General features: G+C 72.9%; 50 protein-coding genes, 1 pseudogene and 3 riboswitches. Of the genes and pseudogenes, 16 read left to right on the top strand and 35 right to left on the bottom strand.

Features of this window, described 5'->3' with window-relative positions:
• Positions 1–83: 83 nt before the first annotated feature.
• Positions 84–1,199 carry an NAD(P)-dependent alcohol dehydrogenase gene (locus QYM41_RS14880; protein WP_368800561.1) on the top strand — a complete coding sequence of 372 codons (1,116 nt, stop codon included), beginning with the start codon at positions 84–86 and terminating at the stop codon, positions 1,197–1,199.
• A gap of 40 nt (positions 1,200–1,239) precedes the next feature.
• Here the strand turns inward: QYM41_RS14880 and QYM41_RS14875 are convergent, their stop codons facing one another.
• From QYM41_RS14875 to QYM41_RS14850, 6 genes are all read right to left on the bottom strand, one after another.
• Positions 1,240–2,562 carry an MFS transporter gene (locus tag QYM41_RS14875; RefSeq protein WP_368800560.1) on the bottom strand — a complete coding sequence of 441 codons (1,323 nt, stop codon included), beginning with the start codon at positions 2,560–2,562 and terminating at the stop codon, positions 1,240–1,242.
• The gene (locus tag QYM41_RS14870) at positions 2,549–4,207 is read right to left on the bottom strand and encodes an ATP-binding cassette domain-containing protein (RefSeq protein ID WP_368800559.1); all 1,659 of its coding nucleotides are present in this window, start codon (positions 4,205–4,207) and stop codon (positions 2,549–2,551) included. The genes QYM41_RS14875 and QYM41_RS14870 overlap by 14 nt, the downstream gene beginning before the upstream one ends.
• Complete coding sequence (locus QYM41_RS14865; RefSeq protein ID WP_368800558.1) at positions 4,200–5,045, bottom strand: ABC transporter permease; 846 nt, start codon at positions 5,043–5,045, stop codon at positions 4,200–4,202. Before QYM41_RS14865 ends, QYM41_RS14870 begins: the two co-directional genes overlap by 8 nt.
• Positions 5,038–5,979: an ABC transporter permease gene (locus QYM41_RS14860; protein ID WP_368800557.1), complete on the bottom strand. Its 942-nt coding sequence runs from the start codon at positions 5,977–5,979 to the stop codon at positions 5,038–5,040. Before QYM41_RS14860 ends, QYM41_RS14865 begins: the two co-directional genes overlap by 8 nt.
• 34 nt (positions 5,980–6,013) lie before the next feature.
• Entirely contained in the window at positions 6,014–7,531 is a 1,518-nt protein-coding gene (locus QYM41_RS14855; RefSeq protein ID WP_368800566.1) for an ABC transporter substrate-binding protein, read from the bottom strand.
• A gap of 316 nt (positions 7,532–7,847) precedes the next feature.
• Positions 7,848–8,150 (bottom strand): hypothetical protein, encoded by a 303-nt coding sequence (locus QYM41_RS14850; RefSeq protein ID WP_368800556.1) that lies wholly within the window; start codon positions 8,148–8,150, stop codon positions 7,848–7,850.
• Positions 8,151–8,594: 444 nt separating this feature from the next.
• On the opposite strand from QYM41_RS14850, the gene QYM41_RS14845 reads away from it, so the two are divergent.
• Positions 8,595–10,160 (top strand): MFS transporter, encoded by a 1,566-nt coding sequence (locus tag QYM41_RS14845; protein ID WP_368800554.1) that lies wholly within the window; start codon positions 8,595–8,597, stop codon positions 10,158–10,160.
• A 97-nt stretch (positions 10,161–10,257) separates the two neighbouring features.
• On the opposite strand, the gene QYM41_RS14840 is transcribed toward QYM41_RS14845, so the two are convergent.
• From QYM41_RS14840 to QYM41_RS14795, 10 genes are all read right to left on the bottom strand, one after another.
• A complete protein-coding gene (locus tag QYM41_RS14840; RefSeq protein WP_368800553.1) occupies positions 10,258–10,500 on the bottom strand; it encodes a hypothetical protein in 243 nt (80 codons plus the stop codon).
• A 339-nt stretch (positions 10,501–10,839) separates the two neighbouring features.
• Positions 10,840–12,735, bottom strand: coding sequence for an FAD-dependent monooxygenase (locus QYM41_RS14835; protein ID WP_368800552.1), 1,896 nt, complete (start codon positions 12,733–12,735; stop codon positions 10,840–10,842).
• Positions 12,736–12,743: 8 nt separating this feature from the next.
• A complete protein-coding gene (locus QYM41_RS14830) occupies positions 12,744–13,580 on the bottom strand; it encodes an aldolase/citrate lyase family protein (RefSeq protein ID WP_368800551.1) in 837 nt (278 codons plus the stop codon).
• On the bottom strand, positions 13,565–14,350 hold the full coding sequence (locus tag QYM41_RS14825) for a 2-keto-4-pentenoate hydratase (RefSeq protein WP_368800550.1): 786 nt from the start codon (positions 14,348–14,350) through the stop codon (positions 13,565–13,567). Before QYM41_RS14825 ends, QYM41_RS14830 begins: the two co-directional genes overlap by 16 nt.
• A 92-nt stretch (positions 14,351–14,442) precedes the next feature.
• Positions 14,443–15,609: a 3,4-dihydroxyphenylacetate 2,3-dioxygenase gene (hpaD, locus tag QYM41_RS14820; RefSeq protein ID WP_368800549.1), complete on the bottom strand. Its 1,167-nt coding sequence runs from the start codon at positions 15,607–15,609 to the stop codon at positions 14,443–14,445.
• Between the two features lie 62 nt (positions 15,610–15,671).
• Positions 15,672–17,225 carry a 5-carboxymethyl-2-hydroxymuconate semialdehyde dehydrogenase gene (hpaE, locus tag QYM41_RS14815; protein ID WP_368800548.1) on the bottom strand — a complete coding sequence of 518 codons (1,554 nt, stop codon included), beginning with the start codon at positions 17,223–17,225 and terminating at the stop codon, positions 15,672–15,674.
• The gene (locus QYM41_RS14810) at positions 17,222–17,911 is read right to left on the bottom strand and encodes a GntR family transcriptional regulator (protein ID WP_368800547.1); all 690 of its coding nucleotides are present in this window, start codon (positions 17,909–17,911) and stop codon (positions 17,222–17,224) included. Before QYM41_RS14810 ends, hpaE begins: the two co-directional genes overlap by 4 nt.
• The gene (locus tag QYM41_RS14805; RefSeq protein ID WP_368800546.1) at positions 17,908–19,476 is read right to left on the bottom strand and encodes a fumarylacetoacetate hydrolase family protein; all 1,569 of its coding nucleotides are present in this window, start codon (positions 19,474–19,476) and stop codon (positions 17,908–17,910) included. The genes QYM41_RS14810 and QYM41_RS14805 overlap by 4 nt, the downstream gene beginning before the upstream one ends.
• A gap of 380 nt (positions 19,477–19,856) precedes the next feature.
• Positions 19,857–21,464, bottom strand: coding sequence for a benzoylformate decarboxylase (mdlC, locus tag QYM41_RS14800; RefSeq protein WP_368800545.1), 1,608 nt, complete (start codon positions 21,462–21,464; stop codon positions 19,857–19,859).
• Between the two features lie 159 nt (positions 21,465–21,623).
• Positions 21,624–23,219 (bottom strand): GMC family oxidoreductase, encoded by a 1,596-nt coding sequence (locus QYM41_RS14795; protein WP_368800543.1) that lies wholly within the window; start codon positions 23,217–23,219, stop codon positions 21,624–21,626.
• A gap of 191 nt (positions 23,220–23,410) precedes the next feature.
• Between QYM41_RS14795 and QYM41_RS14790 the strand changes: the two genes are divergently transcribed.
• On the top strand, positions 23,411–24,856 hold the full coding sequence (locus tag QYM41_RS14790; RefSeq protein ID WP_368800542.1) for an aldehyde dehydrogenase family protein: 1,446 nt from the start codon (positions 23,411–23,413) through the stop codon (positions 24,854–24,856).
• Between the two features lie 132 nt (positions 24,857–24,988).
• Here the strand turns inward: QYM41_RS14790 and QYM41_RS14785 are convergent, their stop codons facing one another.
• Positions 24,989–25,576 (bottom strand): AAA family ATPase, encoded by a 588-nt coding sequence (locus tag QYM41_RS14785; protein WP_368800541.1) that lies wholly within the window; start codon positions 25,574–25,576, stop codon positions 24,989–24,991.
• A 124-nt stretch (positions 25,577–25,700) separates the two neighbouring features.
• Complete coding sequence (locus QYM41_RS14780) at positions 25,701–26,837, bottom strand: lycopene cyclase family protein (protein ID WP_368800540.1); 1,137 nt, start codon at positions 26,835–26,837, stop codon at positions 25,701–25,703.
• A gap of 303 nt (positions 26,838–27,140) precedes the next feature.
• Here QYM41_RS14780 and QYM41_RS14775 point away from each other — a divergent pair, with 303 nt between their 5' ends.
• Positions 27,141–27,632, top strand: a complete 492-nt coding sequence (locus tag QYM41_RS14775; protein ID WP_368800539.1) for a beta-class carbonic anhydrase — start codon at positions 27,141–27,143, stop codon at positions 27,630–27,632.
• Positions 27,633–27,765: 133 nt separating this feature from the next.
• Here QYM41_RS14775 and QYM41_RS14770 read toward each other — a convergent pair whose 3' ends face one another.
• From QYM41_RS14770 to thiO, 7 genes are all read right to left on the bottom strand, one after another.
• A complete protein-coding gene (locus QYM41_RS14770) occupies positions 27,766–29,136 on the bottom strand; it encodes an LLM class flavin-dependent oxidoreductase (protein WP_368800538.1) in 1,371 nt (456 codons plus the stop codon).
• Complete coding sequence (locus QYM41_RS14765) at positions 29,133–30,554, bottom strand: MFS transporter (protein ID WP_368800537.1); 1,422 nt, start codon at positions 30,552–30,554, stop codon at positions 29,133–29,135. The genes QYM41_RS14770 and QYM41_RS14765 overlap by 4 nt, the downstream gene beginning before the upstream one ends.
• A gap of 3 nt (positions 30,555–30,557) precedes the next feature.
• Positions 30,558–31,883, bottom strand: coding sequence for an acyl-CoA dehydrogenase family protein (locus tag QYM41_RS14760; protein WP_368800536.1), 1,326 nt, complete (start codon positions 31,881–31,883; stop codon positions 30,558–30,560).
• Positions 31,884–31,990: 107 nt separating this feature from the next.
• Positions 31,991–32,085, bottom strand: a riboswitch (SAM riboswitch).
• A gap of 118 nt (positions 32,086–32,203) precedes the next feature.
• Positions 32,204–33,379 (bottom strand): molybdopterin-synthase adenylyltransferase MoeB, encoded by a 1,176-nt coding sequence (moeB, locus tag QYM41_RS14755; protein WP_368800535.1) that lies wholly within the window; start codon positions 33,377–33,379, stop codon positions 32,204–32,206.
• On the bottom strand, positions 33,376–34,239 hold the full coding sequence (locus tag QYM41_RS14750) for a thiazole synthase (protein ID WP_368800534.1): 864 nt from the start codon (positions 34,237–34,239) through the stop codon (positions 33,376–33,378). Before QYM41_RS14750 ends, moeB begins: the two co-directional genes overlap by 4 nt.
• Before the next feature lies 1 nt (position 34,240).
• Positions 34,241–34,480: a sulfur carrier protein ThiS gene (gene thiS / locus QYM41_RS14745; RefSeq protein ID WP_368800533.1), complete on the bottom strand. Its 240-nt coding sequence runs from the start codon at positions 34,478–34,480 to the stop codon at positions 34,241–34,243.
• The gene (thiO, locus tag QYM41_RS14740) at positions 34,477–35,814 is read right to left on the bottom strand and encodes a glycine oxidase ThiO (protein ID WP_368800532.1); all 1,338 of its coding nucleotides are present in this window, start codon (positions 35,812–35,814) and stop codon (positions 34,477–34,479) included. Before thiO ends, thiS begins: the two co-directional genes overlap by 4 nt.
• A riboswitch (TPP riboswitch) is annotated at positions 35,810–35,912 on the bottom strand. Its footprint overlaps the gene before it by 5 nt.
• 15 nt (positions 35,913–35,927) lie before the next feature.
• Between thiO and thiE the strand changes: the two genes are divergently transcribed.
• The 8 genes from thiE (at position 35,928) to QYM41_RS14700 (ending at position 42,742) form a co-directional block, all read left to right on the top strand.
• A complete protein-coding gene (thiE, locus tag QYM41_RS14735; RefSeq protein WP_438612603.1) occupies positions 35,928–36,647 on the top strand; it encodes a thiamine phosphate synthase in 720 nt (239 codons plus the stop codon).
• An 89-nt stretch (positions 36,648–36,736) separates the two neighbouring features.
• Positions 36,737–37,747 carry a hypothetical protein gene (locus QYM41_RS14730; protein ID WP_368800531.1) on the top strand — a complete coding sequence of 337 codons (1,011 nt, stop codon included), beginning with the start codon at positions 36,737–36,739 and terminating at the stop codon, positions 37,745–37,747.
• A gap of 109 nt (positions 37,748–37,856) precedes the next feature.
• Positions 37,857–38,768 carry a VOC family protein gene (locus QYM41_RS14725; protein WP_368800530.1) on the top strand — a complete coding sequence of 304 codons (912 nt, stop codon included), beginning with the start codon at positions 37,857–37,859 and terminating at the stop codon, positions 38,766–38,768.
• Between the two features lie 455 nt (positions 38,769–39,223).
• Positions 39,224–39,553, top strand: a complete 330-nt coding sequence (locus tag QYM41_RS14720; protein WP_368800529.1) for a DUF3140 domain-containing protein — start codon at positions 39,224–39,226, stop codon at positions 39,551–39,553.
• 36 nt (positions 39,554–39,589) lie between these two features.
• Positions 39,590–40,024: a GNAT family N-acetyltransferase gene (locus tag QYM41_RS14715; RefSeq protein WP_368800528.1), complete on the top strand. Its 435-nt coding sequence runs from the start codon at positions 39,590–39,592 to the stop codon at positions 40,022–40,024.
• 53 nt (positions 40,025–40,077) lie between these two features.
• Entirely contained in the window at positions 40,078–40,710 is a 633-nt protein-coding gene (locus tag QYM41_RS14710; RefSeq protein ID WP_368800527.1) for a TetR/AcrR family transcriptional regulator, read from the top strand.
• Entirely contained in the window at positions 40,707–42,443 is a 1,737-nt protein-coding gene (locus QYM41_RS14705; protein WP_368800526.1) for an MDR family MFS transporter, read from the top strand. Before QYM41_RS14710 ends, QYM41_RS14705 begins: the two co-directional genes overlap by 4 nt.
• 95 nt (positions 42,444–42,538) lie before the next feature.
• Positions 42,539–42,742, top strand: a complete 204-nt coding sequence (locus QYM41_RS14700) for a hypervirulence associated TUDOR domain-containing protein (RefSeq protein WP_368800525.1) — start codon at positions 42,539–42,541, stop codon at positions 42,740–42,742.
• Between the two features lie 102 nt (positions 42,743–42,844).
• Here the strand turns inward: QYM41_RS14700 and QYM41_RS14695 are convergent, their stop codons facing one another.
• Entirely contained in the window at positions 42,845–43,192 is a 348-nt protein-coding gene (locus QYM41_RS14695) for a hypothetical protein (protein WP_368800524.1), read from the bottom strand.
• 189 nt (positions 43,193–43,381) lie between these two features.
• Complete coding sequence (gene ppgK / locus QYM41_RS14690) at positions 43,382–44,239, bottom strand: polyphosphate--glucose phosphotransferase (protein ID WP_368800523.1); 858 nt, start codon at positions 44,237–44,239, stop codon at positions 43,382–43,384.
• Between the two features lie 227 nt (positions 44,240–44,466).
• Here ppgK and QYM41_RS14685 point away from each other — a divergent pair, with 227 nt between their 5' ends.
• The gene (locus QYM41_RS14685; protein ID WP_368800522.1) at positions 44,467–45,846 is read left to right on the top strand and encodes an MFS transporter; all 1,380 of its coding nucleotides are present in this window, start codon (positions 44,467–44,469) and stop codon (positions 45,844–45,846) included.
• Between the two features lie 43 nt (positions 45,847–45,889).
• On the opposite strand, the gene QYM41_RS14680 is transcribed toward QYM41_RS14685, so the two are convergent.
• A complete protein-coding gene (locus QYM41_RS14680) occupies positions 45,890–46,540 on the bottom strand; it encodes a helix-turn-helix domain-containing protein (protein WP_368800521.1) in 651 nt (216 codons plus the stop codon).
• Positions 46,541–46,637: 97 nt separating this feature from the next.
• Between QYM41_RS14680 and QYM41_RS14675 the strand changes: the two genes are divergently transcribed.
• On the top strand, positions 46,638–47,609 hold the full coding sequence (locus tag QYM41_RS14675) for an NAD(P)/FAD-dependent oxidoreductase (RefSeq protein ID WP_368800520.1): 972 nt from the start codon (positions 46,638–46,640) through the stop codon (positions 47,607–47,609).
• 15 nt (positions 47,610–47,624) lie between these two features.
• Here QYM41_RS14675 and QYM41_RS14670 read toward each other — a convergent pair whose 3' ends face one another.
• Complete coding sequence (locus QYM41_RS14670; protein ID WP_368800519.1) at positions 47,625–48,131, bottom strand: Lrp/AsnC family transcriptional regulator; 507 nt, start codon at positions 48,129–48,131, stop codon at positions 47,625–47,627.
• Positions 48,132–48,245: 114 nt separating this feature from the next.
• Between QYM41_RS14670 and ald the strand changes: the two genes are divergently transcribed.
• Entirely contained in the window at positions 48,246–49,367 is a 1,122-nt protein-coding gene (gene ald / locus QYM41_RS14665) for an alanine dehydrogenase (protein ID WP_368800564.1), read from the top strand.
• Between the two features lie 23 nt (positions 49,368–49,390).
• Here ald and QYM41_RS14660 read toward each other — a convergent pair whose 3' ends face one another.
• From QYM41_RS14660 to QYM41_RS14635, 6 genes and pseudogenes are all read right to left on the bottom strand, one after another.
• Positions 49,391–49,894 (bottom strand): DUF3237 family protein, encoded by a 504-nt coding sequence (locus tag QYM41_RS14660; protein WP_368800518.1) that lies wholly within the window; start codon positions 49,892–49,894, stop codon positions 49,391–49,393.
• Positions 49,891–50,184 carry a hypothetical protein gene (locus QYM41_RS14655; protein WP_368800517.1) on the bottom strand — a complete coding sequence of 98 codons (294 nt, stop codon included), beginning with the start codon at positions 50,182–50,184 and terminating at the stop codon, positions 49,891–49,893. Before QYM41_RS14655 ends, QYM41_RS14660 begins: the two co-directional genes overlap by 4 nt.
• A 554-nt stretch (positions 50,185–50,738) precedes the next feature.
• Positions 50,739–51,782 carry a methionine synthase gene (locus QYM41_RS14650; RefSeq protein WP_368800516.1) on the bottom strand — a complete coding sequence of 348 codons (1,044 nt, stop codon included), beginning with the start codon at positions 51,780–51,782 and terminating at the stop codon, positions 50,739–50,741.
• Positions 51,779–52,798: a DUF1852 domain-containing protein gene (locus tag QYM41_RS14645; RefSeq protein WP_368800515.1), complete on the bottom strand. Its 1,020-nt coding sequence runs from the start codon at positions 52,796–52,798 to the stop codon at positions 51,779–51,781. The genes QYM41_RS14650 and QYM41_RS14645 overlap by 4 nt, the downstream gene beginning before the upstream one ends.
• A gap of 182 nt (positions 52,799–52,980) precedes the next feature.
• A pseudogene (locus QYM41_RS14640) lies at positions 52,981–53,216 on the bottom strand (PLP-dependent transferase); the annotation flags it as partial.
• A 1-nt stretch (position 53,217) separates the two neighbouring features.
• The gene (locus QYM41_RS14635) at positions 53,218–54,522 is read right to left on the bottom strand and encodes an O-acetylhomoserine aminocarboxypropyltransferase/cysteine synthase family protein (RefSeq protein WP_368800514.1); all 1,305 of its coding nucleotides are present in this window, start codon (positions 54,520–54,522) and stop codon (positions 53,218–53,220) included.
• Between the two features lie 5 nt (positions 54,523–54,527).
• Positions 54,528–54,640, bottom strand: a riboswitch (SAM riboswitch).
• A gap of 292 nt (positions 54,641–54,932) precedes the next feature.
• Between QYM41_RS14635 and QYM41_RS14630 the strand changes: the two genes are divergently transcribed.
• Positions 54,933–56,087, top strand: a complete 1,155-nt coding sequence (locus tag QYM41_RS14630) for a TrbL/VirB6 family protein (protein ID WP_368800513.1) — start codon at positions 54,933–54,935, stop codon at positions 56,085–56,087.
• Positions 56,088–56,152 lie beyond the last annotated feature (65 nt).

Below are 56,152 nucleotides of genomic sequence, written 5' to 3'. Positions count from 1 at the left end.
GCGAGGTCGTGGGCGCCGGGGGAGCAACTCTCTAGACTGCGGAGCACCACCCGGTCGTCCCCGCCACCGCAGAGGAGAGCGCCATGAAGATCCGTGCAGCCGTCGTCGAGGAGATCGGCGCCCCTTTCCGGCTCCAGGACGTGGAGCTGGCCGAGCCGGAGCGGGGCGAGGTCCGGGTCCGTCTCGTCGCGTCCGGGGTCTGCCACACCGACGCCATCACCCGCGACGGCGACATGCCCCTGCCGCTGCCCGGCATCCTCGGCCACGAGGGCGCCGGGGTCGTCGAGCAGGTCGGTCCGGGGGTGACGTCGGTGGCCGCCGGGGACCGGGTGATCCTGGGCTGGCCCTCCTGCGGGCAGTGCAGGAACTGCCTCGACGGCCGGCCCCGGTACTGCGCCCGCACCGGGGAGGCCCTGGTCTCGGGACGGCGCTTCCGCGGCGAGGCCGCCGGGACCTCCGCCTACACCCGCGGCGAGACGGGCGAGCTCTCGGGGCACTTCTTCGGCCAGTCCTCCTTCGCCACCCACTCGATCGTGCTGGCCGACGCCCTGGTCCCGGCCCCCGACGACGTGCCGCTGGAGCTGCTCGGACCGCTGGCCTGCGGGCTGGGCACCGGGGCGGGGGCGGTGCTCAACGAGACCCGTCCGGAGCCCGGCTCCTCACTGGTCGTCTTCGGCGTCGGCGCGGTGGGCCTGGCGGCGATCATGGCCGCCCGGTCCACCGCCGCCACCACGATCATCGCCGTGGACCTGCACGACTCCCGGCTCGAGCTGGCCACCCGCTACGGCGCCACCCACACGATCAACTCGTCCGGGGCCGACGTGCCCGCGGAGGTGCGGCGGATCACCGGCGACGCCGCCGACTACGCCTTCGAGTGCACCGGGGTGATCCCCGTGGTGGAGCAGGCCGCCGAGTGCGTGGGCATGCTCGGCACCCTGGTGCTCATCGGCGGCGCGCCGGCCCAGGCCCGTTTCAGCCTCGACCACCTACGCACGCTGTGGGGCAAGCGCGTGATCGGGGTGCTGGGCGGCGGCAGCCGCAGCACGAAGTTCATCCCCGCCCTGATCGACCTCCACCGGCAGGGCCGCTTCCCGTTCGACGAGCTCGTCCGGTACTACGGTCTTGACGAGATCGAGCAGGCCCTGGCCGACAGCAGGTCCGGGGCCGTGGTCAAGCCGATCGTGCGCATGCCCCAGTAGGCCCGGCGCCCGCGGCCGGCAGCTGCGAGCCGGTGGTCGGTCAGCGCGTTCCTGTCGACGGCACCGCGGCGGAGGACGGGCCGGCGGGCCGGGTGCCGCGATGCCCGCGGAGCACCGCCGGCAGGGCCGCGGCGACCAGGAGGGCCAGCAGGACCAGCGGCGTCCACGGAGTGCCGGGCCACCACTGGTGCCGGTCGGTGAGGTCCAGCAGCTGTCCGAGCACGGCGTTGCCGGCCAGCACGGTGACCCCGCCGCACGTGGCAGCCAGCCCGTAGTAGACGCCCCGGCCCGCGGCAGGTCCCTGGGCGGGGACGAACGACGGGATGAGGGACAGGATCGTGGGGGTCAGGAGCATGTGGCCGAGGATCAGGAGGGTGACGACGCCCAGCAGGGGTGCCGGCGAGCCGGCAGCGGCCCCAGGGGGCACGGACGTCAGGGCCATCCAGGTGAACGCGCCGGCCTCCAGAACGAAGCCGACCGCCAGGGCACGTTCGGGGCCGAGGCGCCGTCCCGCGCCGGAGACGGGCAGCTGCAGCGCCAGGGTCAGGACGGAGGCCAGCAGGAACAGCGGGCCGAGCCAGGCGCCGTCGAGACCTCGCCGGCTCAGTTCGACGGGCACGGCGAAGTAGAGCTGCTGGTAGGCCAGCATCTTCGTCCCGGCCAGTGCGCAGAACACCACGAAGCGCCGGTCGCGCGCACAGGCCCAGCGACCGCCGGCCGCAGCGGGGACGGCGGCGTGCACCCCCTCGTCCCGGTCCGGCGGCCGGCGGGCCGGTTCGGCCGGGAGGAGCCACCAGAGCAGGACCGTGACCACGGCGAACACGCCGATCCCCAGGCTCAGGGCAGCGTCGATCCCCCATCCCAGGAGGGCCGATCCGAGGACCGGGCCCAGGACGGCACCGATCTCTCCGGTGATCGCCAGCCACACGAACACCGACCGCCGGCGTCCCCGCCCGCGGCTCGCCGCCTCCGTCCCGGCCGGCTGATCGGCGAGGGAGAGCCGGGACTCCAGGGCCGGCGAGAAGAGGGCGCCGCCTGCACCGGTCAGGACCGCGCCGAGCAGGAACAGGGGGAAGCCGGACGCTGCCGCCAGCGTGGCGTAGCCGACGATGCGCACCAGGCAACCGGTGAGGACGGCGCGGCGAGCGCCCCACCGGTCGGCCAGCATCCCGCCCAGCAGGAACATGCCCTGCTGGCTGAAGGTCCGGGCTCCCAGCACCAGTCCGACGGCGGTCGCGTCCAGGCCGTACTCGGTGCCCATGGCCCCGGCCAGGAAGGGCACCACGGCGTAGAAGCCGATGTTGAACACCAGCTGCGCTCCCAGCAGGGTGCGGGTCTCGGACCCCTGGTCACGGAAGGGCATGCTGGTGCTCCTCCGGTCGGCGGTCGGTGCCGAGGATCGCGCACACCTGTGGCAGCGCCGCCGCCACCAGCTGCCTGCTGTGCTCGTGGCGAGGGTGCGCGAAGACCTCGGAGGTCTCGGCGAGCTCGACCAGCCGGCCCCGGAAGAGCACGGCGACGCGGTGGCTCATGTAGCGCACGACGCTCAGGTCGTGCGAGATCATCACGAGGGTCAGGCGCCGGTCCCGGTGCAGGCGCAGCAGCAGGTCCAGGACGGTGCGCTGGGTCACCGCGTCCAGGGCCGAGGTGGCCTCGTCGCAGATGAGCACCTCGGGTTCCAGCAGCAGGGCCCTGGCGATGGTCAGCCGCTGCAGCTGGCCACCGGAGCACTGGCCGGGGTACCTGTCCAGCAGACCGGGGTCCAGCCCCACCTCCCGCACGACCTCGTGGATGCGTGCACGCCGCTGCTCGGGCGTGCCGTTCCGGTCGCGCAGCAGGGGCGCCTCCACGCTGGTGCCCAGCCTCATGCGGGGATCGAAGGAGTCGTGCGGGTCCTGGAACACGAGCTGGACGCGCGAGCCCGTCGCCCCGTCCCCGTCGGCGCCCCGGCCGCTGACGACGCGACCGCGGTCCGGGGTCTCGAGCCCGACGACCAGCCGCGCCAGGGTGCTCTTGCCGGATCCGGACTGCCCCAGCACCCCGAGGATCTCGCCCTCCCGCAGCTCGAGGGACACCCGCTCCACGGCGGGACGGGTCTCACGCCGTGGCGAGCCGAACCGCTTGGTGACGTCGTCCACGACCACGACCGGGCGCGCCCCGGCGGTGGTGGGCGGCGTCCCGGCGGGGGTGAGAGCGGCCGCCTCCAGGAGGGCCTTCGTGCACGGGCTCCGCGGGGAGTTGAGCACGGCGCCGGCCGGCCCGGACTCCTGCACGCGCCCGGCGTCCAGCACCACGACCCTGTCGGCGTAGGCGGACACGGTGGCCAGGTTGTGGGTGATGTAGAGGACTCCCAGACCGCGGTCGCGCCGTTCGCGGTCGATGAGCTCCAGGACCTGCCGCTCGAGCACCGTGTCGAGCGCCGAGGTCGGTTCGTCGGCCAGGAGCAGCTCCGGGGCGCCGGCCAGGGCCAGGGCCACCATGGCGCGCTGGGCCATGCCGCCCGAGAGCTGGTGGGGATGTGCTCGGGCGCACCACTGGGGGTCCTCGAACCCCACCTCGGCCAACAGCTCCAGCGTTCGTGCCCTCGCCCGCGCGCCGCGGAGACCGGCATGGATCCTCAGCGGCTCCCGCAGGTGGTTGCCGATGGTCCGGCGCGGGTTGAACATCCGCTTCGGCTGCTGATGGAGCATGCCGATCCGGCCGCCGCGCACACGGTTCAGCTCCGCCTCGCCGGCCCGGGTGAGGTCCGTCCCGCCCAGCCGGACCGTCCCCGCGTCGAGGTGCACCTGTGCGGGCAGCAGACCGAGGGCGGACATGGCCGTCAGCGTCTTGCCCGACCCGGAGGCGCCCACCAGCGCCACGAACTCCCCGGGGGCCACCGAGAGATCGATCCCGGACAGGATCGGGCGGCCGCCGGCGCGGTCCGCGGACACGGTGGTGGAACGGTGCGCACCCACGGGCGCCCGGTGGCTGACGTGCAGGTCCTCGACGACCAGGCCCTCAGGCATCAGGGACCGGGTCCGGCGAGGGCGGGGTCAGCAGCATCCGGGTGCTGCTCAAGCGCGCCAGGCGCTGGCCGAGGAAGGTCACGCACAGGGCGACGGTGAAGACCACCAGCCCTGGGGCCAGGATCGCCGCCGGCGCCCGGTCGGCATAGGGCTGGGCCGCGGCCAGCATCGACCCCCAGTCCGACTGCGGCGGCTGCACCCCCAGTCCCAGGTAGGACAGGGCGCCGACCGTGATGAGGAACTGCCCGAACCGCAGCGCCGCCTGCCCCAGGAGCGGCCCCGCGAGGTGCGGCAGGATGTGCCGGAGGACGACGAACGAGCTCGAGCACCCCAGCACCCGTGCGGCCTCGATGAACCCCCGTGCCGAGACGTCGTAGGTCAGGGCACGGGCCAGCCGGGCGAAGGGCGTCCAGCCGGTCACGGTCAGGGCCAGCACCAGGGACAGGAAGCCCGGCCCCAGCACGGCGACCAGGAACAGGGCCACCACCATCTCCGGCAGCGCCAGCAGGACGTCGTTGGCGCGGGTGAACAGCTCGTCGAGCCAGCCCCTCCGGCGGGCACTGAGCACGCCGATCCCCGCCCCGAGCACACCGGTCAGGACGGTGGCCAGGGTGGCGACGACCAGGGAGAACCTCCCGCCGTCAAGCAGCCGGCTCAGGGTGTCCCGGCCCAGGTGGTCCGTGCCCAGCCAGTGCGCCGGACCGGGCGGGGCGAGCCGGGCGGTGAGGTCCTGGTCAGCGGGCGGGTACGGCACGATCCAGGGCGCGGCCGCCACGGACGCCACGACGAGGACCAGGACCGCGATCGCGGCCCAGACGAGCACGGGCCGTTCACGCATGGTGCCCCCGGAGCCGGGGGTTGAGGAGTCCGTGGACCAGGTCCGCCGCGGTGGTCAGCAGCACGGCCAGTCCCACCACGACGACCACACCGCCCTGGGCCAGGGGGATGTCACTGTTGAGCACGGCGTCGTAGAGCAGCCGCCCCATGCCGGGGATCGCGAAGATGACCTCGACGATGACGGAGCCGCCCAGCAGGCCGGCGAACCACACGGCAACCAGCGTGGTCAGCGGCAGCAGCCCGTTGGGCAGCACGTGCTTGCCGACAGTGTGGAACCGGCTGAGTCCCCGGGCACGGGCGGCGACGACGTGCTCGGCGTCCAGCGCGTCGAGCATCCCCTCGCGCACGGCAGAGGTGAAGTAGCTGATCGGGCGCAGGGCGAGAACGGTCACGGGCAGCACCGCGGACGCCGGGCCCTCCCATCCGGCTGAGGGCAGCAGGGACAGTTTCAGGGCGAAGGCCAGCACGAGCATCGGCGCCAGCCAGTACTCGGGCATCGCGATGAATGCCTGGGTGACCGTGGTGATCACGCGGTCGGCCGGGCGCCCCTCCTGCAGGGCGGCGATGCCCCCCAGCAGCACGGACACCGCGACAGCCGCTCCCAGGGCCATGACCACCAGGCTCAGGGTGATCCACAGGGCGGGCAGGACCTGCTCGACCACCGGTGTGCGGCTGGCGTAGGACAGGCCCATGTCCCCGCCGGCGAGCCGGCCGAGCCAGCGCAGGTACTGCACCGCCAGGGGGTCCTGGAGTCCGAGTTCGAGCGCCAGCCCCTGGGCGACGGTGTCGTCGATCACCTCCCCGGCCACCCGCGACCGGATGATCTTGCGCACCGGGTCCCCCGGAGTCACGTAGGGAATGAGGAAGACCACGAAGGACGCCAGCAGGACGGTGACCCCCAGGGTCGCCGCCCTCCTGGCCAGGAACGCCGTCACCGCGCTCCCGGTGCGCGCTCGATGCCGGTGGTGCTCACGAGCCGGACTTCGTCGTTCCCGCCCGCAGCACGTAACGCGACAGCGGATCCTGCTCGTAGTCCTGCAGATCGGTCCGGACCGCGTCGATGGCCTGCTCGTTGACCAGCCAGACGTTCACCGCCCGGTCCTCCAGGATCTGTCCCGCCTCGGCGTACAGCGCGTAGCGCTGCTCGGGGTCAGCCGTCCCGGCGGCCCGGGCGATGAGCGCGTCATAGTCCTCGTCGCAGAAGTGGCTGAGGTTGTAGCTGCCCTCGCAGGTGTAGTCGGCGGTGAGGAAACCGATCGGGTCGGCGATGTCGATCAGACGGTTGCGCTGGCTGAGCACCATGTCGTAGTCGCCGGCCAGCAGGTCCGGTTCCACCGCGGCGTACTCCTTGGTCGTGACGGTCACGGGGACGCCGATGCTCTTCAGGTTCTCCTGGATGACCGTGGCCACGTCCGCGAACTCCGCCCGCTCCACGATCGCGATGATCTCCAGCGGCCGCTCCGCGGTGTAACCGGCAGCCGACAGGAGCTCCTTGGCCGCCTCAACGTCCTGGCCCGGGGTCCCGGCCCCCTCCACGGCCCAGGGCTCCGACGAGGCGAAGGGCCCGCTGCCCGGCAGCGCCGCACCCTCGTAGACGGTGCCGGCCAGGGACTCCAGGTCCAGCGCCGACCGGACGGCCTTGCGGAAGTCGACGTCGTCGAACGGCGCCCTGCTGTTGTTCATGTACAGCGTCGCGGTCCGCGGGGACTCGGCCTTGAGGACCTCGACGTCGGGATCGGCCTCCAGCGCGGGCAGGTTGGCGACGGGGATGGACAGAGAGACGTCGGCCTCCCCGGTCTGCACCTGGGTCGCGCGGGTCGCGCCGTCGGTGATGAACCGCACCTCGGCCCCGGCGAGCTGCACTTCCCCGCCCCAGTAGTCCTCGTTCCGGTCCAGCGTGAGGGACTGCTCGGGCTGCTCCGCCACGGGGGTGAAGGGACCGGTGCAGTGCCCGAACGGGTCCACGGTCTCGTCCTCGAAGGCGGCCGGGGCCAGCACCCCGGTGTTGACACTGGCCAGTCGATAAGGAACCAGAGGGCTCTCCTCCGGAGTGGTGACCCGCACCGTGCGCTCGTCGACGGCCTCGACGCCGCTGACCACGGTCGGGCTGAAGGCACGTGCCGGGACCTCCGCGTCCAGGACGTTGCGCAGCGAGGTCACCACGGTGTCCGCCGTGAGCTCGGTGCCGTCCTGGAACCGCACACCGTCCCGCAGGGTGAAGTCCCACTCCGTGGGCGACACCTGGCTCCACTCCGTGGCCAGTGCCGGGACGATCTCGCCCTGGGCATCGTCGTAGCGGGTCAGGGTCTCCAGGCACCCGGACAGGGAGAGGATGTAGGCGGCGTCGCTCTCCAGGGCCCAGTCGGCCACCGGAGCACGGAAGTTGTCCACCACGATCCGCTGGTCGGACCCCGACGCCTGCTCGCTCCCTCCGTCCTCACCGCTGAAGCCACACCCGGACAGGGTCAGGAGAGCCGCCAACCCCATGGGCACCGACGACCGGAGCACAACGCGCACGAAACCACCTAAGTTCAACGTCCCTGGACGAAGCGTCCGCCGACGACACGTGAAGGGAGTGAGCCATTCCCCGGAGGGAAGGTTAGGTATTCCTAAGTCGCAGGTCCAGCCGACCCGGTGAGCCCGTCATGAAACCGTCCGATGGCCGGATTCCGGCACACGTGTGCTATGCGTGCCGGAGCTCGTGGCGCGCAGCCCCTGGTGGTCCCGACGGCCGGTGGAGCATCGACATCCGTCTGCCGCGCCCCGCCCACCGGCCGTCGCGCCGGGGGTGCCGGCCGGGGTCTCAGCTAGTGCGGCGGCAGGCGGGCTCGCGCGTGTAGGTGAGGGTCACCTCGTCGTCCTCGGGGCGTTCCCCGAAAGCGCTCCGGACGGCAGCGACCGGCACCGCCGTGACGACGACTTCGTCGTCCTCGGGACGCTCCCGCCCGGGATTCCAGGGGCTGGGGGAACCACCGGCGCCTCGGGCCGGTGCGGTGCCGGGCCGCACCGGCTGGAGCGGCGGGAGGCGGAGACCTCCGAGGGTGCTGTCGGTCTCCGGCGGTGCGGGAGGGGTGGATCCGAGGTGGATGCTGGTGGTCGTGGTCATCGTGCTTCCCTACGTCGTTGTAGTGGTGTGCCGAGGGCGGCCCCCTCCACGCTGGGCGTGCGGACTCCGACGGGGAGACCTGCCTCCCGGACCTCCGGGTCCGGCACTGGACACGGGGGTCCCGTCGGCCCGGACGGATCCGGGCGCGCTGGGAGACGCCGAGGACTGCGAGGGTGGCGGACGAGGCGCTGTGCGGCTTCGCGTTCGCCCGTGGGTGCCCCTGACCCTAGTGAAGAGGGTCCCGGCGCGGAACCACTCGACGAAATATGTCGGTGCATCGGGTGCGGGACCGGGGTGGTCCACCGGTGGACGGGACGCTCGGCGTGCCCGGCCCCGGTGGGTGCCGCGGCGCCGGCGCCGCGGGGCGCCGGTTCCGGCCGCGGGTCTACCCTGGGTGAGGCCCCCTGATCGACGACCTGTTGCCGGAAGGACTGTGGTGACGGCATGAACCCCTGCTCGAGCCCCGGGACGGGCGCCGACCTGACCCGGCGTGCTCGTGGCGGGCCGGCGGAGCCCTCGGCCGGCGGCCCGTCCTCCGGGAACACGTCCGCGGCGCGGGATCGGCGGGACCTGGACGAGCCCGATCCGCGCCGGTGGCGGATCCTGGCGGTGCTGCTCGTGGCGATCTTCATGTCCCTGGTGGGGGTGAGCATCGTCAACGTCGGTCTGCCCTCCATCCAGGAGGGGCTGGGCGCCGGTCAGTCCCAGATCCAGTGGGTGCTCTCCGGTTACGCGCTCACCTTCGGCGTGGTGCTGGTGGCGGCCGGGCGGGCCGGGGACCTCTTCGGGCGCGGCTTCCTGTTCGTCCTCGGCGTCGCCGTCTTCACCCTCGCCTCGGTGGCGGCCGGTCTCGCCACCGACCCGATGATGCTCACCATCGCCCGGTTCGTGCAGGGCCTGGGATCCGGGCTGCTCAATCCCCAGGGGGTGGGCATGATCCAGCAGTACTTCCGCGGACCGGAGCGCGGCAGGGCCTTCGGCCTGTTCGGCAGCATGGTCGGCATCGCGGTGGGGGTCGGCCCGCTGCTGGGCGGACTGCTCATCCACCTCGGTGGGGTCGACCAGGGGTGGCGCTGGATGTTCTTCGTCAACGTCCCGGTGGGCCTGCTCGCCCTCGTGCTGGCCCTCGCCTGGTTCCCGCGCCCCCTGCTGCACCGTCAGCGTGGGCGCGCGCCCCGGGAGGCACTGTCCGAGCTGGATCCCGTCGGCGCTCTCCTGCTGGGGCTGGCGATCCTGGCGGTGCTGCTGCCGTTCATCGAGGCTCGGGCCGCGGCCTCGCCCCTGATGTGGGCGCTCCTGCCGGTCGGTGCGCTCCTGCTGGTCGGATGGATGCGGTGGGAACGCCGGTACAAGGCCGCCGGCCGGCTCCCGATGGTCGACCTGGCGATCTTCCGGACCCGCAGCTTCTCCTCCGGGACCGCACTCATCGGCCTCTACTTCCTCGGCATCACCAGCGTGTGGGTGCTCATCGCCCTGTACATGCAGCAGGGGCTCGGGCACACCGCGCTGGAGAGCGGGATGATCGGGCTGCCCAACGCCCTCGCCAGCGCCCTGGCGGCGAACTGGGCCGGCCGCCATGTGCTCCGCCTGGGCCGGAAGGTCGTGGTGGCCGGGATGCTGAGCGTGCTGCTCGGCCTCGCGCTGAGCGTGCTCGTCATCGAGCTGGAGGACCACGGCATCGGCAGCGAGTGGTGGTTGCTGGCCACCCTCGCCCTCGTCGGGCTGGGGCAGGGCGCGGTGGTGAGCCCCAACCAGACCCTCACCCTGGCCGAGGTCCCTCTGGAGTACGCCGGCAGCTCCGGAGGCATCATGCAGACCGGTCAGCGCATCGGCACCTCCGTCGGCATCGCCGTCATCACCGCCGTGTCCTTCACGGTGCTGCCCGGCTCGGACTGGGCCCAGGCGATCACCGCCGGGTTCGGGCTGATCGGACTCGTCGTGCTCAGCGCCCTGGCCGTCGGCGTCCTCGACCTGCGCCACCGGCAGCGGACCGGCGCCGGCCCGGGCTGACCTCCCGGGCCGTCTCCTCCCGGGCCGTCTCCGCCCGGACCGCCCCTCCCGTGCCGGGCCCGGGCTCCCGGCCGACCCGGAGCCGGATCCGGGGGTCCTATTCCGGATTGTCCACGGAGACGGGGTTGTCGTCGTCGTCCGTGCCGGCGGTCTGCGCCTCGGTGCCGGACTCCTCGTCGGGGCCCGGCTCGCTCAAGCGGTGCTCGACGGCCTGCTGGAACTCCTCGGCCGTCTGCGCGTCGGCCAGCCCGTCCCCGGCGTCCGCCGCGGGGGCCGGCCGGTCCTGCGGGTCCTCGTCGTCCGGTGTGGAGGGGCGGGGATCGTGGGGAGTGGCGTTCATCGCGTTCCTTTCGTCTCGCAGGGCGGATCCACGCCGCCTCGCGGGGACGTCACCGGAGACCTCGCACCATGGGGAGCGACGTCCCCGGGGGCAGGTCACCGCGCCGGAGCGGGTCGGTGCTCGTGGCCGGCGCGGACCGTCTCCGGCGCCCGGGTGGTCGTGAGCTCTTCCTGCCGGTGGCTCGCCGTGGAGCGCCCTGCTGTTGTTCCTACCCCGTGCTGACCTGTGGTGACAAGAGCCACGGGTGCGGAAGACCCCGGGGCCGGCCCCGGTCGCCCCCGCCCCGGCGTCGGCGGGGGGACGGACACCGGGGCGGCACCGGGGATCCGCCGTGGCCGGTCAGCGCGTGAAGATCGGCGCCAGGAAGTCCGCCAGTTCGGCGGTCGCGGTCAGCGGCAGCACGTGGGCGACGTACTGGTCCGGGCGGACCACCACGACCACGCCGTCCCGGCTCAGTCCGCGGGCCGCGTAGATGTCGTCCTCCGGGTCCGTGCCCCACACCTTGTTCAGGTTGGAGACCTGGAACCTGCCGACCTTCGGGCGGAACACGGACGGGGTCCTCATCAGCTCCACCTCCTCGTGCGGCTGCTGGTAGACCACGTGGACGTCGAACAGGGCGTCGAGGTCCTGGCCCTCCGGGGTGAACCGGCGCACCGGCGACTCCGCGGAGTCCATCCACTCGGCCCAGGCCCGCAGCGCCGAGTCCTCCGCGGAGGACGCGGCGGCGTCGGCGAACGCGTAGATCCGCCACCGCCCGTCGGCGGTGTGCTGGTGGCCGAGGAACTTCGGGTTGGTGTCCGAGACGCGCTTGACCGGATGGGCCTTGAACCGCTTGCCCAGGGGGAAGCCCGTGGCGAGGTCCTGGTGCGTCGCCTCCCCCACGAGCAGCCCCGCCGGGTACTCCGTCATGAAGCCCGCCGGGAACTCCGCGGTCTTCTGGTAGAAGTCCTCCAGCGCGGAGGCGCTCCCCAGCTCCTCCGGCTTGGCCGCCATCATGGAGGACCACTCGCGGTCGAAGTCGATGAGGTTCTGGGCCACCGGCTGGCGCTCGGCCGAGTAGGTGGACAGCAGCGACTCCGGGCTCAGCCCGGTCAGGACGTGGCCCAGCTTCCAGCCGAGGTTGAACGCGTCCTGGATGGACACGTTCATGCCCTGCCCCGCCTTGGCCGAGTGGGTGTGGCACGCGTCGCCGGCGATGAACACCCGCGGGCTGCGCTGTCCCGCCTCCTCGGCGGGGACGTCGTCGAAGCGGTCCGTCACCCGGTGGCCGACCTCGTAGACGCTCCACCACGCCACGTTCTTCACGTCCACGGTGTACGGCGTGACGATCTGGTTGGCCTGGGCGACGATCGACTCGATCGGGGTCCGGCGGACCGCGCCGGCGTCGTCCGGGTCCACCTCGCCCAGGTCCACGTACATGCGGAACAGGAAGCCGCCCTCGCGCGGGATGTGCAGGATCGAGCCGTGCTTGGACTGGATGGCGCACTTGGTGCGGATGTCCGGGAAGTCCGTCTCGGCCAGGACGTCCATGACGCCCCACGCGTGGTAGGACACGGCGCCCACGTGCTGCGCGCCGATGTCCCGGCGGACCTTCGAGTGCGCGCCGTCGCCCCCCAGGACGTACTTGGTGCGCACCACGCGCTCCTCGCCCGGGCTCGTGCCGCCCTCCCGCTGGTCGCCGGTGCGCTTGAGGGTGACGGCGACCGGGTACTCCCCCTCGCCGACCTCGAGCTTGACGAACTCCCAGCCGAAGTACGGTGCGGTCCGGGACGGGGCGTTCTTCGCGAAACGGGCGAAGTAGTCCAGCACGCGCGCCTGGTTGACGATCAGGTGCGGGAACTCGCTGACGCCCGTGGGGTCGTCCACGGCCCGGGCGGTCCGGACGATGTGCTCCGGGTTGGCCGGGTCCGGCTTCCAGAAGTTCATCTCGCTGAGGTGGAACGCCTCGGCGGTGATCTCCTGGGCGAAGCCGAAGGCCTGGAACGTCTCGACGCTGCGGGCCTGGATGCCGTCGGCCTGGCCGATCTCCAGGCGGTAGGGGCGGCGGTCGACGAGGCAGGTCATGACCGCGGGGAAGCTGGCCAGCTGGGCGGTGGCCGTCATCCCGGCGGGGCCCGCACCGACCACGAGCACGTCCATGGTCTCGGGCAGCTCCGGGGAACGGTCGATGCCCACACCGGCGGCGGGCTGGACACGGGGGTCCGTGGACACGTACCCGTGGTGGTGGAACAGCATGGGGTCTCCTAACGCGGGGAGGCGGTGTGGTGGTCGGTCGGTGCGGTGGTGCCGCACCAGGTGTCGGCGAGGGCCTCGGTGGCCCGGGCCAGGAGCGCGACGTCGGCGCCGACGTTCACGAAGTCGGCACCGGCCGCCGCGTAGTCGCGGGCCCGGTCGGCGGCGAAGGCGTTGACACCGACGAACTTCCCGGCCGCCTTGACCTGGTCGATCACGGTCTTCACGGCCGCGACCACGTCCGGGTGGTCCTGCTGACCGAGCAGCCCCATGGAGGCGGCCAGGTCGGAGGGGCCGATGAAGATGCCGTCGACGCCCTCGACGGCGGCGATCTGCCCGGCGTTGCCGACCGCGGCGGCCGATTCCACCTGGACGACCAGGGTGACGAGGTCCGCGGCCCGGTTCAGGTAGTCCGGGATCCGGTTCCACCGCGCCGAGCGGGCGAGCGCGGAACCGACGCCCCGGACCCCGTGCGGCGGGTAGTGCATGGCGCGCACCGCCGCCTCGGCGTCCGCGGCGCTGTCCACCATCGGGATGACGAGGGACTGTGCGCCCAGGTCGAGGAACTGTTTGACCAGCACGGTGTCCAGGGAGGGCACCCGCACCACGGGGACGACCGGGTAGCCGGCCATGGCCCGCAGCTGGGACTGGACGGTCTCCAGCCCCAGCGGCGCGTGCTCGCCGTCGAGCAGCAGGTAGTCCAGACCGGCGGACGCGCAGATCTCGGTGGTCGACGGGTCGCCGGAGCTGACGAACATCCCGGCGGCGGGGCGGCCGTTGCGCCCGGCGCGCGCCGGAGTGGTGAACAGGTCCTTGAGGCTGGGCTGCGGTTCTAGGCGAATCGGCATGTGATGGTCCCTAACTGTCCGTAGTCGGCGTAGACGGTGTCCCCGGCGCAGACCCACATGGGGCGGGTGAAGGACCCGGCGAGGATGATCTCCCCGGCCTCCAGCCGGTCCCCGTGGCCGGCGATCCGGTTCGCCAGCCAGTGCACCCCGTTGGCCGGGTGGTTGAGCACCCCGGAGGCCACCCCGGTCTCGATGATCTCCTGGTTGCGCCACAGCGCCCCGGCGACCCAGCGCAGGTCGACGGCGTCCGGGGCGACCGGGCGGCCGCCGATCACCATGGAGCCGAGCGCGGCGTTGTCCGAGATGGTGTCGACGATGGTCCGGCCCTCCATCTCGATGCGCGAGTCCAGCACCTCGAGGGCCGGCACCACGTACTCGGTGGCGCGCAGCACGTCGAAGAGGTTCACGCCGGGGCCCTCGAGGTCCTCCTTCAGGACGAAGGCCAGCTCCATCTCGATGCGCGGGTGGGTGTACCTCGCCCTCTCGTAGACGTGGCCGGACTCGACCACCTGGTCGTCGAAGATCACCCCGTAGTCGGGTTCGTCGATGCCGGTGGCGTCCTGCATGGCCTTGGAGGTCAGCCCGATCTTGTGCCCGGCCTTGGTCCGCCCGGCGTCCTCCTGCCGCTGCGCCCAGATCCTCTGCACCGCGTAGGAGTCCTCGATCTCCATCTGCGGGTACCTCCGGGTCAGCCGCGGCACCGGCGTGCGGTCCAGCCCGGCCCGGTGCAGCTCGTCGGCGATCGCCACGTGTGTGTCGTGGTCCAGCATGTCCTCTCCTCTGCTCTGCGGGTGCTCTGTCCGGGGGCCGACGGCGGCCTGCCCGCTCCTGCGAGGAGCGGGCCGGCCGCGGTCGGCCCGGATCAGAGCTGGTGTCCGAGCTTGAAGCCCTTGGCGGCCTCGCCCTGGTAGCGGCCCGAGTCGTCGCCGGCGCGGGTGTAGGAGAAGCCGTCGGCGCCGATGGTGACCTCCATCTCGGAGTCGTCGGTGCGGGCCACGACCTCCTTCGGGTTGCCGTCCAGGTCCAGGACCAGGGAGGCCTCGGTGTACCAGGACGGGACCACCGGGTTGCCCCACCAGTCACGGCGCTGGTTGTCGTGCACGTCCCAGGTGACGACCGGGTTGTCCGGGTCGCCGGTGTAGTAGTCCTGGGTGTAGATCTCGATCCGGTGGCCGTCCGGGTCGAGGATGTAGAGGTAGAACGCGTTGGAGACGCCGTGGCGGCCGGGCCCGCGCTCGATGCGGTCGGAGAGGCGCAGGGCGCCCATCTTGTCGCAGATCGCCAGGATGTTGTGCTTCTCGTGGGTGGCGAAGGCGACGTGGTGCATGCGCGGGCCGTCGCCGCCGGTCATGGCGGTGTCGTGCACGGTCGGCTTGCGGCGCATCCAGGCGGCGTACACGGTGCCCTCGTCGTCCTGGATGTCCTCGGTGACGCGGAAGCCCAGGTCCTGCATGAACTTCGTGGCGCGCGGCACGTCCGGGGTGACCTGGTTGAAGTGGTCCAGGCGGACCAGGGCACCCGGGGTGTACAGGTCGTAGCGCCAGGCCAGCCGCTCGACGTGCTCGACGTCGTGGAAGAACTCGTACGGGAAGCCCAGCGGGTCCTCGACGCGCACCGAGTCGCCGATGCCCTTGGTGAAGCCCTCCGATCGGCGCTCCACGCGGCAGCCGAGCTCCTCGTAGAAGGCCACGGCCCGGTCCAGGTCCTCGGGGGTGCGCACACGGTAGGAGAAGGCGGCCACGGCGGCCACCGGGCCCTGGCGCAGCACGAGGTTGTGGTGGATGAACTCCTCCAGGGACCGCAGGTAGACGGTGCTCTCGTCCTCCTCGGTCACGGTCAGCCCCAGCACGTCCACGTAGAACTCCCGCGAACGCCTCAGGTCGGTGACCACGAGCTCCATGTAGGCGCAGCGCAGGATGTCCGGCGCGGGGGCCTGAGGAGTCGGGATCGGGTTGTCGGAGCGGATCGGGGCTTCCTGCGAGACGTAGAAGCCGGAGGACGTCATCGTCCGGTCGTCGCGGTGGGTCATGGTGCTGTCCTTGCTCTCGGAAGGTGGGGTGTCAGGAGGTCGGGTGCCGGGCGGCGAGGTGGTCAGGCCTGGAGCTCCTCGGAGGCCTGCTCCTGGCGGCCGAAGACCGGGTTGTGCACCTCGCCGAGGTTGATGTGCACGGCCTGCTGGTCGGTGTAGAAGTCGATCGAGCGGTAGCCGCCCTCGTGGCCCAGCCCCGAGGCCTTCACCCCGCCGAAGGGGGTGCGCAGGTCGCGGACGTTGTTGGAGTTCAGCCACACCATGCCGGCCTCCACGTTCTGGGCGAAGTTGTGGGACCGCTTCAGGTCGTTCGTCCAGATGTAGGCGGCCAGCCCGTACTTGGTGTTGTTGGCCAGCGCCAGGGCCTCCTCGTCCGTGTCGAACGGGGTGATCGCGACGACCGGGCCGAAGATCTCCTCCTGGAAGATCCGGGCGTCCGGGGAGACGTCGGCGAAGACGGTCGGCTGGATGAAGTTGCCCTCGGGGAACTCCTCCGGACGGCCGCCGCCGGCGGTCAGGCGGGCCTCGCCCTTGCCGATCTCCACGTAGGACATGACCTTCTCGAAGTGCTCGGGGTGCACCAGGGCGCCGACCTCGGTGGTCTCCTCGTGCGGCAGGCCGACCTTCACGCGCTGGGCCTGGGCGGAGTAGCGGGCCACGAACTCGTCGTAGATCCCGCGCTGGACCAGGATCCGCGAGCCCGCGGTGCAGCGCTCGCCGTTGAGGGAGAAGACCCCGAAGATCGTCGCGTCGATGGCCGCCTCCAGGTCCGCGTCCTCGAAGACGACGGCGGGGGACTTGCCGCCCAGCTCCATGGACAGGCCCTTGAGGTACGGCGCGGCGTTGCCGAAGATGATCTGGCCGGTGCGGGACTCGCCGGTGAAGGAGATCAGCGGGACGTCCGGGTGCTTGACCAGGGAGTCGCCGGCGAAGCCCTCCTCGCCGAAGCCGTGGACGATGTTGAACACCCCGGCCGGCAGACCGGCCTCCTCGAAGATGCCCGGCCACAGGGACGCGGACAGCGGGGTGAACTCCGCGGGCTTGAGCACCACGGTGTTGCCGGTGGCCAGCGCCGGGCCCAGCTTCCAGGACTCCAGCATGAACGGGGTGTTCCACGGGGTGATGAGCCCGGCCACGCCGATCGGCTTGCGGTTGACATAGTTCACCTGGCGGCCGGGCACCTTGTAGGTGTCGTCGGCCTGGGCGACGATCAGGTCCGCGAAGAAGCGGAAGTTCTCGGCGGCGCGGTTGGCCTGGCCGAGCGCCTGCTTGATCGGCAGCCCCGTGTCGAAGCACTCCATCTCGGCCAGGTCCTGGCCGCGGGTCTCCACGATGTCGGCGATCCGGTGCAGCACCCGGGAGCGCTCGCGCGGGAGCATGGTGGGCCACGGGCCGTTCTCGAAGGCGTCCTTGGCCGCGGCGACGGCGGCGTCGATGTCGGCGACCTTGCCGGAGGCGGCCTTCAGGTAGGGCTGGTTGGTGACCGGGTCCAGCACGTCGAAGGTATCGCCGTCGACCGAGTCGACGTGCTCGCCGTTGATGTAGTGCTGGATCTTCTCCGGCAGGTGGGCCGGCACCCAGCGCTGGGCGGTGTCCGTGGTGGTCTCGGTGCTCATGGGGTGTCCTTTCGGGGTGCGGTGTCCTGAGGTGTGGTGCGTGACGCCAGGTAGGCGTCGAGCGTGTTGAGCCGGTGCTGTCGCGCGGCGGCCTCGACGGCGTCGAAGGGGGCGCCCTCGGCGATGAGGTCCAGCAGGTGGTCGTGCTCCTCCACGGAGGCACGGGCCCGGCCGGGGACGTAGGCGAAGGTGGACGAGCGCAGGGCCGCCAGCCGGTTCCAGCCGCGGTGCACCAGGTCGAGGATGTGGGCGTTCTGGTGGTGCTCGTAGAGGGTGGAGTGGAACTGCTGGTTCAGCGCGGTGAACGCCACCGGGTCGAAGTCGTCCAGCACCCGGCGCATCCGGTCGTTGATCCCGCGGGCCTGCTGCAGGTCGGCCTCGGTGACCAGGGGCGCGCACTGGGCGGTGGAGAACCCCTCGACCAGCGCCAGGGTCTCCATGGTGTTCCGGTACTCCACGGGGTCGATGCCCACCACGGTGGCGCCGACGTTGCGCTGGTAGGCCACCAGGCCGTCCTGCTGGAGCCTGCGCACGGCCTCGCGGACCGGCACCACGGACATCTCGAGCTCGGCGGCCAGCTGGGCCAGCACCAGGCGGCTGCCCGGGGCGAAGCGGCCCTGCTGGACGCCCTCGAGGATGGCCTGGTAGGCCAGCTCCGACTTCGACCGGAGGACCTCGGTGCTCACCGGGCGTCCCGGCCGGCGCTCGACTGCCGGTACTCCTGGTACTTGCGCTTCCACTCGGCGTTGGGCGGGAACAGTCCGTCCACCGGGTGGCCCTCGGCCACCCGGTCGTACACCCAGGCGTCCTGCTGCTCCTGCTCCCAGGCGTCGGCGATCACCTCGGCCAGCAGCTGCGGGGGGACGACCACGACGCCGTCGTCGTCGCCGATGACGATGTCGCCCGGCTGGACGGTGGTCCCGCCGCAGGCCACCGTGCCGCCGACCTCCCAGGGGATGTGGCGGCGGCCGAGCACGGCCGGGTGGGCGCCGTTGGAGTAGACCTGGATGCCGACCTCGGCCACGGCGGCACTGTCCCGCACGCCGCCGTCGGTGATCACCGCACCGGCGCCGCGCACCTTGGCCCGCAGGGCGAGGACGTCGCCGAGGGTGCCGGTGCCCTTCTCGCCGCGGGCCTCCATGACCACCACGTCGTCCGGCTCCACCGTGTCCATGGCGCGCTTCTGGGCGTTGAAGCCGCCGCCGAAGGCCGTGAACAGGTCCTCCCGGTTGGGCACGTAGCGCAGCGTCTTGGCGTAGCCGAGGATGCGGCGGCCGGGATGGGTGGGCCGCACGCCGTCGATCGTGGCGTTGTCGATGCCGCGCTTGCGCAGCTGCGCGGTGATGGTGGCCACGGCCGTCCCGTTGATCTTCGCCCTGAGCTCGTCGGTGAGCAGGCTGCGGTCGGGGGCCGGGGTGGAGGGCACGTAGTGGTAGGGCTCGGGGTCCGCCGCGGCCGGCGGCAGGCCGGCGGCCTCGCGCGAGCCCCAGGCCTCCTCCCGCTGGGTGTCGTCCACCTGCGGGCCGTGCCCGTAGGGCGCCATCGGCTCCTCGCCGGCGACCACGCGGGTGACCAGCCGTCCGCTGGAGGGAGCGCCGGGCGCCCCGGGGGCGTCCACCTCGACCTCGACGACGTCGCCCGGCTGGGCCACGGAGGAGCCGGCCGGGGTACCCGTCAGGATGACGTCCCCCTCCTCCAGGGTCATGAGCTGGGACAGGTCCGCCACGAGCTGGCCGAAGGGGAAGACCAGCGCCTCGGTGGTGTCGTCCTGGACGAGGTCCCCGTTGACCCAGGTCCGGACGCGCAGCGCGGCCGGATCGAGCCCGGCGGCCGGGATGACGCCCGGGCCCAGCGGGGTGTAGCCGTCCCCGGACTTGTTCTTCACGTTGGAGCCCTTGTCGGCATGGCGCAGGTCGTACAGGCCCCAGTCGTTGGCGGCGGTGATGCCGACGACCTTGGACCAGCCGTCCTCCGGACGCACGCGGCGGCACGTCTGCCCGATGACCAGCGCGATCTCGCCCTCGTAGGCCAGCAGCTCGGTGCCGGCCGGGCGCTCGATCGTGGCGCCGGTCCGGGCGATGGAGGTCCCGGCCTTGAGGAAGTAGCCGGGGAACTTCGGGGAGCGGCCCCGCTGGGCGATGCGGGAGGGGTAGTTCAGGTGCAGGGCGATGACCTTCCCGGGGCGGTTCGCCCGCTCGGTGAAGTCAACGGGGCCGGTGGCCCCGGGAGGAACCGGTGTCGTCTCTGCCATGCCGTCCTGCCTTCGTGGTCTCGGAAGGGGTGCTCCGGGTCCAGCACGCCTGTGGGTGTGGCCCAGATCTCTTGGGAGCGATCGTATACGATGCGACGTGATCGGCGCCACCCCTCGGACGGGCCGCACGTCATCTGCGCGACGGCGACCCCGGGCACGAGGAAGGAGAGACGGGGGACGCGTGAGTCGTCGGTGCCGGTGCGGGCGAGGGCCGCCCTGCACGGAGGCACGGGCCGTCGGGGATGTCCCGGACGCCGGCGGTCCGGGGCTCGGCCGAGGGCTCCGGGCCCGGACCGGCTCCTGCACGGCCGGGGGGGGCCGCGGCGGCACGCGTCACCTCGCCGCCGTCACGGTGGCACGTCGAGGACGCGCGCTCCCTGTCAGTCGTTGACCACCTGGGCGTCGATGAGCACCGGACCGGTGCTCACGAGCGCCTCCTGGTAGGCCTCCTCGAACTCCGCGCGGGTGGTGGTGCGCCGCGCCGGGACACCGTAGCCCTCGGCGATCGAGACGAAGTCGATGCCCCCCAGCTGCAGCCCCGGCACGTCGGGCACTCCCATGCGCCGGGCGAAGCCGGCGAGGGCCCCGTAGCCGGAGTTGTTGACGATGACGAACACGGTCCGCGTCCGCCGCCGGGCCGCGGTGTAGAGCGCGGTGATGCCGTAGTTCGCGGAGCCGTCGCCCACGGTCGCCACGACGGTCTTCGCGGGGTCACCGATCGACATCCCCACCGCGACCGGCAGGCCGAATCCCAGGCCGCCCGAGGCCGGGAAGTGGTACCTGCCCGGGCGGTCGATGGCGATGCGCTCCAGATAGTCCAGGTCCAGGGTGGTGGTCTCGTTGACATAGGCGACGGTGTCGTTGACGTGGGCGTTGAGCACCTCCAGGATCTCGGTGCCGGTCATCCCCTCCGGCGAGGTCCTGGCCGCGGGCAGTTCACGGGATCCGGGCTCGCCGCGCCGTCTCCCCCGGTCCCTGACCCCCTCGGCCAGGACGGTCGCCGTGCGGGCCACGTCCGCGACGACGGAGCGGCCGAACGGTGCCCGGGTCGCCTCCCGGGCGTCCTGGGTGACCTGCACGACGTGGGTGCCGTCGGCGAGGTAGGTGCTCGGTTCCCAGCGGTGGTAGCGGAAGACGGCGGCGCCCAGGACGAGGACGACGTCGTGGCCGTCGAGGCGGTCGCGCACGGATCTGATCCCCGGGACGAGGACCCCGGCGAAGTTGGGGTGGGTGGTGGGGAACGGGCCGCGCGAGGGCGAGGGGGCGACGTACACGGACGCATCGGTCTTCTCCGCCAGGGAGACCACGGCGTCGAAGACGGCGGGGTCCTGGACCGCGGCGGCGTCGACCTGGGGACCCACCACCAGGGCGGGCCGCTGTGCGCCGTCGAGGACGTCCACCAGCTCCTGCGCCAGGTCGTCGGTGAGGCCTCCGGGGCTGCTGACCGACCGGTGGGCGAGCAGGGCGTCGTCGGCCAGGGCGGGTTCGGCCCAGTCGTCGAGCGGCACCGAGACGTAGACCGGCCCGCACGGCGGGGTGGAGGTCTCGAGGACCGCCTGCGTGAGCGTCCGGGGCACATCGGCGGCGGCCAGCGGCTCGTGGGAGTACTTGACCAGCGGCGCCGGCAGGAGCGAGGCGTCCGCGCTGGCCAGCATCGCCTCCTGCCCGACGGTGCGGCGCACCTGCTGCCCGGCGAGCACGACCATGGGGATGTGGCCGTAGTGGGCGTTGGTCAGTGCCCCCATCGCGTTGCCCGATCCGGAGGCCGCGTGCAGGTTCACCAGCGCAGGACGGCCGGTCACCCGGGCATAGCCCTCGGCCATGCCCACCACCACCTGTTCGTGCAGGCCCAGGACGAAGTCGAAGTCGTCGTCGAGACCCGCCAGGAACGGAAGCTCGTTGGAGCCGGGATTGCCGAAGATCGTGGTCATCCCCTGCGCGCGGAACATGTCCAGGGTCGCCTCGAGAACCGTCTTCGTCGTCGCCACTCGTCTGCCTTCCTCGGGTGTTCACTGCGTGGGTGATCACGGCCGCCGGGACTCCTGTGGCCGCCGCGGCACCTGCCGTTCGGGTGGACTCCAGTAGACCATGCAGACGTCCGGTCGGCGAGAGACGTGGGCGGAGCTGACGCGCCCCCGTCCCGGGGGTCAGCGGGCAGTGCCCACCGTCTCCTCGGCAGGGGACGCCGCCCGCCCGTCGGTGATGAGGGCCGCGGCGCGCTCGGCGATCATCGCCGTGGGCGCGTTCGTGTTGCCGCTGGGCACCCGCGGCATGACCGAGGCGTCCACCACCCGCAGACCGCCGATCCCGTGCACGCGCAGGTCCTCGGGCGAGACCACCGCGTCCGGACCCGTGCCCATCCGGCAGGTGCCGACCTGGTGGTGATAGGTGGTGACGAACCTGTTGAGGTAGGCGATCTCGTCCTCCTCGGTGCGGACCTCCGCACCGGGCCAGAGCTCCACGGCGCCCCACCCCTGCGCCAGGGGCGGTGCCGCGACCATCTCGCGGGCCTGCCGGAAGGACGCCAGCAGCGCCTCGCGGTCGCGCGGGTCGTCGAAGATGTTCGGGTCGAGCTCCACGGGGTCGGCGATCCCCGGGCCCGTGAGCCGCACGGTCCCCCGCGAGTACGGCCGGACCAGCCCGGAGTGCAGGGTGAAGGCGTTCATCGGCCCCGTCATCCCGTCGTCGTACATCGGGACCGAGAAGTGGATGGGCTGCGTGTCGGGCGCGTCCAGGTCCGGGCGGGAGCGCCAGAACAGGTGCGTCTGGGTGACGGACCAGTCGGACTCGGGGTGCTCGATCGTGCGCCCCGTCGCCTCGGCGATGACGGGGGCCAGCAGGTGGTCGTGGAGATTCTCCCCGACCCCCGGCAGGTCGTGGACCACGGGGACCCCCACCTCGGCCAGGTGCCCGGCCGGGCCGATCCCGGAGCGCAGCAGGATCTTGGGCGAGTCCAGCGCCCCGGCGCACAGGATCACCTCGTCCGCGCGGATCTCCTCGGGCGCGCCCTCCGGGGCGTCGAAGGGCACGACGGCCACGCCGGCCGCCCGGCCGTCCTCGAGGAGGACCTTCTGCACCAGCACGCCGGTGCGCAGGGTCAGCCGCGGGTGCTCCGCCACCGGCTTGACGTAGGCCATCCAGGTGTTGAAGCGCTTCCCGTCCCGGACGTTGATCTGCTGCTGGGAGACGCCGTCGAGCGTGCCGGCGTTGTAGTCCTCGTTGCGGGGCACGCCCACGTGCTCGGCGGCCTCGACGATGGACTCGAAGATCGGGTTCAGCGGGTAGTCCTGGACCACGGGCACCGGGCCGTCGGTGCCGCGGCTCCCGTCCGGGGCGGCACCGGCGGGCGGGACGTAGGTCTCCAGCGCCGTGAACCACGGCAGCACGTCGGCCCAGGACCACCCGGGGCACCCGTCGGCGGCCCAGGCGTCGTAGTCCTGGGCCGCTCCGCGCACCCAGATGGTGGCGTTGAGCGCGTGGGAGCCGCCGAGCACCCGGCCGCGGGGCCAGTGGATGACCCGGCCGTCCGCGTGCCGCTGCGGCACCGTGAAGTAGTCCCAGTCCTCGGCGGAGTGCCACAGCTCCCCCAGGCGGGACACGGAGTGGATCGCGGGGTTGAGGTCGTGCTCGCCGGCCTCGAGGAGGATCACCGCGTGGCCGGCGTCCAGGAGGCGGCGGGTCAGGATGCTGCCGGCGGTGCCGGCGCCGACGACGACGTAGGTTGTGGCGGTCTCGTTGCTCATGCCTCCAGTGTGATCGTGCCCACACCCGGCCGCCTTGCCCAGGAGCGCCGACCCCTTGACCGGGAGCGCGGCGATGGAGCCGGTCATCCCGCGCTCTGCGTCAAGAACCGCGCCCTGGCGGACAAGACGGGCCGACGTGGCGTGCGTCACGATGAGGGCAGCACTGATCCGTTCCACCGAAGGAGCCCTCCGTGACCACGACGACCACCACGACGACCGCCCCCGCCCCCTCGCTCGGCTACGACGAGCTGCTCGCGGCGATCACCGCTCCCGACGGCCGGGAGATCCTCGACCCGGCCACCGGGGAGCTGGTCGGCCGCGTCCACGAGTCCACCGTCGAGGACCTCGAGCAGGCGCTGACCCGGGCACGGGGAAAGCAGCCCGAGTGGGCCGCGGTCCCGGACGCCGAGCGGTCGGCGCTGCTGCTGCGGGCCGCCGACGCCGTCGAGGCCAGCGCCGCCGCCCTCGCCGAGCTGCTCTCGCGCGAGCAGGGCAAGCCGGTGCACCACGGGCCGAACGCCCTGTTCGAGGTCGGCGGCGCCGTCGCCTGGCTGCGTGCCACGGCCTCGCTGCCCCTGGAGCCCGAGACGCTCTTCGACGACGAGACCGGGCGCGCCGTCCTGCACTACGACCCCGTCGGCGTCGTCGGGGCCATCAGCCCCTGGAACTGGCCCATGATGATCTCCGTCTGGCAGATCGCCCCGGCCCTGCGGATGGGCAACACCGTGGTGGCCAAGCCCTCGGAGTACACCCCGCTGTCCGTCCTGGGGCTGGCGCACGTCCTCAACCAGGTGCTGCCCGAGGGGCTGCTGACCGTGGTGGCGGGCGGCCGGGAGGTCGGCGAGGCGCTGTCGAAGCACGCCGGGGTGGACAAGCTGATGTTCACCGGCTCGACCGCCACGGGCAAGGCGATCATGCGCTCCGCGGCGGACTCCCTGACCCGGCTGACGCTGGAGCTCGGCGGCAACGACGCCGGCATCGTGCTCCCGGACGCGGACCCGCAGGCCATCGCCGAGGGGCTGTTCTGGGGGGCGTTCATCAACACCGGTCAGACCTGTGCGGCGCTCAAGCGGCTCTACGTCCACGAGGACGTATACGACGCCGTGTGCGAGGCCCTCACCGAGGTCGCGGCCGCCATGCCGATGGGCGAGGGGCGGGACGAGAAGAACGTGCTGGGCCCGCTGCAGAACAAGGCCCAGTACGACATCGTCGCCGATCTCGTGGAGAAGGCCCGGGCCGGCGGCGGGCGAGTGCTGCTCGGCGGCGACCCGGTCGACGAGCAGCCCGGGTACTTCTACCCGGCCACGCTCGTGGCCGACCTCGACGACGACAACGCCCTCGTGGTCGAGGAGCAGTTCGGGCCCGCGCTGCCGATCGTGAAGTACTCCACCGTGGACGAGGCCGTGCGCATGGCCAACCGCCTGGACGTCGGCCTCGGCGCCTCGGTGTGGGGCTCCGACCTCGACCTGGCGGGCCGGGTCGCCGCCCGGATCCAGGCCGGCACGGTGTGGATCAACAAGCACGGCGCCGTCGACCCCCGGATGCCCTTCGGCGGCATCAAGAGCTCGGGCCAGGGCGTGGAGTTCGGCGTCGAGGGCCTCAAGGCGCTCGGGGTGCCGAAGGTCATCGCCTCCTGAGCCGGGCACCTCGCCGGGCCGTCCGCGCGCCGGGACCGACGGGTTCAGCCCTCGGTCCCGGCGTCCCCGGGCCCGCCCAGCGACGCGGCGGCCGGGGAGATGACCCCGGCGCCCCGCGCGGCGGGACGGGGCTCAGCGGTCCAGGGCGTCCACGGCGTCCAGGATCCGGATGACCAGCACGTCGGTGGTGACGGTCGCGTCCACGACGCGCCACCCCGAGGCGGACGCGAGCTCCAGGTAGGCGGTGCGGGCGGTCCGCAGGTAGTCCAGCGACTCGTGGTCCTCTCCGCGGCGCAGGATTCGCTGCTGGGCGACCTCGGCCGGGACATCGAGCACGACCACCGTGTGCGGACGCAGCGCCCGGAGGGCCGCCCACGGCAACCAGCGGCCGGGGAACAGTCCGCGGCCACGGCGCAGCACCAGTTGGCACACCAGGTGGCGGTCGATGATCACCAGACCCTGCCGGCGCCGGGCCCGGACCTCGGACACCAGGACGTTGAGAACCCGCACGCCGGTCTCGAAGCGGTCCGCCCACCGCACCGGCACCTCCGGTCCGCACCGTGCCGAGACACGGGCCAGCCAGCGGCGACCGGACCGGTTGCGCAGCACGACGGCCGGGACCCCGGCCTCCCGTGCCGCAGCCGCCAGGGCGGTCGCCGCGGTCGTCTTCCCCGACCCGTCGATGCCCAGCAGCACCACGATCTGCCGGGGTCCGCGCACCGGTGACCCGGCTGGCTGCCGCCCCCGGCCGTCCTGCTGGCTGCGACGCACCGGCCACCCCCTCTGTCGACTGATCCTCGCACCACTGATCGCAGGATCCCACGCCGCACGCCCGGTGACGGGCTCAGGTCCACAGGCGCGGCTGCAGGAGCATCCTGACCGGCATGGACCCGAGCAGCCCACGTTCCTGGGCGAACGTGGTGCGCTCGTCGAGGAAGTCGAGGACGAGATCGGCATCGCCCGCGGTGAACGCGGCTCTCATGAACTCCACCGCGAGTTCGGGATCGCGTTCCCACATCCGGAGCACGGGTCTGTCGTACCAGCGGAAGCGCGGGGACGGCCGGGGTGTCTCGGGTGACCCGGTGGAGGCGAGCGTGGAGGCGATGTGCCGGGTCTGGCGCAGGATGCGGGTGAAGCCGTACCCGGTGGTGGCCTTGACCACCCCCGAGGGAGATCCGATGCGCACGTGGCGGCCGCGGGCCGGACCGGGGCGGACGCCCAAGGGGATGGAGCCGCGTTCCACCGACACCGAGGAGTACCTGCTGACACCCCACACGGTGCGCAGGTAGGCCGACGTCGCCCGGTCGAACGAGAATCCCGCGTCGGGAGCCGTCCCCGGCACGATGCGGGTGACTTCGACGACGGCCTCTCGGGCCGAGATCGGCAGGACGCAGTGGAAGTGCACGGGGTGCCGTGCACCGGACCGGAAATCGATGAAGGTGGCCGTCGACGGGTCGAAGGCGTCGTGGGCGGTGCGCACCCGGCGCACCTCGCCCGACATGAGCAGCGGTGCCGTGATGCCGGTCGGGGGCAGGCTGCTGTCGAAGCAGTGGGACGCCGTGAGGCGCCGGCCGTCGGAGAGGACCACCTCCGCCGAGCCGGCACGGGCCCGCACCCGTGCGACCCGTGCGTCGAGACGGGTGATGCGGGGGTTGCCGTCGATGACGTCGTCGAGGCACCGGAAGACGGCCCGTGACGACGTGAGGCACAGGCGGTGGCGCCGGAGCGGCAGGACCCGCGGGGCGGCTCCGGCGTCGACCGCGAGGCTCGTGAACGCGGCCTCGGGAGTCAGGGGCAGCGGGAGGGCGTCGTCGTGCCAGTAGATCAGGGAGCGGTGCGGGTATGGATCGCCGGCGTCGTCGACGATGAGAATCCGCGCCCCGGTCAGCGCCGGTTCCCGGCTCAGGAAACAGGCGAGGCTGCGCCCGGCGAGCCCGCCCCCGGCAATGACGACGTCGTACTCCTGCGTCTGGTGGGTCATCGGTGCAGCACTCCCCTTCCCGGCGTCGGCAGGTCCACGGCCGCTCCGCGGAACCGCCGGCGACCCGCGGGGCGACCGTGCTGACAGGACCGGCGACGGTCGCTGGGGCATGCCGTGCACCACCAGCGTACAGAGCACCGACCGGGACGGCGGGAAGGGTGTTCAGCGGGGACGTCCGGTCCTAGGGTGAGGACCGGACGCGGCGGACCCGGAGACGTTCGACCGCGGCGTCCGAGGACACCCGGACCCGCAGCCCGTCATCGGCCTGCGGTCCGCCACAGCCGTCGAGGAAAGGCCCCTGCCATGAGCGTCACCGACGACCTTCTGCGCCACGCCGAGGCCTATGCCGCCGAATTCACCCAGGGCGACCTGCCCATGCCCCCGGCCCTGCCGGTGGCGGTGGTGGCCTGCATGGACGCCCGGCTCAACCCCTACGGCCTGCTCGGCCTGCGCGAAGGCGACGCCCACGTCATCCGCAACGCCGGCGGGGTGATCACCGAGGACGAGATCCGCTCCCTGGTGATCAGCCAGCGGCTGCTGGGCACCCGGGAGATCATCCTGATCCACCACACGGACTGCGGCATGCTCACCTTCACCGACGACGCCTTCAAGGCCCAGATCGAGGCCGACACCGGGATCCGCCCGCCGTGGTCACCGGAGTCCTTCACCGATCCCGGCGACGACGTCCGCCAGTCGATGGCACGGATCGCCGCCAGCCCGTTCATCCCGCACCGGGACCACGTGCGCGGGTTCGTCTACGACGTCACCGACGGCTCCCTGCGCGAGATCCGCTGACCCGCGGCCGGGGACGCGACCTTCCGCCGGATGCCCGTCCCCGGGCCGACGGCGCTGGGCCGGGTGAGCCGCCGGAGCCCGGTGGTGGGTGCTGTCGCCGAGGACCCGGGAGGAGGTGTCCCGGGAGAAGGTGTCAGCGGCGGTAGGAGGCCCCCCGGTGGTCGTCGGCCAGCCGCGGACCGGTCCCGGTCAGGACCTCCCGCAGCGTGCGGCCGGCGGGGACGCTGCCGGGTTCCGGCAGCAGGCCCCGGCGCCGCAGCTCCGGTGACACCATCGCGGTGAACCGCTCCAGGTCCGCCGGCCGCACGGCCGCCGAGATGTTGAAGCCGTCGACGCCGGCCTCCTCGCGCCAGCGTTCGAGCTCGTCCGCCACGGTGCCGGGCGCCCCGGCGATCACGGGCCCGCGGCCGCCGATGGCCACGAACTCGGCCAGGTCGCGCACCGTCCACGTCTTGTCCGGGGACAGCGAGGTGAACGCGGCGAGCGCGGACTGGTTGGCGTCCGTGGCCACGTACTCGAGCGGTGCGTCGGGGTCCGCACCGGCCAGGTCGACGCCGGTCCAGCCGCCGAACAGGGACAGGGCCCCCTCGATGTCCACGTGCCGGCGGTACCCGTCCAGCCGGGCGTGGGCCTCGGCGTTGGTCTCGGCGACCACCACCGTGGCCATCGTGAAGGTCTTCACGGCGTCCTCGGCGCGCCCGCGCTCGGCCAGTCCGGCCCGGACGCCGTCGGTCCAGCGGCGCACGAGCTGCGGGGTGCTGCCGATGAAGAAGATGGCCTCGGCGTGGTCCACGGCGAACTCCTGACCGCGCTTCGAGGCGCCGGCCTGGAACAGGAGCGGGGTGCCCTGGGGGCCGGGGTGGGTCAGGGCGTGGCCGGGCACGGAGAACCAGGTGCCCTCGTGGCCGACCGGGTGGGCGAGGTCGGGGTCCACGAAGACCCCGGCCTCGGCGTCGGCCGTCACCGCCCCGGGCTCGAAGGACCCCTCGAGGAGCTTGTACATGACCTCCATGTACTCGTCGGCGCGGTCGTAGCGCTCGTCGTGCGGGATCTGCCCGTCCATGCCCAGGTTCCGGGCGGCGGAGTCCTGGTAGGAGGTCACCACGTTCCACGCCACCCGGCCGCGGGTGAAGTGGTCGAGGGTCGCGAAGGTGCGGGCCAGCAGGTAGGGCGCCTCGTAGGTGACCGAGGCGGTGACGCCGAAGCCGATCCGCTCGGTCGCCGCGGCCATCGCCGGCACCGCGACGAGCGGGTCGAGCACCGGGTACTGCACTCCCCCGCGGGCCGTGGCCTCGGTCCCGCCGCCGTACACGTCGTAGACGCCCGGGATGTCCGCGAGGAACAGCGAGGCGAAGCCGCCCTCCTCGAGGGTGCGGGCCAGGGACGTCCAGTACTCGAGCGTGTCGAAGCCGGCGACCCCGGCCTCCGGGTGGCGCCACAGCCCCGGTGACTGGTGCACGGGCACCATCATGTCGAAGGCGTTCAGCAGCAGGGGGCGGGTCATACGGTGGTCCTCTCGGGGGTGGTCGCGGCGGCGCCCACGGTCTCGGCGGCGCCGCCGGCCGGGGCGGGGCCGGACGCGGTGGAAACGGTGTGCAGGTCGGTGAGCTCGGTGCCGCGCTGCTGACGGGCGGGGTCCTTCGCGGCCAGGGCGGCGGCGACCGAGAGCACGGAGAGCACGGAGAGGTACCCGGCGATCAGCCACGGGGTGTCCCCGCCGGCGGCGAACAGCAGCGCGGCGATCAGCGGCATCAGCCCGCCGCCCAGGACGGTGCCGACCTGGTAGCCGAAGCTCACGCCCGAGTACCGCACGTGCACGGGGAACTGCTCGGCGAACCAGGCCGCCTGCGGTCCGTAGATCGCGTCGTGCACCAGGTTGATGCCGAGGACCACCACGAGCGGGAGCAGGGCGAGCGGCCCGGCCTCGAGGAAGGCGAACAGCACCCAGCCGAAGACGCCGATCGCCGCGTAGGCGCTCACCGACACGACCCTCCGGCCCACCCGGTCGGAGAGCCATCCCCAGAAGGGGGTGGAGAACAGGCCGATGGCCGAGGCGATCATCACGGCGGTCACGCCGGCGGTGCTGTCCCCGCGCACGTCCCGCAGGTAGGTGAGCATGTAGACCGTCACCAGGTAGTAGACGGCGTTCTGGGCCAGGCGCAGGCCGATGGTGACCAGCAGCGGGCGGCGGTGGTGGACCAGCAGCTCCCGCAGCGGGGCCTTGGCCACGTTGCCCGAGGCCCGGTGCTCCAGGAACTCCGGGGCGTCGGCCACGCCGAGGCGGATCCACAGGCCGACCGCCACCAGCAGGGCCGAGAGCAGGAAGGGGATGCGCCAGCCGTAGGCGGCGAACTGCTCGGCGCTCAGGACGTTCTGCACGATGAAGAACGTTCCGGTGGCCAGCAGCATGCCGGCCGAGGAGCCGATCTGGGTGAAGGAGCCGAAGAACCCGCGGTGCCGGGCCGGTGCGTGCTCCACGCTCAGCAGCGCGGAGCCGCCCCACTCGGCGCCGGTGGACAGGCCCTGCAGGATGCGCAGCACCACGAGCCCGACGACGGCCCACCACCCGATCACGTCGTAGGTCGGCAGCAGCCCGATCAGGGTGGAGGCCACGCCCATGAGCAGCAGGGAGGCCACCAGCAGGGCCTTGCGGCCGATCCGGTCGCCCAGGTGCCCGGCGATGATCCCGCCCAGGGGCCGGGCGATCACCCCGACCGCGAGGGTGGCGAAGGAGGCGACGATGCCGCCGAGCTCGGTGGCCATGGGGAAGAACTGGACGTTGAAGACCAGCGCGGCGGCGGTGCCGTAGAGGTAGAAGTCGTACCACTCGATGGTGGTGCCGGCGAAGGCCGAGGCCAGGACGCGCTTCTTGCCGTGGACGACGCTGCTGCGTCCCGCGGCGGTCGGGGTCGGGGTGGTCATGCGTCAGGCTCCTGGGGTTCGGTCGGTGGTGGTCCGCGCGGCGGTCCTCGCGTCGCCGATGGCGTTCAGGCCCTCCGGCAGGGTGCCGTTGATGAGGTAGTCGCCGAGGGCGCGGGCGCGGAAGGCGATCGGGTTGTGGGTGGCCACGGTCTGGGCGTTGCGCCAGTGCCGGTCCAGCCCCTTGGCGGTGGACGTGGCGGAGGCGCCCACGGTGAGGAACAGGTCCTGGGCCGCGCCGAGCGCCAGCTCCGGCACGGTGACCTGGGCGTGCTCCACGGCGATCTCGGACTCGTGCAGCGCCGCCGGGAGGGCGCCCGTGGCGTCGGGGCGGTCGGCGCCGGCCGCGACGGCGGCGGCGATCCCGGCGTCCAGGGCGCGGGCGGCGTGCAGCACGGTGGCCTCGGCCGCGAAGGCCTTGGCGGAGATCCGGCCGGTGGCCTCCTGGATCAGCGGGTCCTCGCGGAAGGGCAGGCCGAGCCCGGTGTTGAAGGTGCGCCGGCGGGCGGCGATGGTCTCCACGGCGTCCCGCCGGGCGGCCCGGGCGATGCCGGCCAGCACGGCCAGCAGCACCAGCTGGAAGAAGGCGGCCTCGTGGACGGCCTCCGCGCTGCCGGCGGTGCGGTCCAGCACGGCGTCGTCCGGGACGTGCACGCGGTCGAAGACCGCGGTGCCGGTGCCGGTGAGCTTCTGGCCGAAGCCGTCCCAGTCGTCCTCCAGCGTGACGCCCTCGGCGTCCGTGGCGACCACGGCGAAGCGGCGCCCGTCCCCGTGGTCGAGGGCGGCCGAGACGCGGGTGTAGTCGGAGAAGACCGAGCCGGTGGCGTAGAACTTCCGCCCGGTGAGCTCCCACCCCGCGGCCGTCCGGCTCAGCACGGTGTTCAGGGTGCCGAGCGCGTTGCCGCCCTTCTCCGTGGAGGCGTTGCCGACGGTGGCCCCGGCCAGCACCCGCGGGTACCAGACGTCCTGGAGCCGCCGGGGCAGGAAGCGCAGGGACTCCACGAAGCCGTGGTGGGACCGGTAGAGGTGGGCTATGTTGGAGTCGGCCTCGGCCAGGTCGACCAGCAGCCGGGTGAAGTCCTCGACGCTGACCCCGGGACCGCCGTGGGCCTCCGGGACGCGCAGGACACCGAACCCGGCCCGGTCCAGCCGGCGGACCTCCTCGTGGGGCAGCACACGCCGCAGGTCCCGGTCCAGGGCGCCGGCGGCGATCTGCGCGAACAGCGGCCCGAAGTGCTCCCTCAGCCCGGCGTGGTCCCGCGGCAGGCCGGCGGCGAGGTTCGTGCCGGCGCCGGGACGGGTGGTGGTCCTCTCGGCCGTGGTGCGGGTCATGCGTGGTCCTCTCGGTCGCACCGAGGAGAACCGGCCGTCCGGCCACGCCGGACACGGGCCCGGTGACGGCAGCGGCCGACGTCACGGACCCAGCACGGACCCGGGGATCTCCATCGGTTCTGGCGTTAGCACCCTGACCCCGGGGAGGGACGGGTTGCTGCGGCGTCGTCGAGCCAGATCTCTCGGCCGCTCTGAATGGGACGTCCGCCATCGCACCAGACCGCCGGGCCGCGGAGCCAGTCGATGACCTGTGCGCGTCATCGGGTGTCACGACGACGTCACAGTCCGTCACGTCGACCGGAGTGGTGTACCCGACCGGGTCAGTAGACCGGCCGGTCCGGCTCCACCTGCTCCACCCAGGCGAGCACGCCGCCCTCGAGGTGCCGCACCCGCTCCTCCCGCTGGGCGAAGAACGGCCGCAGCGCGGCGAGCGCGGCCGCGGAGCGGACCCCGGCCTTGCAGTGCAGCACGAGATCGGCCCCGCGGGCCTCCGGCGGCAGGGCGTCGGCGCCGCGGTCCAGGATCTGCTGCAGGGGCACGGGCACGGCGCCGTCGATGGCCACGAGCTCCCGCTCCCAGTCCTCGCGCACGTCCACCAGGGCGAAGGCGGCCTCCCCGCGCGCGCGGCGCTCGAGCAGCCGGGCCAGCTCGGCCGCCCCGACCGTCTCGGCGGGATCCGTCCCGGGCAGCGCGCGGACGGCGGCGGGCTCTGCCACCGCGGTGACCGGGGAGGCGTCCGGGTCCGGTGCCAGGCGCATCTCGCGCCAGGTCATCGCGAGCGCGTCGTGCAGCAGCACCCGGCCGAGCAGGGGCTCGCCGGTGCCCGTGATGAGCTTGACGGCCTCCGTGACCATGACGGAGCCGACCGTGGCGGGGAGCATGCCGAAGACCCCGCCCTCGGCGCAGCTGGGCACCTCCCCGTCCGGCGGGGCCTCGGGGTAGAGGTCCCGGTAAGTGGGCCCGTGCCCGGCCCAGAACACGCTGACCTGGCCCTCGAAGCGCAGGATGGAACCCCACACGCAGGGAATGCCGGTCACGGCGGCGGCGTCGCTGACCACGTAGCGGGTGGCGAAGTTGTCGGCGCCGTCCAGGACCAGGTCGTACTCGCCGAGGAGCTGCGCGGCGTTGTCCGCGGCCAGCCGGACGGGGTGGGTGCGGACCTCGACCAGCGGGTTGAGCGCGGTCACGGTCTCGGCCGCGGAGTCGGCCTTGGGACGGCCGACGTCGGCGGTCGTGTGCACCACCTGGCGCTGCAGGTTGGAGAGCGCCACGACGTCGTCATCGACGATCCCGATGGTCCCCACCCCCGCCGCCGCGAGGTACTGCAGGGCCGGGGAGCCCAGTCCCCCGGCGCCGACGACGAGCACGCGGGCGCTGCTCAGCCGCCGCTGGCCCAGGGGGCCGATCCCGGGCAGGGTCAGGTGCCGGGCGTAGCGCTCGAGCTGCTCGCGGGTGAGCTCGGGGCCCGGCGGCACGAGCGGGCGCAGCGGGCTCACGGCCGCTCCCCCACGGGCGCCCAGTCCCCACGCGGCACGTCGCCCGGGCCGGTGTCGGGCCCGTCGCCGGGCGCGGCTCCGTCGATCCGCCCGGCCATCGGCGAGGACGCCCGGGCGTGCCGGCGGGCCGGGATCCGCCCGGCGCCGGCCGCGAGCCGGCCGGCGACCACGGCGTGGCGCATCGCGGTGGCCATCGCCACCGGGTCCTGGGCGCGGGTGACGGCGCTGGCCAGCAGCACGGCGTCGCAGCCCAGCTCCATGGCCAGGGCCGCCTCGGAGGCGGTGCCGATCCCGGCGTCGAGCACCACGGGCACGGACGCCCGGGAGGCGATGAGCTCGATGTTGTGGGGGTTGAGGATCCCCAGGCCCGTGCCGATGGGGGCGCCCAGCGGCATCACCGCCGCCGCCCCCAGGTCCTCGAGGCGCCGGGCCACGGCCGGGTCGTCGGAGGTGTAGGCGAAGACCCGGAAGCCGCGGGCCACGAGCTGCTCGGTGGCGTCGAGGAGCTCCACCACGTCGGGCAGCAGCGTGTCCTCGTCGGCGATGACCTCGAGCTTGACCCAGTCGGTCTCGAGGGCCTCGCGGCCGAGCTCGGCGGTCAGCAGCGCGTCCCGGGCGGTGTAGCAGCCGGCGGTGTTCGGCAGGATCCGGATGTCGTTGCGCTCGAGCAGCGCGAAGAGCGAGTCGCCCTGACCGGGGGCGTAGCGGCGCAGGGCCACGGTGGTCAGCTCCGTGCCGGAGGCCAGCAGGGCCTGCTCGAGGGTCTGCAGCGAGCTCAGGCCGCCGGTGCCCATGATCAGCCGGGAGGACAGCTCGGTGCCGTCGAGCACGAGCGGGTCGTGGGTGGGGCCGGGGTGCACGTCAGCCTCCCTGGACGGCGGTGATGATCTCGACGGCCTGGCCCTCGGCCACGGTCGTCCGGCGCCAGCGGCTGCGCGGCACGACCGCGGCGTCCACGGCCACGGCCACGCCGAGGCGACCGCCGTCCAGCGGGGCGCCGTCCGGGCCCAGGGGGCGGCCGACGGTCTCGGCGACCAGGTCGACGACGGTCGCCTCCGCCGTCACCTCGTGCGGGCGGCCGTTGAGGGTGATGGCGGTCATCGGGTGCTCCTGGTCCGGGGGCCGGGTCCGGCGGCGGCCGGTTCGGGGTCCCCTCTGCGGGCCTCGACGGGGCGGTCGAAGCGGTGCGGGTCGGTGCTGGCGAGGTGCGCGGCGTCGGCGCCCGGGTCGGGCCCGTCCGCGCCGGTGACGAGCTGCGCGGCGAGCCGGGCGGCCAGCGGGGCGAGCAGCACGCCGTGGCGGAAGTAGCCGGTGGAGACCACGAGCCCCGGCACGGACGAGCCGTCCGGGTCGCGGACCCGGCCCAGGTACGGGATGTCGTCCGGGGTGCCGGGCCGGGCGCGGGCCAGCACCTCGGTCAGCTCGAGGTCGGCCACGCCGGGCACGAGCGCCTGGGCGTCGCGCAGCAGGCGGAACACGCCGCCGGCGCTGGGACCGGTGAGGTCGTCCTCGCGGGAGGTCGCCCCGATCACCACGGTGCCGTCCGTGCGGGGCACCAGGTAGACGGGCACCCCGTGCACCAGGCCGCGGACGGTGCGCTCGAGCAGCTCCGGGGACCCGGCGGGGACCCGGGCGCGCAGGATGTCCCCGTGCACCGGGCGCAGGGGCGGGTGCCAGTCCTCCGGCAGCCCCTCGAGCTCGCCCAGCCCGGCGCCCGGGGCGAGGACCGTCCAGGCCGCCGAGACCATGCCGCCGTCGGCCAGGCGGACGCCGGTCACGGCGCCCCCGGCGTGGCGGCGCAGCCCCGTGGCGAGGCCGTGGACGAGACGGGCCGGCCCGCCGTCCCGCCCGGCCGGGAGGTCCGGGAGCTCCGGGGCGGTGAGGGCGGCGAGCAGCCCGGCCACGAGGCGGCGCGGGTCCACCTGGTGGTCGTGGGGGATCCGGGACGCGGAGGACAGACGCGGGCTCAGGGCGGGTTCGAGGGCCCGGGCCTCCCGCAGGGACAGCGGCTCCACGGTCATGCCGTGGCGGGCCTGGAGCGCGCGCAGGTCCGCCAGGGCCTGCCGGTCGGCGGCGTCCGCACCGCAGACCAGGGTCTCCGTGGCGCGGTGGCCGACCGTCCCGCCGGCGGCCTGCTCGAGCGCCGCCACGAACGCCGGGTACGCGGCGGCCGAGGCGCTCATGAGGGGGTACAGGGGCTCCTGCTGGTACTGGACCTCGCTCACCGGGGCGAGCATCCCCGCCGCGGCGCGGCTGGCGCCCGAGCCCGGCTCGGGGTCCACCACCACCACGGAGCGGCCCCGGCGGCGCAGCTCCCAGGCCGTGGCCAGCCCGATCACCCCGGCGCCGACCACGGCGACGTCGGCCCGGACGTGCTCGGGCTGCCCGGGCGGCGGGTGGGGGGCGGTGCTCGGGGCGGGGTGCGCAGACGTCACTCGGCTCGTCCTTTCCTCCGGCGGCATGACCCGCATCAGGTGTGGCGGTCGGCGCTGGACGCCCTCTCAGCCCCGGTGGGGCTCCCGCAGAACCGCTGACCTATCATCAGCGTGTGACCGAGTCTACCCGCGCCCCCTCCGTCCCCGCCGGGCCCGCGCTGCGCAGCGCCCGCACCGAGAAGCTCCGCGCCGCCCGCCTCTACGTGTGCACGGACGCGCGCCGGGACCGGGGCGACCTCGAGGACTTCCTGCACGCCGCGTACGCCGGCGGGGCGGACATCGTCCAGCTGCGGGACAAGAGCATCGACACGGACGAGGAGATCGCCGCGCTGCGCCTGCTGAGCCGGGTGGCCGCCGAGTACGACGCCCTGTTCGCCGTCAACGACCGCGCCGACATCGCCGCGCTCGTGGGCGCCGACGTCTTCCACGGGGGACAGCACGACCTCTCCCCCGCCCGGGCGCGCCGGCTGCTGGGGCCCGACGTGCTCATCGGGCGCTCCACCCACGACCTCGACCAGGCCCGGGTGGCGCTCGAGGACCCGGACGTCGACTACTTCTGCACGGGCCCCGTCTGGGCCACCCCCACCAAGCCGGGGCGCCCGGCCACCGGGCTGGAGTTCGTCCGGGCCGTCGCCGAGCTGACCCGGGCCCGGCCCGCCGCGGAGCCGGAGCCGCGGGCCGTGCCGTGGTTCGCCATCGGCGGCATCGACGAGACCCGGCTCCCGGAGGTCCTGGCGGCCGGCGCGCGCGGTGTCGTGGTGGTCCGGGCCGTCACCGAGGCCCCCGAGTCCCGCCTCGCGGCGGGGCAGCTGCGCAGCCTGCTCCCCGCCTGAGCGCGGCCCGTTCCTCCCGCCCGGCTCCCCGCCTGCGCCCAGCACGCTCTGAGAGCATGGACCCACGGACGACGACGGAGAGGTGGCCCATGGACCCCGAGCTCGACCCCCAGGTGCGGCGCGCGGTGGAGCGCCCCGCGCAGACCGCCCGCGGCCCCGAGGACGTGCAGCTGCGCGTCCGGCTGGCCGGCGAGTCCGCCCGCCGCGCGCTCGGCACCCACTGGGAGCAGGGCGGCCCCGAGGACGCCCCGCCCAGCGAGGACCGGCTCGCCGCGGCCGTCCTGCTCGCCACCCTCTTCGGCGACACCTTCTGGCTCGAGCGCGCCGCCCGGCTGCCCAGCGACGTGCCGGGGTGCCCGTCCGCCCCGCCGAGCGGGCTGCTGGAGCTGACCCGGGTGCCGGGCGCCCGGGCGGCCCTGGGCTCCGTGCTCGAGCGCCCCCTGCTGACCGGCCTCCTGGAGTGGGGCACGAACCCCCTGCCCGAGCAGCCCCCGCTGGCCGTGGCGCGGGCCGCACGGGACCTGGGCATCCCCGACGACGGTCGCGTCTACAAGGTGGTGCGCCGCCGCGCCGAGCGCTTCCTGGCGCGGGAGCACGACGGCTCCGAGCCGCTCGAGCAGTTCGTGAGCCTGCTGACCCAGGCGGAGCGCGGGCACCGCGAGGACGGTCCCGCGCTCCCGGACGAGACGCTGCCCCCGGCCCCTCCGCCGTCCCCGGGGGCGGCCGCGGGACCGGCGCCCTCCCCGGGGACCCCCGCGGACCGCGGCGCGGGATCACCGGACGCCCCGCTGGCGCAGTCCCCCGAGGCGCCGCGGTGGGGCGTGAGCCCCGCGACACCGGCCCCGCCGCCGCCCGGCCGGGCCCCGGGGCAGGACGCTCCCGGCCTGGGCGGTCACGGGTACGGTCCCGGCCAGCAGCCGGCGGCGGGCCCCGGAGCGGCCGGGCCGGGTTCCTCGGGACCGGTGTTCGGCCCCGGCCCGGGCGGCTGGCCTCCGCGCCCGGCCGAGCCCGAGGAGGACGACTCCGACAACCTCAAGGCGTGGGGGTTCGTCTTCCTGGGCATCGTGGCGGTCATGGCGGCGCTGATCTTCCTGCTCTGACCACCTCTCCCCGACCACCTCCGGCATTTACTTGCACCGGAAAGCTTCTCCGGGTAGCATTGGGGACACATCAACCAATGTGCTGTCCACGCCGACGGAGAACCCCGAGATGCCGATCTTTCCCCAGAACCCCGCCCCCGAGAGCCTGACGAAGCGTCCCGCGGAGGACCTGCTGTCCGCCGACACCCGGATGGGCGCCGTGGAGCTGCTGGTGTCCGACCTGGACACGATGGTCGCCTACTACTCGGACGCCATCACCCTCGACGTGCTGTCCCACGCCGGGGACACCGCGGTCCTGGGCCGGGACGGCCGGACGGTCGTGCGGCTGCGCCAGGTCAAGGAGCTCCCGCCGGCCCGCCGCGGTCAGGCCGGGCTGTTCCACACCGCGGTGGTCTTCGAGGACGAGCCCGCCCTCGCGGCGGCCCTGGCCTCCGTGGCGACCGTGGCGCCCCGCTCCTTCACCGGCAGCGCCGACCACCTCTACAGCCAGGCCTTCTACTTCGACGACCCCGAGGGCAACGGGGTGGAGCTCTACACCGACCGCCCCCGGGACACGTGGCGGCGGGAGGCCAACGGCCTGCTGACCCTGGCCACCAACCCCCTGGACCCGAACGGCTTCCTGCAGCAACACCTGGTGCCGCAGGACGGGCAGCGCCCGGTGGCCCCGCCCGCGACCCTGGGCCACGTCCACCTGCAGGTGGGCGACATCCCGCTGGGCCGGCGGTTCTACGTGGACGTCCTGGGCTTCGAGGTGATGAGCGACATCGGCTCCGCCCTGTTCATCGCCGCCGGCGGCTACCACCACCACATCGCGCTCAACACCTGGCAGAGCGCCGGGGCCGGCCCGCGCGCGGCCTCGCTCGGACTGGGCCAGGTCAACATCGACCTCCCCACCGCCGACGACGTCGCCGCCCTGGAGTCCCGGCTCGCGGACCACCGGATCACCACCCGGCACGACGGCGCCGTGCTGCGCTTCGAGGACCCCTGGAACACCCTCATCCAGGTGGGCGTCGCCGCCTGAGCGCGGCCCGGCCCGGCCGCGGAGCACCGGGGGTCCCGGGCACGAGCGGGCCCGGCGCGAGCGGGCGCCAGTCACGTGCGGGCCCTGGGCGCACACGCGCCCAGGGCGCAAGCGGGCCCCGAGGACGGACCCGCGGCACCGGCAGGTGATCTGCCGAACGTGCCGCCACACGCCGGCGATGGCCCGCGGGACCCGGGCGGCCGGACAGGCGTGGCGCCGAACGGACTGCCGCACCGGCCGAGCGCAGCCGCCGGACGGATCGGCTGGGATAGATTGGCCCCGTCCGCCGAACGAGCACCGGCACCCGGACGAGGACCGCCCGGACGGCCACGGCACCGGCAGCCGTCCCAACGGGCGGTTGCCGGGACGGTCCTGGCGCACCGGCCGCAGACGCTCCGGGCGCGCGTGCGGTTCCCGGCGGACGAGTACACCGAGCTGGTCCTGAGGAGCGAGACATGAGCACCGACGACGACACCACCGGCCAGGAGTTCGACGAGGCCGTCAACATGACCGCCGGGCAGCTCTCGGCGTGGCTGGAGACCGAGGAGTCGACCTCGGTGGGCCAGGACGACGGCGGGGAGTCGGTGGGCCACCGCTCCGGGCGGCGGATCGTGGAGATCCTGCGGACGCCGAAGGGCGAGCGCACCGACGCCGACCACGAGCACATGCGCACGGTGGTCGGCTACGTCCACCGCCACCTGGCACAGCGCCCCGACGGCGACGTGCGCGAGACCCGGTGGCGCTACTCCCTGATGAACTGGGGCCACGATCCGCTGCAGGACTGAGGACCCGGGACTGGCGCCCACCGTGAGGACGTCGTCGTGACCGCGTCCGTCAGGATCCGGCGGGCCCGGCCCGCCGACGTGTCCGCCGTGCTGGATCTGCTCGGGCAGCTGGGATACACGCCCGAGCAGGAGTGGGTGCGGACGTGGGTGAGCACCGTCTCGCCGGACGACCGGTGCTGGGTGGCCGAGACCGGCTCCGCGGTGGTGGGCCTCGCGCACGTCCACCGAGTGCCGTTCCTGACCGAGAGCGCCTACCGGGCCCGGCTCACGGCCCTGGTGGTCGACGAGGCCGAACGCTCCCGCGGCGTCGGCGCCCTGCTCCTCGAGGCGGCGGAACAGGCGGCCCGCGAGATGGGAGCCACCGAGCTGGAGCTCTCGACGTCCCACCGGCGGCACGGAGCCCACCGGTTCTACGAACGCCACGGCTACACCCAGTCCGCCCGGCACTACCGCAAGACCGTGGCGCCGTAGGCACCCGCCGGAACAATAATGCAGTTGTGCAAAAGATGCAGGAGTGCAAGAATATGGACGTGAACGCCCCGCCTCCTCTCACCCTGCGCGCCCGCAAGAAGGCCGAGACCTGGTCCGCCATCCACGAGGCGGCCGCCTCCCTCGCCGTCGAGCACGGCGTGGAGGGCACCACCGTGGAGGCCGCCGCCGCCGCGGCCGGGGTCTCCCCGCGGACCTTCTTCAACTACTTCCCCGCCAAGGAGGACGCCGTCCTGGGCATGCGGGCCCCTGTGCTGGACCCGCAGCTGCTGGAGGGCTTCTCCCTCGAGCACGACCTGCTGGGGCAGGTCTCGCGCCTGCTGCTGGCCGTGTCCCGCAGCGCCTACGCGGGCCGGGACGCGGAGCGGCGCCGGAAGCTGCTGCAGGACCACCCGAGCCTGGGACGCCGCCGGCACGAGCTGATGCTCGAGGCCGAGTCCCTCGTCTGCGACACCCTCGCGGAGCTGCTGGCGCGGGACCCGCACTGGTCGGCCGGGATCGGGGAGCACGCCGTGGACGAGGTCGCCCGGATGCTCGTCATGCTGGCCGGCGTCCCGCTGCGCTTCGCCATCACCGCCGAGGGCTACTCCCCGGCGCACGGACTGCCGACCGAGGACCACGAGTCGGCGCTCACCCTCCTCCACCACCTCCAGGAAAAGCTCTCATGACCCGCACTCCCTCCCACCGGGCGGAGCCGGCCGCCGGCTCCCAGCACCTCGGGCTGCTCTTCGTCGGCCTGATGCTCTCCATGCTCCTGGCCGCGCTGAACCAGACCGTGCTCAGCACGGCGCTGCCCACGATCGTGGGGGAGCTCGACGGCGTGGACGAGATGCTGTGGGTGATCACCGCCTACATCCTCGCCTCGACGATCATGATGCCCGTGTACGGCAAGCTCGGGGACCTGATGGGACGCAAGCCGCTCCTGCTGGGCGCGATTCTCGTGTTCATGGCCGGCTCCGTGGTCGGCGCCCTCGCCGGCACCATCGAGGTCCTCATCGCGGCCCGCGCGATCCAGGGCCTGGGCGGCGGCGGGCTCATCATCCTCTCGCAGGCCGCCATCGCCGACGTGGTCCCCGCCCGTGAGCGCGGCAAGTACATGGGCGTCATGGGCGGGGTGTTCGCGGTGTCCTCGGTCATCGGCCCGCTGCTGGGCGGGTTCTTCACCGAGGGCCCCGGCTGGCGCTGGGCGTTCTGGATCAACATCCCCCTCGGGCTGCTGGCCCTGGCCGGAGCCGTCCTGTTCCTCAAGCTCCCCCGGCACGCCGGGCGGCCCCGGCTGGACATCGGCGGCATGGCGCTGCTGGCCGTCGCCACGACGTGCCTGGTCCTGTTCGCCACCTGGGGCGGCGGCAAGTACGCGTGGACCGATCCGGTGATCCTCGGCCTGGTCGCCGGGACACTCGTGGCCTCCGCGGCGTTCGTGGCCGTGGAGCGGCGCACCGCCGAGCCGATCATCCCGATGCACCTGTTCCGGGAGCGCAACTTCGTCCTCACCACCCTCGCCGGGCTGCTCACCGGCGTGGCGATGTTCGGGGCACTGGGCTACCTGCCCACCTACCTGCAGATGGTCTTCGGCGTCGACGCCACCCGGTCCGGACTGCTGATGGTCCCGATGATGGGCACCCTGCTCGTGACCTCCGTGCTCTCCGGGCGGGCCGTGAGCCGGACGGGCCGCTACAAGTGGCTGCCGGTGGCCGGCAGCGTGATCGTGGCCGTGGCCATGGGCCTGCTGGCGACCCTGACCTCCGACCAGGGCGTGTGGCACGTGTGCCTCTACATCGCGGTCCTGGGGCTGGGGCTCGGGCTGTCCATGCAGGTGCTGGTGCTGATCGTGCAGAACACCTTCCCCCTGCGGCAGGTCGGCACGGCCACGGCGGCCAACAACTTCTTCCGCCAGATCGGCGCCACCCTGGGCTCGGGCGTGGTCGGCAGCGTCTTCGCGGGCCGGCTGGCCGACCTGCTCGCCGAGCGCCTCCCGCCCGCCGCACTGGAGGCCGGCGCGGGCGGGGCCAACTCCCTGACCCCGGCCGTGGTCGCCTCTCTGCCGGAGGCGCTGCGGAACCCGGTGGTGACCTCCTACAACGACGCCCTGACGCCCATCTACCTGTGGATCGTGCCCCTCGCGCTGCTGGCGGCCGCGCTGCTGTGCTTCGTCGTCGAGAAGCCGCTGGCCACGACCGTCGAGCGGGACGTCCAGCCGGAGGCGCTCGCCGAGGGCGACCTCGTGGTCACCGCGGACGAGCCGGGCGACCGGCGGACCGGCGAGGCGATCCGCGGCACCGGTGACCGGGAGACGACGGGCCGGGAGACCATGAGCCGTGAGAGCAAGGGCCGTGACGGGGACGCCGGTGAGCCCGCCAGGGCTCCGGGCTCCCTCGAGCCGGTTCCCTCCACCCGGTGACCGGTGACCGTGGACCGTGGGCCGTGGAGCGTGGAAGAGTACGTGAGCAGCAACAGATCACCAGCAACGGCACCGGAACGGCGGAGGAGCAGCCGATGAGCTTGGGCAAGGGCACGAGAGTCGCGTGGAACACCCCGCAGGGCAGGACCGAGGGCACCGTGGTGGAGCGGAAGACCGAGGACTTCGAGCTGGACGGCCGCACGTACCGCGCGAGCCCGGAGGACCCCCACTTCATCGTGGAGTCCGACAGCTCCGGGGCCCGCGCCACCCACAAGGCGGACGCCCTGACGGAGGTCTAGCCGACCGCGGTCCGGCCGGAGGCCCGGCGCGAGGTCCTGTCGGAGGCCGGCCCCACCGCGGACCGGAGGCCGGCCGGGTCCGCAGCGGAGGAGCCGCGGCGGTCAGCCGCGGACGCCGGGGGTGCCCCAGACGAACGGGCCGAAGGACGGGCCCACCGGCTCGAGGTACTCGACGTCGGACGCGGGGATGAGGGCGCCCGGGCTGTAGCCGTCGGCCTCGCAGCGCACCAGCACGACCATGCCCAGCTGCACCGGGTCGTAGGGGGCGCACAGCACCACCTCTCCCGCCCGCAGGTCCAGCCCTGCGCGGTCGGTGCGCATCCGGTAGCGCGCCACGTGGGAGACGGTGATGGACGAGACCGGGTCCACGACCGGCCCCACGCCGATGCCGGGGAGGACGTCGAGGGGTCCCGTGTCGTCGGGAACAGGGGTCAGTTCGGTAAGGCTCATCGCGGGATCTCCAGTCGTGCGAGCGCATCGGGAGCTGCAGAAGGTCCCGGTGCCGGGCGGGGTGCTCGACCACGCTGTCCCTTCCCATGATAGAGATCCAGGTCACACAGGGGAAGAGTCCTTCTCATCGGTCCACGGCCCGTCCCGGCGGGTGCACGAACTTTCAGGAGGCGGTGCCTCCGGGCCCGTTCAGCGGCTCCCGGCGAGGCCGACGGCCCGCGGGGCTCCGAGGTGGGCCTGACGGCCGGCACCGACGATCCCGGCGGCGTTGCGCAGCTGCGCGGGGGCCACGCGGGCGCGCAGCCGCAGGTGCGGCAGGAACTCCTGGTGCCGTTCGCTGATGCCCCCGCCGAGGACGACGAGATCCGGGGAGATCAGGCGCTCGAGGTGGGACAGGTAGCGCTGGAGCCGGCCCGTGTAGGTCGGCCAGTCCAGGGCCTCCTCCGTCCGGGCCGAGGCGCCGGCCCAGCCGTCGACGTCCCGGCCCTCCAGCCACACGTGCCCGAACTCGGTGTTGGGGATCAGCTCCCCGTCCACGAACAGCGCCGAGCCGATCCCGGTGCCCAGGGTGATCACCAGCACCGTGCCGCGGGCGCCGCGGGCGGCGCCGAAGCGCATCTCGGCCAGCCCGGCAGCGTCGGCGTCGTTGAGCACGGCGACCTCGCGCTCCAGTCCGGTGGCGAGCAGCTCCCGGGCGTCCGTGCCGATCCAGGAGTCGTCGAGGTGGGCGGCCGAGCGCGCGATGCCGTGGTCGATGATGGCCGGCACGCCCACGCCGACCCCGGCAAGCGGGCCGGTCGAGCCGGGCGCGCCCTCCACGGCCTCCAGGACGCCGCGCAGGGCGGCCACCACCGCGGCGGGGGTGGCCGGCGCGGGCGTGAGCACGCGGCGCACCGGGCCGACGGTCCTCCCGCGGACCGGGTCCACCACCGCGTACTTGATGGTGGTTCCGCCGATGTCCACGCCGAGGCAGCGGGCGTCGTCGTCCCCGCCCCGGACGGGCGGGACGGTCGGGGGCGTCCCGGAGGACGGCAGGGTACAGGTCATCTCACGGTCCTGGATCGAGGCGGGGACGGCGCGCCTTCGGACGGGCGGCGCCTGGTCGACTGTACAACCGGGCGGGGACGGCAATTATTCGCGGCGGGCCCCGCTGCCCGCGCTGTTCGCCGCGCCCCGCGCGGTCCCTAGAATCGAGAGGTCCCGGTCACCCGGCGAGCGCCCGCGCCCCGCCCGCAGTCCGGATCCTCCCGCCGCCTCCCGAAGGACTGCCCCGCATGACCAGCCCCACCGCCACCGCGTGGCCCGTGCCGTCGAAGACCACCCACCGGGTGCTGCTCGCCTGCTGGCTGGCGATCCTGGCCGAGGGCTACGACGTCGGAGTGCTCGGCGCCGTCCTGCCCGCCCTCGCGGAGCACCGCGCCTGGGACCTCACGCCGCTGGAGCTCGGCGGCCTCGGCTCCTACGCCCTGATCGGCATGCTCGTCGGGGCCATGGTCATCGGCACCCTCTCGGACCGAATCGGCCGGAAGAAGATGCTGCTGGCCTCGATGGCCGTCTTCACCACCATGCAGCTGGGCGCCGCCCTGGCCCCCACCCCGGAGGTCTTCGGGCTCTTCCGGCTGCTCGGCGGCCTGGGCATGGGCGGGATCATCCCGGTGGCGGCGGCCCTGACCATCGAGTACTCGGCGCCGCGGCGCCGGTCCTTCCACTACGGCGTGATGTACTCCGGCTACTCCCTCGGCATCCTGCTCGCCGCGCTCGTGGCGATCGTGCTGCTGCCCACCCTGGGCTGGCGCTGGGTGGTCGGCATCGGGTGCCTGCCCGTGGTCCTGCTGCCGCTCGTCGCCCGGCTCGTGCCCGAGTCCCTCGAGTACCTGGTGGGCAAGGGCCGCCGCGAGGAGGCCGCCCGCCTGGCGGAGCGGCTGCGCGTGAGCCCGTTCGTGGAGAGCGACTGGACCCCGGTGGCCACGGAGGGGACGACGGCGCGGCCGGTGGGCTGGAAGCAGTCCCTGGCGGCCATGTTCTCCGGCGGCTACCTCACCGCCACGGTGTTCTTCTGGATCTCCCTGTTCTGCGGCATGGTCCTGGTCTACGGGCTCAACACCTGGCTGCCCTCGATCATGCGCTCGGCCGGCTACGAGCTCGGCCCCGCCCTGATGTTCCTCGTGGTCTTCAGCCTGGCCTCCGCCGCCGGCGGCATCGCCCTGGGCCGCGCCGCGGACGCGTACGGCAAGAAGCTGGTCCTGGTGGTCTTCTACCTGCTGGGCGGGGCGGGCATCCTGCTGCTGATGTTCCCCAACTCCCTGCTGGTCAACTACCTATTCGTGGCCCTCGCCGGGATCGGCTCGATCTCCACCTCGCTGGTGCTCACGGGCTGGGTGGCCGAGTACTACCCCGCCCACTCCCGGGCCACGGCCACCGGATGGGCCCTGTCCTTCGCCCGGGTGGGGGCGATCTCGGGTCCGCTCGTCGGCGGCTGGATCGGCTCGATGGCCCTGCCGTTCCAGTGGAACTTCATCGTGTTCGCGGCCGTGGCGCTCGTCGCCGCCGGGGCCGTGGCCCTGATCCCGCAGGTCCCGGGCCCGGCCGGCCCCGCCGCACCGCGCGGGCCGTCGGGGCACCCCGAGACGGTGCCGGCGGCGCCGGGCTCCTGACCCGGACGGCCCGGCCCCCGCGCACCCCTGTCCGGGACGGGCCTCACCGGGCCGGGTCGGGTGCCCCGTCGCCGGACGCGGGGCGGTCGGCCGGGGCCGACGTCCGGCGCTCGCGGGCGGGCTCGTCCCCCTGCAGGTGGGCGCGTTCGCCGTCGTGGTCGAGCACCGTGAGGATCTCCACGGGCCCGCCCTGCGCCACGATGGCGTGCGGGACCATCGTGGAGAACTGCGCCGCCTGACCTGCCTCGACCACGATGACCCGCTCCCCCAGGTGCAGGCGGGCGGTCCCGGAGAGCACGGTGAACCAGTCCCGGCCCGGGTGCACCGCCAGCCGGTCCGGCGCGGGCGGCCGGCCCGGCTGGATGCGCATCTTCGCCACGGTCATCCCGTGCAGGGCCCGGTCGGAGGAGAGCAGCCACGTGGTCAGTCCCGGGGTGCTGCTGGGCTGGGGGCGGATCACCACGTCCTCGTCCTCCGGGGACTCCACGAGCTGGTCCAGCGAGGTGTCGAGAGCGCGGGCGATGGGCACCAGCTGGTCGAGGGCGATCCTGCGGTGGCCGGTCTCGAGGCGGCTCAGCGTGGACGGGCTGAGGTGGCACCGGGCGGCGAGCGCGTCGAGGGACCAGCCGCGGGCCAGGCGGAGTCCGCGCAGGCGCCGGCGGATCACGGCGTCCAGGTCGAGTTCTTGCGTCATGAGCAAGATGCTATGCCTTTGAGGCACAGCCGGTCTACCGTGGAGCCGTGGCCGGGTCCTCCGCGCCACGCAGGACCGCAGGAAGCAGAGGTGCCCCATGAGCCCGGAACCGATCCATGACGTGGTGGTCGTCGGAGGCGGTGCCGCCGGTCTGAGCGCCGCCGTCGCCCTGGCCCGCTCCCTGCGCTCGGTGGTCGTGGTGGACGCGGGCCAACCGCGCAACGCCCCGGCCGGCGGCGCGCACAACCTCCTCGGCCGGGAGGGGATCGCGCCGCTCGAGCTGCTGGCCACCGGCCGGCGGGAGGCGGAGCAGTACGGGGCACGGATCGTGGCGGACCGGGCCGTGACCGCCCGGGCCGAGGAGGGCGGCTTCGCGGTCGGCCTCGCCGGCGGCGGCGTGCTGCGGGGGCGGCGGCTGCTCCTCGCCACCGGGCTGGTCGACGAGCTGCCCGACGTGCCCGGCGTGGCCGAGCTATGGGGGCGCAGCGTGCTGCACTGCCCCTACTGCCACGGGTGGGAGGTCCGCGGCCGGCGGATCGGCGTCCTCGGCGCGAGCCCCATGAGCATCCACCAGACGCTGCTGTTCCGGCAGCTCAGCGAGGACGTCACCTTCTTCCCGCACCGGATGGACGATCCCGGCGCCGAGGCGTGGGAGCAGCTCGCCGCCCTGGGGGTCCGGGTGGTCGAGGGGCCCGTGCAGCGACTGCGCGCCGAGGGGGACGCCCTGCGCGCCGTGGTGCTCGGCGACGGGCAGGAGATCGCGGTGGACGCCGTGGTCGTGGCACCCCGGTTCGTGGCCCGGGCGGAGCTGTACGAGCAGCTCGGCGGGACGCTGACCGAGCACCCCGTCGGGCAGCTCATCGCCACGGGCCCGATGGGCAGCACCCCGGTCCCCGGGATGTGGGCGGCCGGCAACGCCGGGGACCTCTCGGCCATGGTCTCCTCCGCGGCGGGAGCGGGGACCGGAGCGGCCGCGGCGATCAACGCGGACCTGGTGGCCGAGGACGCGGCCGCCGCCGTGCGGGCGCGTGCGGCGGGGGTCCCGGCGGGGTCGCCCCACCGCGGCTGAGGGGCGCTCCAGGGATCAGATCTCCACGGACCCCTGGACGTGCTCGAAGACCAGGCTGGTCTGGGTGGCCGCCACCGCCTGGTGGGAGGACAGGTGCTCCAGGACGAACTGGCGGATGTGGTCGGTGTCCCGGGCCGTGACGTGGATCAGGAAGTCGTCGGAGCCCGCCAGGAAGAAGAACTGGGACACCTCCGGCACCGACTTGAGCCCCTCGCCGAAGGCGGCCATCAGGTGCCGGGCTCCCGGGCGCAGGCGCACACTGATGAGGGCCTCGATGGTGCTCCCGAGGGCCCGGGGGTCCACCTCGATCGTGAACCGGCGGATCACCCCGGAGCGCTGCAGGTTCTTCATCCGCGCCAGGCACGTGGACGGGGCCACGCCGAGGGCTTCGCTGAGGGCCTGGTTGGTCATCCGCGAGTTCTCCCGCAGCAGGGCCAGCAGCCGCCGGTCCAGCTCGTCCAGGCCCTCCGCCGGGCGCAGATCCTGCGACGCACGCCGTGTGTCGCGACTCACATGCTCCATGATTCTCCCAGTTCGGGGGTATCTGCCGAAGGATCGTCGATGAACCCGACGGGCACGGCCAGAAAGCGTAGTTTGATGCCACCCATCCTACGGTTTCTGCGGAAGAAGGACCCGATGATCGTCTCCGTCCCCCGGGAAGTGAAGAACAGCGAGCACCGCGTGGCGATCACCGCCGCCGGGGCGCACGAACTGGTCGCCCACGGTCACCGCGTCCTCGTGGAGACCGGCGCCGGCACCGGCTCGGGCATCGCGGACGAGGACTACACCGCGGCGGGGGCCGAGCTCGTGGCCGATGCCGACGAGCTGTGGGCCCGCGCCGACCTGGTGCTGAAGGTCAAGGAGCCCGTGGCCTCCGAGTACCACCGGTTCCGGGAGGGGCTGGTGCTGTTCACCTACCTGCACCTGGCCGCGGAGCCCGAGCTCACCCGCGCCCTGCTCGAGGCCGGGGTCACGGCCATCGCCTACGAGACCGTCCAGACCGCCGACCGGCGGCTGCCGCTGCTGGCGCCCATGAGCGAGGTCGCCGGCCGGCTCTCCGTGCAGGCCGGGGCCGCGGCCCTCACCGCTCCCGCCGGGGGCAAGGGCGTGCTGCTGGGCGGGGTGCCGGGGGTGCGCCCGGCGAAGGTCGCCGTGATCGGCGCGGGGGTGGCCGGCACCAACGCCGCGGCGATGGCCGTGGGCCTGGGCGCCGACGTCACCGTCCTGGACGTGAACGTGGACCGGCTCCGGCAGCTGGACGAGATCTACGCCGGGCGGCTGCGCACCGTCGCCTCCAACACCCTGGAGATCGAGCGGTCGGTGACCGAGGCGGACCTCGTCGTCGGCTCCGTGCTGATCCCCGGGGCGAAGGCACCGAAACTGGTCACCAACGCCATGGTCGCGGCCATGAAGCCGGGCAGCGTGCTCGTGGACATCGCCGTGGACCAGGGCGGGTGCTTCGAGGACAGCCGCCCCACCACCCACCAGGACCCCGTCTTCGCGGTGCACGACACGGTCTTCTACTGCGTGGCCAACATGCCCGGCGCGGTGCCGAACACCTCGACCTACGCCCTCACCAACGTCACGCTGCGCTACGCGACCGCCCTCGCCGACCGCGGCGTGACGGCGGCCCTGGACGCCGACCCCGCCCTGGCCGCCGGGCTCAACACGATGGCCGGTCACGTGACGCACCGCTCGGTCGGGGAGGCCCACGGCCTGGACGTCGTCGACCGCTCGGAGCTGGTGGCCGCCGGCTGACCCGCACGCGCTGCAGCGGGGTTCTAGCCGACGCGGAAGACCTCGATGCGCACTCCGTGCGGGCTTCTCTCCCCGGTGCCGATGAACAGGGTGCGGTTCAGCCATGCGTGCGGTCCGGCTTCGTCGGCGGTCAGCCGGGGCACGCAGCGGAAGTGGATGCGCGCTGGGTCCACGGTCTCTCCTGCCATGACCTTCCGCAGGTCCTCGGCGCTGCCGGTGCGCAGGGCGCGGTTCTGCACCAGGACGTGGTGGCCGTCGTCGAGCTCCACGACATAGTCGGCCACCAGGTAGGCGACGTCCGGCGTGGGGTACTGCTGGAAGTCGGCGCCCACGTCCAGCACGCGGCCGGTGAGGCCGGGGCCGTGGACCCGGCCTCCGCGGATGGGGACCACCCGGCGCACTCCGTCCACGGTGGCACCGACGGTGATCGGGGCGTCGACGTCGACCTCGATCGTGGCGACGTGCTCCAGGGGTGGCGCCACCGGGGTGCCGGGGGCGGGCGGGGTCTTCTGGTCGCGCGAGCTCATGCACGGTCCTCTCTTCGGGTGGTGTCCTGTTGCCGGTTCGATGCTCTCAGCGCGTCGATGGCCGCGGTGACCCGGCGGGGCGGGCGGTGCCCGGCCGGCACGACCGCCACGACCGCCACGACGGAGTTGACCGGGACGTCGTCGGCCACCGGCCTGTACACCACCTCGGTCGGGACTGATGCACCAGTAGGTGACAGGTTGACCGAACCGTGCATCAGTCCTTTCCCGTGGTTGGTGTCCGACACCCGTGCCATGTGTAAAGCGGAGGGAGGCTGCAACTCGATCAACATCAGCTGTCCGTGAATCTGTCCCCATCGCCGGATCGGACACCGAGGTCGGTGCGCCGGTCTCCACAGACACAGCCGTCAAGACCCGGCCAGCCATCACCGCTGTGAAGGCCAGCGCGAAGACGCCCGAGCCGACAAAGGTCTCAGCGAACCAGGGGTGACCCCAATGCCCCAGAGCCAAGCCCATCAGCACGAGCACCACACTGCCCCCGCCCATGGCAAGCAGTATCCGGTGAGCCCTTTTCCGCCCCTCGGGGGTGAAGCGCAACGGCCCCTTCCGCCGCGGCGTCTCAGACCCTTCCGGCACGAACAGCATGCACACCGCAAGACCCACCAACCACGCGGCACACTCGGGCAGAACCAGCGGACCCACGTCCTCCCTCTCACCGGCAACGGGGCGGGCGAACACCACGCAAGACACGAAGTGGACCACCGCGATCACAGTGGGCTTGGGCGGCAGTTCTTGGTCCCGTCCGTTCCCGAGGCCGCTAACGGGGACGATTCTCTCGGGCGTCAGGCGGGGCTCACCGCCGGGTCTTGGACGCCCTGGCCGGCCGTCACTTCGAGGGGGTCGCTCCGGAGAGTTCCCCTCGGATGATCTCCGCACCCGCAGCGAGAGCGATCATTTTGTCTCGCGCAACTTGTCGAGCCAGTGGCGCCATGCCGCAATTGGTGCTCGGATACAGCTTGTCCGCATCGACGAACCGGAGCACCTGCCGGAGGGTGCTGGCCACTTCCTCCGGGGTTTCGATCGCGTCGCTGGCGACGTCGATGGCCCCAACCATCACCTGCTTGCCTCGGAGCAGCTCGATGAGCTCGACCGGGACGCGGGAGTTGTGGCGTTCCAAGGAGACCATGTCGATCGTCGACTGCTGGAGCAGCGGGAATGACATCTCGTACTGGCGCCACTCCGACCCGAGCGTCGCCTTCCACTCGGTATTGGCTTTGATGCCGTAGCCGTAGCAGATATGCACGGCCGTTGTGCTGCGCAGTCCCTCGGCCGCTCGCTCCAGTGCGGCCACGCCCCACTCTTTGAGGTCGTCGAAGAACACGTTGAAGGCAGGCTCGTCGAACTGGATGATGTCGACGCCCGCCGCCTCCAGCTCTTTGGCCTCCTGGTTGAGGATCTTCGCGAACTCCCAGGCGAGCTTTTCGCGACTCTTGTAGTGCTTGTCGTAGAGGGTGTCGATCATGGTCATGGGACCGGGGAGCGTCCACTTGATGGGCTGGCTGGTCCGCGCGCGGAGGGCCTTGGCGTCGTCGAGGAAAACCGACCGTTCACGGCCCACCGCGCCGACGACCGTCGGGACGCTCGCGTCGTAGCGGTCACGGATCCGCACCGTCTCCCGGTGTTCGAAGTCGACGCCGCTGAGGTGTTCGATGAACGTGGTGACAAAGTGCTGACGGGTCTGTTCGCCGTCGCTGACGATGTCGATACCCGCCTGGTGCTGCTCGTCCACGGCCAGGCTCAGCGCATCCCGCTTGCCCTCGCGCAGTTCCTCGCCGTCGAGCTTCCAGGGGGACCACAGCGTCTCACCTTCCGCGAGCCAGGAGGGCTTGGGCAGGCTGCCGACGATGGTGGTGGGCAACAGTGTGTTCATCGGTGTTTCTCCGTCTCTCGCCCGGAGTGGGCCGCGGCCCACTGCTCCAGGAGGGTCTGGTGTGGCTTCACGAAGTGCTCCTCCGTGAACTTCCCCTGCAGGAGGGCCAGCTGACTGCGCTCCTGGCGGTCGTAGGCGATCTGCGTCACCGAGTAGTCTCGGCTCTCCAGGCTCGGCCGGTAGATCCGACCAGCCGCCGCATTGGCGTTGTAGATCTCCGGGCGATAGATCTTCTGGAACGCTTCCATCGTGCTGATGAGACCGATGAGTGCCAGGCTGGAATAGTCATTGAGGAGATCGCCCCGGAAATAGAACGCCAGGGGTGCGACCGCGCCGCGGGGCATGAAGTAGCGGACCCGCAGTCCCATCTTCTCGAAGTATCGATCCGTCAAGGAGGATTCATCCTGCCGATACTCGACCCCGAGGATCGGATGGTGGTTCTCGAGCCGACGATACGTCTTGGTGCTCGAGACGCTGATGCAGATCACGGGCGGCTGGGGGAACCGCTCGCGGTAGGCGTCGGAGTCCAGGAAGTGCGTGAAGAGCTTCCCGTGCAATTCGCCGAAGTCATCGGGGATGCTGGACCGGGACGCCTTCGCGTGGTGTTCCGGCAGCACCACGCTGAAGTCGTGGTCCCGCAGGTAGGACGAGAAGTTGTTCCCCACGATCCCGTCGATGTGCACATTGGTCAGCGTGTCGAAGATCCGCACGTCGAGGACCTCGATCAGGGGGAACGCCGCGTCGTCGCCGTCGGCGGCGAAGTGCAGGTCCACGGAGACGATCTCGATCTCCACGGCATAGCGATCCCGGCTGGGATTGTCCCAGTGGGCCAGGTCGTTGAAGCGACTATTGATCATGGTCAGGGTGTTGCGGAGGTTCTGCCGACGGTTCTCGCCGCGGGCCAGGTTCGCGAAGTTCGTCGTGCCTCGGGAACTGGACGACGGGCAGTAGTCCTCATCGAAGCGGGTCGTGCTGATACTGAACGTGAAGTCGTTCGTCCTGGTGGTCTGATGCATCGATTCCTCACTGTGGGCTGGGGGCCTGCCTCCCAGGTCCGTACTCATCTCCAACGTCCTTCCCTGCTGCTCGTGCACTGCCCTCCCGAAGGTCGCCTCAGTCATGCTCCGGGCACCCCCGGCGCTGCCCGGACGACGTCGATCCGGGCCTCCGGTTTGCCGGTTCCCCGGGCCGCGCGGGCCGCGGCGGTGAGGCGGCGCTGACCGGTCCGGGTCGGGTTGGACCCCCGGCTGTACTCGTGGCCGCCGCGCAGCACATTGATGCGTCCTGCACGAGGGTGCTGGTCTGGTAGACCGGCGGCACGACCGCCCCGGTCAGCGGGTCGGGTGCCTGGCCGGCGTGCACCGCTGTCGTGTGGAAGCCCCGACGGGCCGTCGGCGCAGTGTCCGTCGGTGCTGTGTCGTTCAGGAGGGTCATCTCAGCGCGTCTCCCCGGTCAGGGCCGAGGCCGGTACGGTGGCCAGCGCCCGGTCGAGGTCGACGATCAGGTCCTCGGGACACTCCAGTCCGATGGACAGCCGGATCGTGGTCTCAGTGATGCCCGCGGCCCGGCGTTGGTTGGGGGTGAGCCGGCAGTGCGTCATGGTCGCCGGGTGACTGACCAGGGAGCGCACATCCCCGATGTTGGCCACGAGTTGGAACAGCTCCAGAGCGTCGATGACCGGGCCGATGGCCTCGGGGCCGGCGGCCAGGTCGAAGGAGAACACCGAGCCGGTGCCGTGCGGGAAGTACCTCTCGGCGAGGGCGGCGCTGGGGTGTCCGGGGATCGCCGGGTGGTGGACGCGCCCGACGGTGGGGTGCCGGGCCAGGTGCTCGGCGACCGTTCGCGCGGTCTGCTCCTGCCGGGTGATGCGCACGGCGAGGGTCTCCAGGCCCTGGATGAACTGGGCGGCGCTGGCCGGGGCGAGGGAGGGGCCGAGGTCGTGCAGGAACTTGCTGCGCGCCAGCGCCAGGTAGGCGCCGCGGCCGTGCCGGTCGATGAGTGCCTGGCCGCCGTAGCGGACCTTGGGCCGGGTCAGTTGGGGCCACCGCTCCGGGGCTGCGCCGTAGTCGAAGGTGCCGCCGTCCACGATCGCCCCGCCGAGGACGGCCCCGTGCCCGCCGATGAACTTCGTGGCGGAGTGCACCACCACGTCGGCACCATGTTCCAGTGGCCGGTACAGGACCGGCGTCGCCAAGGTGCTGTCCACCACGACCGGGACCCCGGAAGCGTGGGCGATGTCCGCCAGCGCCGGAAGGTCCGGCAGGGTGGCCAGCGGGTTGGTGATGGACTCCAGGAAGAACGCGCGGGTGTCCGGCCGGATCGCCGCGCCCCAGGCCTGCGGGTCGGCCGGGTCGGCGAAAGTGACCTCGATGCCGAAGCCGGCGAAGGTGTCCGTCAGCAGGTCCACCGTCCCGCCGTAAAGCTGGCTGGAGGCGACCAAGTGCTTGCCGCCGTGAAGCAGAGTCAGCAGGGACAGCGCGACGGCGGCTTGTCCCGTGGCGGTGCCGATGGCCCCGATCCCGCCCTCCAGGGCCGCCAGTCGGTTCTCGAACACAGCGACCGTGGGGTTGCCCGTGCGGCTGTAGGTGAACCCGGGGGTCTCCAACCGGAACATCGAGGCGGCCGTGGCGTGATCGGGGAAGCGGTAGGCCGCCGTCTGGTGGATGGGTACGGCCACCGGCCAGTAGGGGGCCTCGGGCTCGTAGCCGGCGTGGACCTGTTGGGTGGCATGGTGATTCATTCGATTCTCCATCGGTCCTGGCGGTAGCACCGTGCCCGCCGGTCCCGATGTCCCAGGGTCGGCTGACTGGTTGCTGCGGCGTCGTCGAGCCAGATCTCTCGGCCGCTCTGGATGGTGTGGTGCGCTCATCCCACTCGATGGACGGCTCTCTAGTCCAACGGACGGTGGGGTCGGCTGTCACAAAGACACACGTCGGGACATATTCGGGCCGGGCGGTCGCGCTCGGCCGACGTCGGGCCGGGTTTGTGACAAGTTGTGACGGCCGACCACCGAGCCTCACGTGGGCTCAGTGATGTCCCGGCGGAAGACCAGGGCGTCGTTGAGGGCGCTGTGCGCCGAGAAGATGACTCCCGCCTGGGGGTGGCGTCATCAACGGCATGGTGAACGGCGTCAACCGGACCCCAGGAGCCGTGCACGGAGAGATGGCCTGGACCCAGCGCGCCGAACCGGCCCGCGACCTGCTGAAGAATCTGCTCACCCTGGCCGTGGTCACGGCCTCGGGGGTGACGATCCTCAACGTCCTGGTGGCCGGCACCGACGCCCTAGCCGTACAGATCATCGACTCCGCCATCGGTGAGGACTTCCAGACCGACGTGCTCAAGCTGTTGGACCTCGACAACGCCACCAGCGCCGGTGCAGCCGATCCGGTGTGGTTGGGCGGCAACGTCATCCTGATCATCGTCGGCGGGGTCGTGGCCATCATCGTGAACCTCATCCAGTTGATGCTGATGGTGCTGCGCACCGGGATGCTGTTCCTGATGGCCGGGATCCTGCCCCTCTCCGCCGCCTTCCTGAACACCGAGACGGGGAAGAACTTCTTCCAGAAGGTCATCGCCTGGACCCTGGCCTTCGCCTTCTACAAGCCCGCCGCGGCCCTGATCTACGGGTTGGCGATCAAGATGTCCACCACCGGGGTGTGGGAGGACTCCGGCAGCGGGCTGATCCAGTTCGCCGCCGGGCTGATGATGATCGTCGCCTCCGTGTTCGCCCTGCCCGTGCTCATCGGGTTCCTCAGCCCCGTCCTGGGCTCGATGTCCTCCTCCGGCGGTAGCAGCGGCGGGGCGCTGGGCATCGCGGCGATGGGCGCGGCAATCCCGCAGGGAGCCTCCCACCTGGCGCGCTCGGGACGCGGCTTCGGCTCTGACTCCTCCTCCGCGCCGCCCTCGAAGGGCAGTTCGGGTTCCGCGCCTGCGGGTCTGTCCTCGCCTGCCGGTGGGGCCAACGGCACCGCTGGGGCCAGTGCTGCAGGCACGGCGGGCTCCGCTGGTGCGGCGGCGGCGGCGGGTGCAGCAGCTGCTCCTGTGGCTGCTGCGGGCATGGCGGCCGCCAACGCAGTGCAAAGAGGCGGGGAAGCCGTCGCCCAGGCCACCGAGTCCAGCGCGAACGCCGGCACCTCCAGCCCCGGAGGAAGCACCGGCGGCACCGGACCGGCAGGCGCGTCCTCGACGGGCACACCCGGCCAGGACGGTGCGCAGAAGTCCCCTGCCGGGACCGGAGCGCAACCGACCCCAGGCACCGGGGCGGCAGGGGCAACGCCTCGTACCGGAACGGGGCCCGCTAGTTGAGCCCCCGATAGTGGTGTAGCGCGGTGGCCCTGCTCGTCGTTCCGGACGAGAGCGCGGCCACCGTG

The sequence above is a fragment of the Kocuria oxytropis genome, from assembly GCF_040981195.1.
Classification (GTDB): domain Bacteria; phylum Actinomycetota; class Actinomycetes; order Actinomycetales; family Micrococcaceae; genus Kocuria; species Kocuria oxytropis.
This window is presented reverse-complemented; position numbering and strand designations above follow the sequence as displayed.

Coding starts and splice junctions, on each gene's coding strand:
- QYM41_RS14880 (WP_368800561.1), top strand. CDS start 84: ATGAAGATCCGTGCAGCCGTCGTCGAGGAGATCGGCGCCCCTTTCCGG.
- QYM41_RS14875 (WP_368800560.1), bottom strand. CDS start 2,562: ATGCCCTTCCGTGACCAGGGGTCCGAGACCCGCACCCTGCTGGGAGCG.
- QYM41_RS14870 (WP_368800559.1), bottom strand. CDS start 4,207: ATGCCTGAGGGCCTGGTCGTCGAGGACCTGCACGTCAGCCACCGGGCG.
- QYM41_RS14865 (WP_368800558.1), bottom strand. CDS start 5,045: ATGCGTGAACGGCCCGTGCTCGTCTGGGCCGCGATCGCGGTCCTGGTC.
- QYM41_RS14855 (WP_368800566.1), bottom strand. CDS start 7,531: ATGGGGTTGGCGGCTCTCCTGACCCTGTCCGGGTGTGGCTTCAGCGGT.
- QYM41_RS14850 (WP_368800556.1), bottom strand. CDS start 8,150: ATGACCACGACCACCAGCATCCACCTCGGATCCACCCCTCCCGCACCG.
- QYM41_RS14845 (WP_368800554.1), top strand. CDS start 8,595: ATGAACCCCTGCTCGAGCCCCGGGACGGGCGCCGACCTGACCCGGCGT.
- QYM41_RS14840 (WP_368800553.1), bottom strand. CDS start 10,500: ATGAACGCCACTCCCCACGATCCCCGCCCCTCCACACCGGACGACGAG.
- QYM41_RS14835 (WP_368800552.1), bottom strand. CDS start 12,735: ATGCTGTTCCACCACCACGGGTACGTGTCCACGGACCCCCGTGTCCAG.
- QYM41_RS14830 (WP_368800551.1), bottom strand. CDS start 13,580: ATGCCGATTCGCCTAGAACCGCAGCCCAGCCTCAAGGACCTGTTCACC.
- QYM41_RS14825 (WP_368800550.1), bottom strand. CDS start 14,350: ATGCTGGACCACGACACACACGTGGCGATCGCCGACGAGCTGCACCGG.
- hpaD (WP_368800549.1), bottom strand. CDS start 15,609: ATGACCCACCGCGACGACCGGACGATGACGTCCTCCGGCTTCTACGTC.
- hpaE (WP_368800548.1), bottom strand. CDS start 17,225: ATGAGCACCGAGACCACCACGGACACCGCCCAGCGCTGGGTGCCGGCC.
- QYM41_RS14805 (WP_368800546.1), bottom strand. CDS start 19,476: ATGGCAGAGACGACACCGGTTCCTCCCGGGGCCACCGGCCCCGTTGAC.
- QYM41_RS14795 (WP_368800543.1), bottom strand. CDS start 23,219: ATGAGCAACGAGACCGCCACAACCTACGTCGTCGTCGGCGCCGGCACC.
- QYM41_RS14780 (WP_368800540.1), bottom strand. CDS start 26,837: ATGACCCACCAGACGCAGGAGTACGACGTCGTCATTGCCGGGGGCGGG.
- QYM41_RS14775 (WP_368800539.1), top strand. CDS start 27,141: ATGAGCGTCACCGACGACCTTCTGCGCCACGCCGAGGCCTATGCCGCC.
- QYM41_RS14770 (WP_368800538.1), bottom strand. CDS start 29,136: ATGACCCGCCCCCTGCTGCTGAACGCCTTCGACATGATGGTGCCCGTG.
- QYM41_RS14765 (WP_368800537.1), bottom strand. CDS start 30,554: ATGACCACCCCGACCCCGACCGCCGCGGGACGCAGCAGCGTCGTCCAC.
- QYM41_RS14760 (WP_368800536.1), bottom strand. CDS start 31,883: ATGACCCGCACCACGGCCGAGAGGACCACCACCCGTCCCGGCGCCGGC.
- thiS (WP_368800533.1), bottom strand. CDS start 34,480: ATGACCGCCATCACCCTCAACGGCCGCCCGCACGAGGTGACGGCGGAG.
- QYM41_RS14730 (WP_368800531.1), top strand. CDS start 36,737: ATGGACCCCGAGCTCGACCCCCAGGTGCGGCGCGCGGTGGAGCGCCCC.
- QYM41_RS14725 (WP_368800530.1), top strand. CDS start 37,857: ATGCCGATCTTTCCCCAGAACCCCGCCCCCGAGAGCCTGACGAAGCGT.
- QYM41_RS14720 (WP_368800529.1), top strand. CDS start 39,224: ATGAGCACCGACGACGACACCACCGGCCAGGAGTTCGACGAGGCCGTC.
- QYM41_RS14710 (WP_368800527.1), top strand. CDS start 40,078: ATGGACGTGAACGCCCCGCCTCCTCTCACCCTGCGCGCCCGCAAGAAG.
- QYM41_RS14705 (WP_368800526.1), top strand. CDS start 40,707: ATGACCCGCACTCCCTCCCACCGGGCGGAGCCGGCCGCCGGCTCCCAG.
- QYM41_RS14700 (WP_368800525.1), top strand. CDS start 42,539: ATGAGCTTGGGCAAGGGCACGAGAGTCGCGTGGAACACCCCGCAGGGC.
- QYM41_RS14695 (WP_368800524.1), bottom strand. CDS start 43,192: ATGAGCCTTACCGAACTGACCCCTGTTCCCGACGACACGGGACCCCTC.
- ppgK (WP_368800523.1), bottom strand. CDS start 44,239: ATGACCTGTACCCTGCCGTCCTCCGGGACGCCCCCGACCGTCCCGCCC.
- QYM41_RS14685 (WP_368800522.1), top strand. CDS start 44,467: ATGACCAGCCCCACCGCCACCGCGTGGCCCGTGCCGTCGAAGACCACC.
- QYM41_RS14680 (WP_368800521.1), bottom strand. CDS start 46,540: ATGACGCAAGAACTCGACCTGGACGCCGTGATCCGCCGGCGCCTGCGC.
- QYM41_RS14675 (WP_368800520.1), top strand. CDS start 46,638: ATGAGCCCGGAACCGATCCATGACGTGGTGGTCGTCGGAGGCGGTGCC.
- QYM41_RS14670 (WP_368800519.1), bottom strand. CDS start 48,131: ATGGAGCATGTGAGTCGCGACACACGGCGTGCGTCGCAGGATCTGCGC.
- ald (WP_368800564.1), top strand. CDS start 48,246: ATGATCGTCTCCGTCCCCCGGGAAGTGAAGAACAGCGAGCACCGCGTG.
- QYM41_RS14660 (WP_368800518.1), bottom strand. CDS start 49,894: ATGAGCTCGCGCGACCAGAAGACCCCGCCCGCCCCCGGCACCCCGGTG.
- QYM41_RS14655 (WP_368800517.1), bottom strand. CDS start 50,184: ATGTTGATCGAGTTGCAGCCTCCCTCCGCTTTACACATGGCACGGGTG.
- QYM41_RS14650 (WP_368800516.1), bottom strand. CDS start 51,782: ATGAACACACTGTTGCCCACCACCATCGTCGGCAGCCTGCCCAAGCCC.
- QYM41_RS14645 (WP_368800515.1), bottom strand. CDS start 52,798: ATGCATCAGACCACCAGGACGAACGACTTCACGTTCAGTATCAGCACG.
- QYM41_RS14635 (WP_368800514.1), bottom strand. CDS start 54,522: ATGAATCACCATGCCACCCAACAGGTCCACGCCGGCTACGAGCCCGAG.